Source organism: Flavobacterium sp. YJ01 (assembly GCF_029320955.1).
Lineage (GTDB): Bacteria > Bacteroidota > Bacteroidia > Flavobacteriales > Flavobacteriaceae > Flavobacterium.
Genome location: NZ_CP119757.1, coordinates 5,075,090 through 5,132,760, shown reverse-complemented (window position 1 = coordinate 5,132,760; position 57,671 = coordinate 5,075,090). Strand labels below are relative to the sequence as shown.

52 protein-coding genes and 1 pseudogene (1 of these 53 cut by a window edge) are annotated in these 57,671 nt (G+C 42.3%); 27 read left to right on the top strand and 26 right to left on the bottom strand.

Annotated elements, in window-relative coordinates; translation table 11 throughout:
* The 4 genes from P0R33_RS22025 to P0R33_RS22010 all read right to left on the bottom strand — a co-directional run.
* On the bottom strand, positions 1 to 1,516 hold the 5' portion of the coding sequence (locus P0R33_RS22025; RefSeq protein ID WP_276173317.1) for an ATP-binding protein. 752 nt of this gene lie to the left of the window's left edge; the window shows 1,516 of its 2,268 coding nt (coding positions 1-1,516); it begins with the start codon at positions 1,514 to 1,516; its stop codon lies beyond the left edge, outside the window.
* Between the two features lie 103 nt (positions 1,517 to 1,619).
* Positions 1,620 to 2,084 (bottom strand): response regulator, encoded by a 465-nt coding sequence (locus P0R33_RS22020; protein ID WP_276173316.1) that lies wholly within the window; start codon positions 2,082 to 2,084, stop codon positions 1,620 to 1,622.
* 349 nt (positions 2,085 to 2,433) lie between these two features.
* A complete protein-coding gene (locus P0R33_RS22015; RefSeq protein WP_276173315.1) occupies positions 2,434 to 2,568 on the bottom strand; it encodes a hypothetical protein in 135 nt (44 codons plus the stop codon).
* Between the two features lie 111 nt (positions 2,569 to 2,679).
* On the bottom strand, positions 2,680 to 3,078 hold the full coding sequence (locus P0R33_RS22010) for a response regulator (RefSeq protein ID WP_276173314.1): 399 nt from the start codon (positions 3,076 to 3,078) through the stop codon (positions 2,680 to 2,682).
* Positions 3,079 to 3,586: 508 nt separating this feature from the next.
* Here P0R33_RS22010 and P0R33_RS22005 point away from each other — a divergent pair.
* The 6 genes from P0R33_RS22005 to P0R33_RS21980 all read left to right on the top strand — a co-directional run bounded on the left by P0R33_RS22005 (position 3,587) and on the right by P0R33_RS21980 (position 14,216).
* Positions 3,587 to 3,964, top strand: coding sequence for a response regulator (locus P0R33_RS22005; protein ID WP_276173313.1), 378 nt, complete (start codon positions 3,587 to 3,589; stop codon positions 3,962 to 3,964).
* Positions 3,965 to 4,073: 109 nt separating this feature from the next.
* The gene (locus tag P0R33_RS22000) at positions 4,074 to 5,525 is read left to right on the top strand and encodes an ATP-binding protein (protein ID WP_276173312.1); all 1,452 of its coding nucleotides are present in this window, start codon (positions 4,074 to 4,076) and stop codon (positions 5,523 to 5,525) included.
* Complete coding sequence (locus P0R33_RS21995; protein WP_276173311.1) at positions 5,522 to 5,953, top strand: response regulator; 432 nt, start codon at positions 5,522 to 5,524, stop codon at positions 5,951 to 5,953. Before P0R33_RS22000 ends, P0R33_RS21995 begins: the two co-directional genes overlap by 4 nt.
* A gap of 53 nt (positions 5,954 to 6,006) precedes the next feature.
* The gene (locus P0R33_RS21990) at positions 6,007 to 12,378 is read left to right on the top strand and encodes a HAMP domain-containing protein (RefSeq protein WP_276173310.1); all 6,372 of its coding nucleotides are present in this window, start codon (positions 6,007 to 6,009) and stop codon (positions 12,376 to 12,378) included.
* A gap of 14 nt (positions 12,379 to 12,392) precedes the next feature.
* Positions 12,393 to 13,616, top strand: a complete 1,224-nt coding sequence (locus tag P0R33_RS21985; protein WP_276173308.1) for a response regulator — start codon at positions 12,393 to 12,395, stop codon at positions 13,614 to 13,616.
* Between the two features lie 309 nt (positions 13,617 to 13,925).
* Positions 13,926 to 14,216 (top strand): hypothetical protein, encoded by a 291-nt coding sequence (locus P0R33_RS21980; protein ID WP_276173307.1) that lies wholly within the window; start codon positions 13,926 to 13,928, stop codon positions 14,214 to 14,216.
* Positions 14,217 to 14,357: 141 nt separating this feature from the next.
* Here the strand turns inward: P0R33_RS21980 and egtB are convergent, their stop codons facing one another.
* The 5 genes from egtB to P0R33_RS21955 form a co-directional block, all read right to left on the bottom strand.
* A complete protein-coding gene (gene egtB / locus P0R33_RS21975) occupies positions 14,358 to 15,536 on the bottom strand; it encodes an ergothioneine biosynthesis protein EgtB (RefSeq protein WP_276173306.1) in 1,179 nt (392 codons plus the stop codon).
* A 12-nt stretch (positions 15,537 to 15,548) separates the two neighbouring features.
* The gene (egtD, locus tag P0R33_RS21970) at positions 15,549 to 16,541 is read right to left on the bottom strand and encodes an L-histidine N(alpha)-methyltransferase (RefSeq protein ID WP_276173305.1); all 993 of its coding nucleotides are present in this window, start codon (positions 16,539 to 16,541) and stop codon (positions 15,549 to 15,551) included.
* A 303-nt stretch (positions 16,542 to 16,844) separates the two neighbouring features.
* The gene (locus tag P0R33_RS21965) at positions 16,845 to 17,174 is read right to left on the bottom strand and encodes a helix-turn-helix domain-containing protein (RefSeq protein WP_276173304.1); all 330 of its coding nucleotides are present in this window, start codon (positions 17,172 to 17,174) and stop codon (positions 16,845 to 16,847) included.
* Positions 17,171 to 17,482, bottom strand: coding sequence for a hypothetical protein (locus P0R33_RS21960; protein ID WP_276173303.1), 312 nt, complete (start codon positions 17,480 to 17,482; stop codon positions 17,171 to 17,173). The genes P0R33_RS21965 and P0R33_RS21960 overlap by 4 nt, the downstream gene beginning before the upstream one ends.
* A 5-nt stretch (positions 17,483 to 17,487) precedes the next feature.
* The gene (locus P0R33_RS21955; RefSeq protein WP_276173302.1) at positions 17,488 to 17,766 is read right to left on the bottom strand and encodes a hypothetical protein; all 279 of its coding nucleotides are present in this window, start codon (positions 17,764 to 17,766) and stop codon (positions 17,488 to 17,490) included.
* A gap of 48 nt (positions 17,767 to 17,814) precedes the next feature.
* Here P0R33_RS21955 and dnaE point away from each other — a divergent pair, with 48 nt between their 5' ends.
* The 5 genes and pseudogenes from dnaE (at position 17,815) to P0R33_RS21930 (ending at position 24,468) form a co-directional block, all read left to right on the top strand.
* Complete coding sequence (dnaE, locus tag P0R33_RS21950; protein ID WP_276173301.1) at positions 17,815 to 20,424, top strand: DNA polymerase III subunit alpha; 2,610 nt, start codon at positions 17,815 to 17,817, stop codon at positions 20,422 to 20,424.
* Between the two features lie 59 nt (positions 20,425 to 20,483).
* Complete coding sequence (locus P0R33_RS21945; RefSeq protein ID WP_276173300.1) at positions 20,484 to 21,104, top strand: alpha-ketoglutarate-dependent dioxygenase AlkB; 621 nt, start codon at positions 20,484 to 20,486, stop codon at positions 21,102 to 21,104.
* A 132-nt stretch (positions 21,105 to 21,236) separates the two neighbouring features.
* The gene (locus tag P0R33_RS21940; RefSeq protein WP_276173299.1) at positions 21,237 to 21,554 is read left to right on the top strand and encodes a DUF3606 domain-containing protein; all 318 of its coding nucleotides are present in this window, start codon (positions 21,237 to 21,239) and stop codon (positions 21,552 to 21,554) included.
* A 118-nt stretch (positions 21,555 to 21,672) separates the two neighbouring features.
* Positions 21,673 to 21,921, top strand: coding sequence for a hypothetical protein (locus P0R33_RS21935; RefSeq protein WP_276173298.1), 249 nt, complete (start codon positions 21,673 to 21,675; stop codon positions 21,919 to 21,921).
* Positions 21,922 to 22,089: 168 nt separating this feature from the next.
* Positions 22,090 to 24,468, top strand: a pseudogene (locus P0R33_RS21930) (UvrD-helicase domain-containing protein).
* 222 nt (positions 24,469 to 24,690) lie between these two features.
* On the opposite strand, the gene xseB reads toward P0R33_RS21930, so the two are convergent.
* The 3 genes from xseB to P0R33_RS21915 all read right to left on the bottom strand — a co-directional run bounded on the left by xseB (position 24,691) and on the right by P0R33_RS21915 (position 26,685).
* On the bottom strand, positions 24,691 to 24,897 hold the full coding sequence (xseB, locus tag P0R33_RS21925; RefSeq protein WP_276173297.1) for an exodeoxyribonuclease VII small subunit: 207 nt from the start codon (positions 24,895 to 24,897) through the stop codon (positions 24,691 to 24,693).
* The gene (gene xseA / locus P0R33_RS21920) at positions 24,875 to 26,311 is read right to left on the bottom strand and encodes an exodeoxyribonuclease VII large subunit (protein ID WP_276173296.1); all 1,437 of its coding nucleotides are present in this window, start codon (positions 26,309 to 26,311) and stop codon (positions 24,875 to 24,877) included. The genes xseB and xseA overlap by 23 nt, the downstream gene beginning before the upstream one ends.
* A 128-nt stretch (positions 26,312 to 26,439) precedes the next feature.
* Complete coding sequence (locus P0R33_RS21915; protein ID WP_276173295.1) at positions 26,440 to 26,685, bottom strand: hypothetical protein; 246 nt, start codon at positions 26,683 to 26,685, stop codon at positions 26,440 to 26,442.
* 284 nt (positions 26,686 to 26,969) lie between these two features.
* Between P0R33_RS21915 and P0R33_RS21910 the strand changes: the two genes are divergently transcribed.
* The 5 genes from P0R33_RS21910 to P0R33_RS21890 all read left to right on the top strand — a co-directional run bounded on the left by P0R33_RS21910 (position 26,970) and on the right by P0R33_RS21890 (position 29,735).
* Positions 26,970 to 27,194 carry a hypothetical protein gene (locus tag P0R33_RS21910; protein WP_276173294.1) on the top strand — a complete coding sequence of 75 codons (225 nt, stop codon included), beginning with the start codon at positions 26,970 to 26,972 and terminating at the stop codon, positions 27,192 to 27,194.
* Positions 27,195 to 27,220: 26 nt separating this feature from the next.
* Positions 27,221 to 27,466 (top strand): hypothetical protein, encoded by a 246-nt coding sequence (locus tag P0R33_RS21905; protein WP_276173293.1) that lies wholly within the window; start codon positions 27,221 to 27,223, stop codon positions 27,464 to 27,466.
* A 71-nt stretch (positions 27,467 to 27,537) separates the two neighbouring features.
* A complete protein-coding gene (locus tag P0R33_RS21900; protein WP_276173292.1) occupies positions 27,538 to 28,209 on the top strand; it encodes an SRPBCC family protein in 672 nt (223 codons plus the stop codon).
* Positions 28,210 to 28,390: 181 nt separating this feature from the next.
* A complete protein-coding gene (locus P0R33_RS21895; RefSeq protein WP_276173291.1) occupies positions 28,391 to 28,816 on the top strand; it encodes a response regulator in 426 nt (141 codons plus the stop codon).
* A 16-nt stretch (positions 28,817 to 28,832) separates the two neighbouring features.
* Positions 28,833 to 29,735 carry a CorA family divalent cation transporter gene (locus P0R33_RS21890; RefSeq protein WP_276173290.1) on the top strand — a complete coding sequence of 301 codons (903 nt, stop codon included), beginning with the start codon at positions 28,833 to 28,835 and terminating at the stop codon, positions 29,733 to 29,735.
* Here P0R33_RS21890 and P0R33_RS21885 read toward each other — a convergent pair whose 3' ends face one another.
* The 6 genes from P0R33_RS21885 to P0R33_RS21860 form a co-directional block, all read right to left on the bottom strand.
* On the bottom strand, positions 29,736 to 30,122 hold the full coding sequence (locus P0R33_RS21885; protein ID WP_276173289.1) for a response regulator: 387 nt from the start codon (positions 30,120 to 30,122) through the stop codon (positions 29,736 to 29,738).
* Between the two features lie 142 nt (positions 30,123 to 30,264).
* Entirely contained in the window at positions 30,265 to 31,896 is a 1,632-nt protein-coding gene (locus P0R33_RS21880) for an ATP-binding protein (protein ID WP_276173288.1), read from the bottom strand.
* Positions 31,897 to 31,900: 4 nt separating this feature from the next.
* Positions 31,901 to 32,914 carry a SpoIIE family protein phosphatase gene (locus P0R33_RS21875; protein WP_276173287.1) on the bottom strand — a complete coding sequence of 338 codons (1,014 nt, stop codon included), beginning with the start codon at positions 32,912 to 32,914 and terminating at the stop codon, positions 31,901 to 31,903.
* Positions 32,907 to 33,320, bottom strand: coding sequence for an anti-sigma regulatory factor (locus tag P0R33_RS21870; RefSeq protein ID WP_276173286.1), 414 nt, complete (start codon positions 33,318 to 33,320; stop codon positions 32,907 to 32,909). The genes P0R33_RS21875 and P0R33_RS21870 overlap by 8 nt, the downstream gene beginning before the upstream one ends.
* A complete protein-coding gene (locus P0R33_RS21865) occupies positions 33,301 to 33,699 on the bottom strand; it encodes an STAS domain-containing protein (protein WP_276173285.1) in 399 nt (132 codons plus the stop codon). Before P0R33_RS21865 ends, P0R33_RS21870 begins: the two co-directional genes overlap by 20 nt.
* A gap of 15 nt (positions 33,700 to 33,714) precedes the next feature.
* Positions 33,715 to 34,551, bottom strand: a complete 837-nt coding sequence (locus P0R33_RS21860) for an STAS domain-containing protein (protein WP_276173284.1) — start codon at positions 34,549 to 34,551, stop codon at positions 33,715 to 33,717.
* Between the two features lie 299 nt (positions 34,552 to 34,850).
* On the opposite strand from P0R33_RS21860, the gene P0R33_RS21855 reads away from it, so the two are divergent.
* A complete protein-coding gene (locus P0R33_RS21855; RefSeq protein WP_276173283.1) occupies positions 34,851 to 35,285 on the top strand; it encodes a response regulator in 435 nt (144 codons plus the stop codon).
* 12 nt (positions 35,286 to 35,297) lie between these two features.
* On the opposite strand, the gene P0R33_RS21850 is transcribed toward P0R33_RS21855, so the two are convergent.
* A complete protein-coding gene (locus P0R33_RS21850) occupies positions 35,298 to 37,751 on the bottom strand; it encodes a PAS domain S-box protein (RefSeq protein WP_276173282.1) in 2,454 nt (817 codons plus the stop codon).
* A gap of 325 nt (positions 37,752 to 38,076) precedes the next feature.
* Here P0R33_RS21850 and P0R33_RS21845 point away from each other — a divergent pair, with 325 nt between their 5' ends.
* From P0R33_RS21845 to P0R33_RS21820, 6 genes are all read left to right on the top strand, one after another.
* On the top strand, positions 38,077 to 39,030 hold the full coding sequence (locus tag P0R33_RS21845; protein ID WP_276173281.1) for a hypothetical protein: 954 nt from the start codon (positions 38,077 to 38,079) through the stop codon (positions 39,028 to 39,030).
* A gap of 135 nt (positions 39,031 to 39,165) precedes the next feature.
* Complete coding sequence (locus P0R33_RS21840; protein ID WP_276173280.1) at positions 39,166 to 39,822, top strand: DUF6766 family protein; 657 nt, start codon at positions 39,166 to 39,168, stop codon at positions 39,820 to 39,822.
* 281 nt (positions 39,823 to 40,103) lie between these two features.
* Positions 40,104 to 42,245: a catalase gene (locus tag P0R33_RS21835; RefSeq protein ID WP_276173279.1), complete on the top strand. Its 2,142-nt coding sequence runs from the start codon at positions 40,104 to 40,106 to the stop codon at positions 42,243 to 42,245.
* A 17-nt stretch (positions 42,246 to 42,262) separates the two neighbouring features.
* Positions 42,263 to 42,829 carry a ferritin-like domain-containing protein gene (locus tag P0R33_RS21830; protein ID WP_276173278.1) on the top strand — a complete coding sequence of 189 codons (567 nt, stop codon included), beginning with the start codon at positions 42,263 to 42,265 and terminating at the stop codon, positions 42,827 to 42,829.
* A 218-nt stretch (positions 42,830 to 43,047) separates the two neighbouring features.
* A complete protein-coding gene (locus P0R33_RS21825; RefSeq protein ID WP_276173277.1) occupies positions 43,048 to 44,625 on the top strand; it encodes an FAD-dependent oxidoreductase in 1,578 nt (525 codons plus the stop codon).
* Positions 44,626 to 44,753: 128 nt separating this feature from the next.
* Entirely contained in the window at positions 44,754 to 45,758 is a 1,005-nt protein-coding gene (locus P0R33_RS21820) for an SDR family oxidoreductase (RefSeq protein WP_276173276.1), read from the top strand.
* A gap of 105 nt (positions 45,759 to 45,863) precedes the next feature.
* Here P0R33_RS21820 and P0R33_RS21815 read toward each other — a convergent pair whose 3' ends face one another.
* The 3 genes from P0R33_RS21815 to P0R33_RS21805 are packed head-to-tail and all read right to left on the bottom strand — an operon-like array spanning position 45,864 to position 49,626.
* A complete protein-coding gene (locus P0R33_RS21815) occupies positions 45,864 to 48,101 on the bottom strand; it encodes a xanthine dehydrogenase family protein molybdopterin-binding subunit (protein ID WP_276173275.1) in 2,238 nt (745 codons plus the stop codon).
* Positions 48,102 to 48,128: 27 nt separating this feature from the next.
* Positions 48,129 to 49,148 (bottom strand): xanthine dehydrogenase family protein subunit M, encoded by a 1,020-nt coding sequence (locus tag P0R33_RS21810; RefSeq protein ID WP_276173274.1) that lies wholly within the window; start codon positions 49,146 to 49,148, stop codon positions 48,129 to 48,131.
* Entirely contained in the window at positions 49,141 to 49,626 is a 486-nt protein-coding gene (locus P0R33_RS21805) for a (2Fe-2S)-binding protein (RefSeq protein ID WP_276173273.1), read from the bottom strand. The genes P0R33_RS21810 and P0R33_RS21805 overlap by 8 nt, the downstream gene beginning before the upstream one ends.
* A gap of 57 nt (positions 49,627 to 49,683) precedes the next feature.
* Between P0R33_RS21805 and P0R33_RS21800 the strand changes: the two genes are divergently transcribed.
* Together P0R33_RS21800 and P0R33_RS21795 are read left to right on the top strand one after the other, a co-directional pair.
* A complete protein-coding gene (locus P0R33_RS21800; RefSeq protein WP_276173272.1) occupies positions 49,684 to 50,151 on the top strand; it encodes a hypothetical protein in 468 nt (155 codons plus the stop codon).
* Between the two features lie 73 nt (positions 50,152 to 50,224).
* Positions 50,225 to 50,437, top strand: a complete 213-nt coding sequence (locus P0R33_RS21795; RefSeq protein WP_276173271.1) for a hypothetical protein — start codon at positions 50,225 to 50,227, stop codon at positions 50,435 to 50,437.
* 258 nt (positions 50,438 to 50,695) lie between these two features.
* Here the strand turns inward: P0R33_RS21795 and P0R33_RS21790 are convergent, their stop codons facing one another.
* The 3 genes from P0R33_RS21790 to mnmE all read right to left on the bottom strand — a co-directional run bounded on the left by P0R33_RS21790 (position 50,696) and on the right by mnmE (position 54,186).
* Positions 50,696 to 51,838, bottom strand: coding sequence for a site-specific integrase (locus P0R33_RS21790; RefSeq protein WP_276173270.1), 1,143 nt, complete (start codon positions 51,836 to 51,838; stop codon positions 50,696 to 50,698).
* Positions 51,831 to 52,400 (bottom strand): helix-turn-helix domain-containing protein, encoded by a 570-nt coding sequence (locus P0R33_RS21785; protein ID WP_276173269.1) that lies wholly within the window; start codon positions 52,398 to 52,400, stop codon positions 51,831 to 51,833. Before P0R33_RS21785 ends, P0R33_RS21790 begins: the two co-directional genes overlap by 8 nt.
* 385 nt (positions 52,401 to 52,785) lie before the next feature.
* Entirely contained in the window at positions 52,786 to 54,186 is a 1,401-nt protein-coding gene (gene mnmE / locus P0R33_RS21780; RefSeq protein WP_276173268.1) for a tRNA uridine-5-carboxymethylaminomethyl(34) synthesis GTPase MnmE, read from the bottom strand.
* A 169-nt stretch (positions 54,187 to 54,355) separates the two neighbouring features.
* Between mnmE and P0R33_RS21775 the strand changes: the two genes are divergently transcribed.
* Complete coding sequence (locus P0R33_RS21775; protein WP_276173267.1) at positions 54,356 to 55,189, top strand: universal stress protein; 834 nt, start codon at positions 54,356 to 54,358, stop codon at positions 55,187 to 55,189.
* A 61-nt stretch (positions 55,190 to 55,250) separates the two neighbouring features.
* Positions 55,251 to 57,023: a DNA mismatch repair protein gene (locus tag P0R33_RS21770; protein ID WP_276173265.1), complete on the top strand. Its 1,773-nt coding sequence runs from the start codon at positions 55,251 to 55,253 to the stop codon at positions 57,021 to 57,023.
* A 128-nt stretch (positions 57,024 to 57,151) separates the two neighbouring features.
* On the opposite strand, the gene P0R33_RS21765 is transcribed toward P0R33_RS21770, so the two are convergent.
* Positions 57,152 to 57,565: a helix-turn-helix domain-containing protein gene (locus tag P0R33_RS21765; RefSeq protein ID WP_276173264.1), complete on the bottom strand. Its 414-nt coding sequence runs from the start codon at positions 57,563 to 57,565 to the stop codon at positions 57,152 to 57,154.
* Positions 57,566 to 57,671 lie beyond the last annotated feature (106 nt).

The window sequence follows — 57,671 nt, the reverse complement described above, 5'->3', positions numbered from 1 at the left end:
TTTCTTCCTCCTCGCTCAGCAGAATCATCATCAGATTATTATGCAGGGAATGTGCATATTTGGCTGCTGAATTTATTTCATACTGCTTCCAAATGCTGCTCTGCCCTTTAACAATCTGTTTCCAGATATTAAAGGAGTTTCTTGGATGCAGCCCTTTTTCATCTTTGACTATGCTTTTTTCCGGATCGCCTGCCCAGCTGATTTCCGAGACAGTTTCAGACCTGTACCAGATGACATGACCGGAACTGCCAAGAGCGTGATACACTGCTCCTGCAAAATTGGAGCAGCCTTCTAATTCAGGAAAATCTTCGCTTATTTTTCTGGTCGCATAAAACTCGGCTGATTTCCTATTCTCCAGCAGTTCAACAAAAGCTTTGATCTGATCGTCATCAGGTGTTAATCCGTTCTTGTAAATTTTATTTCTGAACAATATTGAAACTCCTCCTGCATTGCACAGCGACAACAACTCGGGCATTTTGATAATAGTGTTTAAAGAGTTTTCAGCCAACGGAAGCTCAAGAGCTGTTAGATGCTCTAATGCATCTGTCGATATCTTAGCACTGCTGTTCTCATCATTGGATTCCCGGATATCAATCTGCGAAGTGATAAACTGGCCTTGAAGTTTTGCCGCGAGTCTTACTGCCGGAGAAATGTTTTTTTCCGAATAATGGTGGCAGGCAATCAGCCCCCATAAACGGTCATGATGAATAAGGGAAATGGTCAGTGTAGCGCCGACACCCATATTTTTAAGATATTCCACGTGGATTGGAGATGAACTTCTTAAAATGGAAAGGCTTAAATCTAGATTTTTATCTTCCTTGTCATCAACTGTAAAAATGGGAACAGCCTGGTAATTGATATCAGCAATCAGTCTGAGTTCATTCCTGATATACAATTCTCTGGCCTGAACAGGAATATCCGTGTGCGGGTAGTGCAGCCCTAAAAATGGTTCAAGATCATTCCTGCAGCTTTCAGCATAAACTTCACCGTTGTACTGCTCATCAAAACGATAGATCATTACACGGTCATATCCCGTTATTTCCCTTGTTCCCTCGGCGACCAGCGCACAAAGATCTTTCAGCGATTTTGTATTGTTCATCTGGTTCACAAACTGGATAGTCTGCGTGTAGACATCTGCCAGAATCTGTTTATCGAACTGCTCTTCAGCTTCTAAAACATATATATCATTGCTTTTATGGATATTGACCTGAAAGTTTTTATGCAGCAGCTCTATTTCCAGCGGAAACACATCCTGTACTGTATCTGAATTTATATAATTAAAAATCTGTTCCTGAGCACGTCCGCCAAAAACAGTTTCGAATTTTTCACCTAATGCCTGCTTATGGCTCACATCGATATAAGAAGAAATATTGCTGGTGCAGAAATCTATTATCCAGTCATCAGTAAGCCCGATTAAAAAACCGTGCGGCTGAATCTTTCCAGGAATATGTATCGGTTCCTGGTCACAATTTGTCAATGTAACCAGATCACGGTTAATTATATCTTTAATCTTCATTAAGCAAATAAATTTAAAAAGTGCACTATATCCTTTATAAACCTGAATTATAGCGATAATAGAATAATTACAACAACATCATTATCTGTATGAGTAATGATTTTTACTGTGTCTGACTGAATGTGTAAATGGTATTGGAAAAATTGGAACGCATGTCTTCCAGCGTTGTTCTCAGGTCAGTCTGAACGCCAACGCAGAGCTGCTGCATTATCAATTTTAATTGGTTGAAGTCAGAAGGCTTTACAATATAAGCTGCAGCACCAAGCGAATGGGCAGCATCTATACCTTGGATTCGTGAGGAAGTTGCCATCATTATAACGGGAACCTTTCCAAACTTCTTATCCAGCTTAATGAGTTTCAACAGTTCCCAGCCATCCATTTTCGGCATTCCGGCATCTAGCAATATCAAATCCGGCAGTGAGTCCAATTCAGAAAGCAAGTTCAGTGCAGCATCGCCGCTGTCCACAAACTTAACCGCAAAAGTTTCTTCCGTCCCAACCATTGCCCATTTAAAAAACTCTGCATCGTCACTGTCATCATCAACCAGTAAAATTATTTTTCTATTCATCTATATTAATATAATATTACAGCAGTACTCCATGAGCTGCAATGCTGTTAGTAAAATTAGGCATCCATTGTATGCAAAGCAAGAGAAAACAGAACTTTGTTCTTAATGCGTTAATCTGCTGAGAATAAACTGCAGCATGCTCATTTTCATCTTCAAAAAAAAATGGATATTTAATCATGGCAGCGCGCCAATTAAATTATTTTTCAAAATGCATTTTTTGCCTGTATTTCAGCGTAATTATGATTACAGATTAAAATTTGCATATTCCTCGGGCATATATATAATGAAGGATGCTGTCCCCAAACTGACATTTGCTAAGCGTATCAGAAAACAGTAGTATTTTGAAGCTTTAAGCTGCTTTTGAAATCAAAAAGACCGCTATAAAACCTGCAATGGAAAGCACTGTCAAATTAACAATCAAGTCTTTTCTTTTTCTCGATGCCACGGCATAATCCATTTTTTTAAATTTTCTTTCAGTTTTCATTTTCATATTTCTTTACGGTTAAACATGGTAAGGCACACACAAATGCTGTGCCGTAAAAATTATTTACAGGATTACATAAATTAGTAAGTAATTCCGGATTTGGAACAGCTTTTATCTGGATGCCGGAATCGGCACAAGTATCTGCTGCAGCAAAGCACTAAGGTCTTTCAGGCTATGCTGCTTTTTTAAAAACTGGACCTTTTTAAATTTTGCAGCCGCGTCTTTAACTAGGCTTCCCGAATGTCCCGAGTACAGAACAACAGGGATTTTTTCAAGTCCTTTTATTTTTCTGAGCAGTTTAATAAATTCAGTTCCGTCCAGATAAGGCATATGATAATCCAAGAAAATTATGTCGGGAGTTTTCTTTGGAGTCTGCAGCATTTTCAAGGCATCTAGCGCATTATTCTGGATTGAATATTTAATCTTAACATCAATAGCATAGAGCGCCATGCCAAAGATTTCGGCATCATCGGTATCATCATCCACCAGTAAAACATTCCTGTATCTCATACTGCTAAATTAAAAAGTCGATCACTGCTGCCCTTCATACAATTTCTGGGCTTAGTTATACAATTTCCACGTGACACCACCGAATAAAATCTTTAAAGATTTTATAAAAACCTTTCATACAGCTGTGATGCATTCTGCGCTAAAAACTACATAATACCAAATTTCAATATTAGCGGTACGCTTTTTACTGCAGAAGAGAAATGTTAATTATATAAATCTATTTTAAAATTATATAAATTAAATTCTCCCCTTCCCCCTACTTTTCATATGCCAAAACTTATATCCAAAAAACACCAGATTATGAAAAAAAATTACTTCAATAAAAGCCTATTTGTTATCTAACAGCATAATTAGTTCCGGTCTGTCTCCAGATTGAAAAAGAAGAAATAGTCATGACAAAGCATTTCTCTATTTCTTTCAGCCACGTTTGCAAGCCAGCTTTTCAGCCAATTAAGCTGCGCTTGGCTTGGATTGCCATAATTGCACTTTTAATTTAACAGATAACCAAATGACTTATAAAAATATACTGCAGATTGATGATGATATTGATGACTGCGAATTTTTTATGGAGGCTCTCCAGGCGGTGTCCACCGCAGGATATACTGCAATACAGAACCCTGTTGAAGCACTTCGTAAATTGATGCACGGGGAAATTAAACCGGATGTCATTTTTCTTGACCTTAATATGCCTATCATGTCCGGTTTTGAATTCTTAATTGAAATAAAAAAACTGGAGGAAATCAGAAGTATACCGATTATTATTTTCTCCACTTCGCAGATGGAAGAAAATAAAAGAAAGGCCAGAAATTACGGAGCGCAGGGATACATTTCCAAACCCAGCGATTTCAATGAGCTTAAAAAAATTTTAACCGATTACGTAACTTGAGAAGTCTCCACAGCATATCTGCAATGAATTGTTTTGCAAACAACAGTCTGTTTTTATCTGATATAGGATACGGGCAGCAGTGCTTTGTTTTTTATAAACTGGAAAAGCAATGAAATTATCGACACAAATACTGCTGGCTTTTTCTCTGATCCTGCTGCTTTCTGTTGCAGATTCCTATACCAATTACCGCTTATCGCTTAAGGTGCGCCTGAACTCAGAGTTTCTTTCAAAATCAGAAAATGTAATACGAAATTCAAATAAAACCCACAGGGCGATTCTTGAAATGCAGAGCGCAGTCCGGGGCTTTCTTCTTACAAGTGACCGTACTTTTCTGGTGCCGTATTACAGCGGGCTTCATAAAGTGCCCAGATTTATTAAAGAGCAGCACAAACTTGTTGATGGCAACAAAATGCAGCGCCAGATTTTAGATTCCATTTCAGAACTTCATGACCAGTGGCTTCTTTATACGAATGAACTGATAAAAGCCAGGCTGGAGAATCCTGAACACTACCTGTTGCTGCTGGATAGCAAACTCCGCAAACATGTCGGCAAAAAAATTAATGATTCCATAACGGCAAAATTTAAAAGATTTGACAAGATAGAATACAGAACCCGCAAGCATCACAGCGAAATGCTGCTGCACTCACTGAGAAGGACCAGAACGTATTCCCTTATTTTTCTTTCACTGACTATCTTTGCCGGTATCTGCAGCACAGCCTACATTGTCATTATGATCACCAACCGCATCAATTCGATGGTCCGGCTGGCTGATACCATTTCCAAAGGGCGTTTCACCATGGTGCAAGATTCAAAAAATGACGAGCTCAGCCATCTGGCATCCTCTCTGAATATTATGTCGAGCACGCTTCAGAAGAACATCCAGGAACTCGAAAATAAAAATGCTGAACTCAATAAATTTGCCTATGTGGTTTCGCATGATCTCAAAGCGCCGCTTAGAGGCATTTACAATGTTATTACCTGGATAGAGGAAGATCTCTCCGATGAAGTCTCTCCTGCCCTCCGCAATTACCTCAATATCATACCGCAGCGGACCAAACGCATGGAAGCTCTCATTAACGGGCTGCTGGAATATGCCAGAATCAATCAGAAAACAGCTTCTGAACTGGTAGATACCAATGTGATGGTGAATGAAATTACGCAGTCGATCGTACCGCGGAATTTTACGCTTAAAACTGGCGAGCTCCCTGAAATTTATACCGAGCGCCTCAAGCTGGAACAGGTTTTTTCCAATTTAATCAGCAATGCCGTAAAATATTCCAGACCAGATTCCGGTTATATAGAAATCAGCTGCATCGAAACAGATCATGTTTACGAGTTTTCCGTAACAGACCATGGCATAGGGATCGATCCTGAGTACCACGAAAAAATATTTGAAATATTCCAGACCCTGCGCGAAAAAAATGAAATGGAGAGCACGGGTGTCGGACTGGCCATAGTCAAAAAGATAATTGACGAACTGGGAGAAAGCATAAAAGTACAATCCAAACTTGGAGAAGGAACCACATTCACCTTCACCTGGAGAAATAATGCAAGAAAATGAAAACACCAAGTATTTTACTTATTGAAGACGATGAACTGGATACTATATCTGTCGAACGTTCTCTGAAAAAATTAGAAATCAGCTACGTGCTGCATTCCGCCTATAACGGACTGGAAGCGCTGCAGATGCTCCGCAGCCCTGAAAATCCGCTGCAGCCCGATGTAATCCTGCTGGACATCAATATGCCCAGAATGAACGGGATAGAATTTCTTAAAATCCTGCGCTCGGATGAAAACTTAAAAAAATTAAAAGTTTTTATAATGACTACTTCTTCTGAGAGCAGCGACCGCATTAATGCTGAGAAGCTCGGCATATCAGGCTATATCATAAAACCGCTTAATTACACTGATAATACCAAAAGACCCGATTCCATGGATGCCTTTGTACAGTTCCATCTGAGAAAAATACTGCTCGAGGAAAACATCTAGACCCATACCCTGCCCCATCACCCAAAATTTAATCAAGCCAAGAACCGCCTATTATGAAAAAGACAAAACACACCAGAGAAAAATCAAGTGACGACATGCTTCTTGTTCTGCCTGTTGTAACGGATGAAAAAAAATCCCGCCAAAATGCAAAAAATAAGCCTGAAGAATCCATTCTGACTGATGCAGAGTTTTTAAAAATCCTGATGAAAGTCAAAAACGGTAATTTCTCCCAGCGCTTCCAAACCGACCAGAATGGCATACAAAGATCCATCTGCGATACGCTGAATGAAATAATAGACCTTAACGAAAGAATGGTTTTTGAATTTCAGAAGGTCGGAAAAAGCATAGGTAAACAGGGAAAACTGACCAACCGTGTTGTTCTGGACGGCGCAAGAGGCTCTTGGAGCTCCTGCGTGGATTCGGTTAACACTCTGATTTCTGATCTGGTGCATCCGACTATTGAAATAGCCCATGTAATCACCTCAGTGGCGAAAGGGAATTTATCTCAGGAGATGCCATTATCCATTGAAGGCAACCCCCTTCAGGGAGAATTCCTCAGAATTGCCAAAGAGGTGAACGGAATGGTGAAACAGCTGAACCTTTTCTCCATGGAGGTTACCCGTGTGGCGCGTGAGGTAGGAACCGACGGAAAACTGGGAGGACAGGCAAAAGTTAGAGGTGTTGGAGGCGTATGGAAAGATCTTACGGATTCTGTAAATAAAATGGCCAGCAACTTAACCGGCCAGGTGCGTAATATTGCCGATGTGACAACAGCGGTGGCAAAAGGTGATTTATCAAAAAAAATTACCGTTGACGTAAAAGGAGAAATTTTAGAATTGAAAAATACCATCAATACGATGGTGGACCAGCTGAATTCCTTTTCTTCTGAGGTAACCCGTGTGGCGCGTGAGGTGGGAACTGAAGGAAAGCTCGGCGGACAGGCGCAGGTAAAAGGGGTCGGCGGAACCTGGAAAGATTTAACGGATTCGGTAAACCAGATGGCATCAAATCTTACCGGACAGGTGCGTAATATCGCCGATGTAACAACCGCTGTAGCAAGAGGAGATTTATCCAAAAAAATTACCGTTGACGTAAAAGGAGAAATATTAGAGCTGAAAGATACCATTAATACCATGGTGGATCAGCTGAACTCCTTCTCTTCTGAGGTAACCCGTGTATCACGTGAAGTAGGTTCTGAAGGAAAACTGGGAGGCCAGGCAAAAGTACGAGGTGTGGGCGGGGTTTGGAAAGATTTGACCGATTCTGTAAACCAGATGGCCTCCAACTTAACCGGCCAGGTACGTAATATTGCAGAGGTGACAACAGCCGTAGCAAAAGGGGATTTATCTAAAAAAATTACCGTAAACGTTGAGGGAGAAATTCTTGAACTGAAAAATACCATCAATACCATGGTGGATCAGCTGAACTCATTCGGTTCTGAGGTTACCCGTGTGGCGCGTGAGGTAGGCTCTGAAGGAAAACTCGGAGGCCAGGCAAAAGTAAAAGGTGTCGGCGGGACCTGGAAAGATTTAACCGATTCCGTAAACCAGATGGCGTCGAACTTAACCGGACAGGTTCGTAATATTGCCGAGGTAACCACAGCCGTAGCAAATGGTGACCTCTCTAAAAAAATTACGGCTGTAGCCGAAGGGGAAATCCTCGAATTAAAGAAAACCATCAATACTATGGTGGACCAGCTGAACTCCTTCTCTTCCGAGGTTACGCGTGTGGCACTTGAGGTGGGAACCGAAGGAAAACTGGGAGGTCAGGCAAAAGTAAAAGGTGTCGGCGGAACCTGGAAAGATTTGACGGATTCAGTGAACCAGATGGCATCGAATCTTACCGGACAGGTGCGTAACATTGCCGAGGTAACAACTGCCGTAGCAAAAGGCGATTTGTCCCGCCAGATTACGGTTGATACCAAAGGAGAAATCTTAGAGCTGAAAAATACCATTAATACCATGGTGGGCCAGCTGAACTCTTTTGCCTCTGAGGTAACGCGTGTGGCGCGTGAGGTTGGTACCGAAGGAAAACTCGGAGGACAGGCTCAGGTGGAAGGTGTCGGCGGTACCTGGAAAGATTTAACGGACTCGGTAAACCAGATGGCATCGAACTTAACCGGACAGGTGCGTAATATAGCCGAAGTAACAACAGCCGTAGCAAAAGGAGATTTATCACTGCAGATCACCGTTGACGTAAAAGGAGAGATATTAGAGCTTAAAAATACAATCAATACCATGGTGGATCAGCTTCGAGGCTTTGCTTCGGAGGTAACAAGGGTTTCGAGAGAAGTAGGAACGGAAGGAAAACTGGGAGGTCAGGCCAACGTGCCGGGAGTTGCAGGAACCTGGAAAGATTTAACAGATTCGGTTAATCAGATGGCAGGAAACCTTACCGCTCAAGTACGTAATATTGCCGATGTGGCGATTGCCGTTGCCAACGGAGATATGTCCCGAAAAATTACTGTTGACGTGCGCGGAGAAATCCTGCAGCTGAAAGAAACCTTAAACACGATGGTGGACCAGCTCCGAGAGTTTGCTTCTGAGGTAACCCGTGTGGCGCGTGAAGTGGGTACAGAAGGAAAACTGGGAGGACAGGCCAACGTGCCGGGTGTTGCGGGAACCTGGAAGGATTTAACAGATTCTGTGAACCAGATGGCGGGTAACTTAACCACTCAGGTGCGTAATATTGCCGAGGTTACCATTGCCGTTGCCAATGGGGATATGTCCAAAAAAATTACGGCCGACGTACGCGGAGAGATTCTGCAGTTAAAAGAAACCGTCAATACGATGGTGGACCAGCTCCGTGCCTTTGCCTCTGAGGTAACCCGTGTGGCGCGTGAAGTGGGTACCGACGGAAAACTGGGCGGACAGGCATTTGTGCCCGGCGTAGCCGGAACCTGGAAAGATTTAACGGATTCCGTGAATCAGATGGCATCCAATCTTACAGGCCAGGTGCGTAATATTGCCGATGTAACCAAAGCCGTGGCAAATGGTGACCTTTCCAAACAGATTACCGTTGACGTAAAAGGAGAAATTCTGGATCTGAAAAACACTTTCAACACGATGGTGGAACAGTTAAATTCATTTGCTTCCGAGGTAACGCGTGTTGCCCGTGAAGTGGGCACGGAAGGAAAACTCGGCGGACAGTCTGAAGTAAAAGGGGTTGCCGGAACCTGGAAAGATTTAACGGATTCGGTGAATGTAATGGCATCGAATCTAACGGGTCAGGTAAGAGGAATCGCCAAGGTCGTAACATCGGTAGCAAAAGGAAACTTAAAGCAGAAATTATCCATTGATGCAAAAGGAGAAGTTGCACAGCTAACAGATACTATCAACGAAATGATTGATACCCTTGCCACCTTCTCCGATCAGGTGACAACAGTTGCCCGCGAGGTTGGTGCCGAAGGAAAACTCGGAGGCCAGGCGAACGTTCCGGGAGCTTCAGGAACGTGGAAAAACTTAACGGAAAATGTAAACCAGCTGGCAGCGAATCTTACCACGCAGGTGCGTGCTATTTCTGAGGTGGCCTCAGCGGTAACGCAGGGGGATTTAACCAGAACGATCGGTGTGGAGGCAAAAGGAGAAGTGGAAGCGCTAAAGGACACCATTAACCAGATGATTTACAACCTGAAGGCCACTACCCTTCGAAATCAGGAACAGGACTGGCTAAAATCCAATTTAGCCAAATTCACCCAGATGCTTCAGGGGCAGAAAGAGCTGAAAGCCGTTACCACGAAAATCCTTTCCGAGCTTGCAGCAGTTGTAACCGCGCAGCACGGCCTATTTTATATTTTGGAAGAAGGGGAAGAATTCATGGATTCCAAGCTGAACCTGATTGCTTCCTACGCCTACATAAAAAGAAAAAACTCCCTTACGCAATATGGCATGGGAGAAGGACTGATCGGACAGGTGGCAGTTGAAAAAGAAAGAATTATTCTGAGCAACGTGCCGAAAGATTACATTAAAATCAATTCCGGACTTGGGGACGCAGGACCCAAAGACGTCATCATACTTCCCGTTCTTTTTGAAGGAAGGCTTAAAGCGGTTATTGAACTGGCATCTCTTGATACCTTCAGCCAGATCCACTTGGATTTCTTAGAAGGGCTGACAGAGAGTATCGGAATCGTTATTAATACCATCGAATCCAACTCCAGAACCGAGGAACTGCTGGTGCAGTCACAGTCTCTTGCCAGCGAGCTGAAAAGCCAGCAGGAAGTGCTTAAGAACACCAACGAGGAACTCGAGGAAAAAGCCATACTGCTGGCCAACCAGAAAGAGGAAGTGGAACTTAAAAACCAGGAAGTCGAAGTGGCACGTAAAGCGCTGGAAGAAAAAGCTGACCAGCTGACACTGACCTCTAAATACAAATCGGAGTTCCTTGCCAATATGTCCCATGAGTTGAGAACGCCATTAAACAGTCTGCAGATTCTCGCCAATGAATTAATCGCCAACCGCGACGGGAACCTGTCAGAAAAACAGATCCAGTTTGCCAAAACGATCAATGCCTGCGGGGATGACCTTATCCAGCTGATCAATGATATCTTGGATCTTTCCAAGATTGAATCCGGGTATATCTCAGTGGACTACAATCCGATCCGTTTTGACGAGATCAGCCGCTTTGTGCAGTCCACCTTCAATCCTATCTCGCAGGCTAAACATCTTAATTTTGAAATCATCATGGATGAGAAACTGCCTGAAGTGATGGAGACCGATTCGCAGCGCCTGAACCAGATTTTAAAGAATCTATTATCCAATTCCTTTAAATTCACCGAAAAAGGCAGCGTGAAACTAAACATTTATAAAGCGGACCGCAGCTGGAAAACCAAAAGCAGCAGCCTTGAAAATGCAGAAGCCGTTGTGGCTTTTGAAATAACGGATACCGGGATTGGAATCTCTAAGGAAAAGCAGAACATCATCTTTGAGGCATTCCAGCAGGCAGAGGGATCCACAAGCCGTAAATATGGAGGTACGGGACTTGGTTTATCCATCAGCCGAGGACTGTCAGATCTTCTGGGAGGAAGCATCGAGCTGGAGAGCGATACCAATACAGGAAGCAAATTCACCCTGTTTCTTCCCCTTAAGTTTGTCCATATACCGGAAATAGAAGATATTACCGTCAATGAGGAAACCAATGTGATCCATGCAGGAAAAAGCCGCCTGAAATCGCTGCCGTCATCCAGTTTCAAAACACCGGATGCAGAGCTGTACTTCACCGACGAAATCGGTGATGACCGGACCGATATACAGCCTGGTGATAAAGTGGTGCTAATAGCTGAGGACAATGAAACATTTGCCAGAATCCTGCTTGAAAAATCCCGCGAACATAAAATCAAAGCGGTTGTTACAGCCAGAGGCAATGATGTGGTGGATTATATCCAGCACTTTCAGCCGCAAGCCGTTATGATGGACCTCAATATGCCGGATGCCAGCGGATGGAAAATACTCGACAGGCTGAAGACCGATTTCAACCTGCGCCATATTCCGGTATATATTATCTCTGGAGAAGACGAAAAAAACAAAGGACTGAAACGCGGCGCTAAAAACTTTCTGGTAAAACCCGTCACCAATGATGCGCTGGAATCCCTTTTTCAGGACATTGCAAAGGATAAAAGCGACAGGAAAAAGCAGCTGCTGATTGTAGATGACAATCCAGAGGAGCTGCAGCGCATTACAGCGGCACTGCAGGGAGAGGACCTTACCATATCCTCTGCCCTGACAGCAGAGCAGGCAGCCCAGCAGCTCAAGAAAAAATCATTTGACTGCATTATTCTGGATCTAAAGCTTCCTGATGCTGACGGGATGGATCTGATCAGCGATCTTGAAAACAACATCACCGGACAGCAGTCCGCCATAATTATACATTCGGCGGGAGACCCTGACAAGAAACAGCGCGGCAGGCTCAGCCGCTTCGCCCACAGCATTATTACAAAAAGCAGCTCTTCCATGGATGAGCTAGCAGACCAGACAGCGCTTTTCATGCACCGCGTGCACAAAAACCTGCCTGAGCAGATGAAACAGCGCATTGAAACCTTCTATTTGAAAGAAGACGTGCTTCCGGGCAAAAAAGTGCTCCTGGTAGATGACGATGTGCGTAACTTATTTGCCATGACCACAGCACTGGAGAGATTCGGTCTGGAGGTCATCAGCGCCGAAAGCGGCCATGAGGCTATTGAAATTCTAAACCAGGACAATGCAGCCGACATTGTGCTGATGGATATTATGATGCCGGAGCTCGACGGATACGAGACCATGAAAATCATCCGTAAGGACGGCCGCCACAAGGATCTGACCATTATCGCCGTTACAGCAAAAGCGATGAAGGGAGACAGACAGCGCTGCATCGAATCCGGTGCATCTGACTATATCACCAAACCTGTGAATGTTGAACAGCTTTCCTCTCTGATGAGAGCGTGGCTTAAATAATATTTTAGCGCCCCATGGAAAAATATCCCTTAAAAATATTATTAGTCGACGATAAGAAGGAAAACCTGCTTTCCCTTCAGGTAATACTTGCCGATCAGGGCTATGAGTTTGTCGAAGCCTTTTCAGGCAAAGATGCGCTGCGCATCCTGCTGAAAAACCAGGATTTTGCCATTATCCTGATGGATGTCCAGATGCCGCTGATGGACGGATTTGAAACCGCCGAGCTCATACGAGAAAGTGACAAACTCAAACATGTACCCATTATCTTTCTGACAGCCAATATGGATTCCGCTGATTATATCTTCAAAGGCTACCAGTCCGGAGCAGTTGATTATATGATAAAACCGCTGTCATCAGAAATTCTTAAAGCCAAAGTGCTCGTGTTTACCGAACTCTACAGAAAGAACCGCGAGCTCCGGATTAAAGAAGAGGAAACGGCTAAACTGAATGCTGAAATAACAAAATCCAGCCAGGCGCTTGCTGTACAATATGAAGCAGTAGAAAAGTATGCCGAGGAGTTAAAAAGAAAAAATGCAGAGCTTGATGCCTTTACGCACATTTCAAGCCATGACCTGCAGGAACCGCTGCGCAAGATCCAGACCTTCAGCAACTTTCTGCTCGAAACAGAATATGCTAATCTAAGCGAAGAAGGCAGGATCCGATTCGGAAAAATCCTGCATGCCACCGGCCGCATGCGCGATCTTATCCATGACCTGCTCGCTTTTTCGCAGACTAATGTGTCAGACCGGAAATATGAAAATACAGACCTGCAGCAGTTAATTGAAAATATAAAAGAATCGCTGTCGGAAAACATGATGGAAAAACAGGCGGTTATCGTGACAGAATTCCACGGTCCCGTTAGCATCATTCCTTTTCTATTTGGACAGCTGTTAGAAAATCTGGCCACCAATGCCCTTAAATTTGCCCGGCAGGACATACCGATGCGCATCGAAATCAAAAGCCGTCTGACTAACGCGCAGGAATCGGGAATTGAAAAAATGACCCCTGAACTGCAGTACTGCCATATCAGCTTTAAGGACAACGGAATCGGATTTGAGCCCCAGCACGGCGAAAAGATTTTCGGCGTATTCCAGCGCCTGCACAGCAGGGATGAGTATGAAGGAACCGGAATCGGACTTGCCATCGTAAAAAAAATTGTAGAAAACCATAATGGCTTTATCACAGCGGAAGGCGAACCGCTGCAGGGGGCAGTATTTCATATTTATATTCCGCAGTAGCCAAAAATGGTGCCTCAATTGATACCTTATACTTTCTAAGCATTTATCTCGAATAAAAGCTATAGTGTATACCGGCCCGCACAAAAGAAAACTGATGCATTTTCTCCAGTAAAAAAAAAGATGAAGACATGATCTTCATCTTTTTTTTAAATATTTTTTTTCAGCAGCTGATCGATGGCCATTAGAAGCTTTACCGCTTAATAATTTCAAATTATATAAAGACTGTCCAAAATTCTATAATTTAATACGCTGCATCACTCCTTATTTTTGGATAATGAAACAAGTTTAAAACCAGCTAATTAATTAAATATGAAAGCATCCAAAGATATCAGATCATTTAATATTCAATCTGAAGCCAATGCCGCACAGACCGCATTTCACAATGAATCAGACCATTTAAAGATCATAACGGATTTATACCGCAAAAATGACGATGAACCGGACTTTGACTGTGAATTTCTTTCCGCTGCAAATCACGATTATATCCAGGAAGAAAATATCATTGATCCGGACTCTGATGAGGAGCTTTCAGATGAATTCAATGATAACCAGTGGGATGCAGATATCTATGATCCGTATCTGGAGTCAACCTACTACTAATAAAATTCTTAACTGCTGCTCGGTAAAAAAGAAAAGAAGCAGTTTTTTATTGAATGTATTATGCCTAAGTCTATATAAAAAATTTATGATTTATTATATTGGCTTTCAGTGCTTAAAATAAGAATGCCCTTCGAATATATATTATCGGACCAGCCGTATTCCTGAAAACTGCCACTGGTGTTTTGGATGGAAAAAATTACGATAGGACGCGCGGGTGTGTCCTTCCGGAGTGGCATCTGAACCTCCCCTAAGCACCATCTGGTTTACCATAAACTTTCCGTTGTATTCCCCAATGGCTCCAGGTTTTTTTGTGTATCTCGGATAAGGAAGATATGCGCTTGCTGTCCATTCCCATCTTTCCCCCCACTTAAAATGACCGCAGGCTGCTTCCCATTCCTCTTCCGTAGGAAGACGCATGCCTTTCCAAGCGGCAAAAGCTGAAGCTTCATAATAATTCACATGGCATACAGCTGCAAAAGGATCAATATCCTCTAATCCGCCCAGCGTGTAATACATCCATTTCTCATCAATAAAATGCCAGTATAAGGGAGCCTTGGCCTGCTGCAGCTTTACCCATTCCCAGCCTTCCGAGTGCCACCAGTTAAAATTTTCATAACCGCCTTCCTTCATAAACTGCAGATACTCCCCATTGGTTACCAGCGAAGCTGCGATCTCGAAGGCTTCCAAATATCTTTTATGGCGTCCCGACTCATTGTCAAAACTGAAACCCGTGCCGTTAAATCCTATGTCATAAATACCCTCTGCCATTGAAACAAATGCAGCATCACCAGAAAACTGCACCTCCTTCTCCATCTCTTTATAGACTGGAAAAAGAGGATTATGGCCCAGTATATATTTAATGTCCGTCAGGAGAAGTTCCTGGTGCTGCTGCTCGTGGTTCAGTCCTAATTCCAGTACAGCGGCTAATTCATCCGAAAGAACTGACTGATCCAGAAAAATCTCCATCTGCCGGTCTACATAAGTCCTGTAGGCATAAATATCTGAGACTGAAGGACGGCTCAAGTTGCCGCGGTCCGTGCGCAGCACTCTTGCTCCCACAGTTTCATAATAGCTGTTAAAAACAAAATTATACTGCGCATTAAATTCTTTGTATCCTGAAAAGTTAGGGACAAGAATAAAGGTTTCAAAAAACCAGGTTGTATGCCCTAAATGCCATTTGGGAGGACTTACGTCAGCGATGGGCTGCACTACATAATCCTCTGTCTCTAAAGGGCTGCAGACCAGCTCTGAATGTCTGCGAATTTTTTTATACTTCGCCAGTAAAAGGCGGGAATCAAAATGTGTCACTGTCTTTTCCATAATCATCATAATTTAAAGGGCTGTCCAGAAAACATCCACAAACCATTCCCTGCTGTCCATAATGCTGTGAACAGCTTTAAATCCAGACTGCACCGCCATTTTATGCGTGTCTTCCATGGAAAATTTCTGCGACACCTCCATGTAAACCGGTTCATTTGCTTCAAAATGGAATACAGCATCTGAAATGGAAACAGTCTGGTCTTCCAGACTGATCAGATAACTTCTGCAGGCACCCGTAATGGGATCATATGTTTCAAAATGCTCGAATTTGCCCACTTCGAAATCAGCATCCAGTTCTTTGTTGATACGCTCCAGCAGGTTCAGGTTAAACGATGCCGTTACGCCTTCTTTATCATTATAGGCATTCAGGATGGTATTGGGTTCTTTCTTCAGATCAAAACCAATCATCACCACATCTCCTTTATTGAGATTCTTACGCAGTTCAAAACAGAAACGGTATGCCTCTTCGAGTTCCATATTGCCTATATTGCTTCCCAGAAACAAAATCACTTTTCTGCGGGAAGAAAGCTGTGAAGCTTTGTGCAGCATCTCAAAATATTCGCCTTCGAGGCTTACAATATCCAGTCCGGGAACCTCCTTGTCCAGTTTTTCATTTAAAACAGCAAGGATATTGCCTGATATGTCAATGGGCATATATCTGAAATCGGTCTCCAGATCTTTCAGATGACGCAGCAGGTGCATGGATTTTGAGGCATCCCCTGCCCCAAGCTCAATCAGATCAAAGGGGGTGTTGTCTGCCTGGATGCCAAAGGCTATATCAGCAGTTCTGTTCTCAAAAATATCCATCTCGCAGCGTGTCAGGTAATACTCCGGCATACCCATAATATCCTGAAAAAGCTGGTCACCCCGCTGGTCGTAAAAATACTTGGACTGCAGCTGTTTTGGATGCTGCCGAAGGCCTGTGAGGACATCGTTGAGAAAATTACTAATGTTTATCTCTTCTGTATCTATTTGTCCTGTTATATTGGTCTCTGATAATTTCATCGTACGTCTTTTTTAATTACAAAGGCTGCATAATATAAAAAGCCCTTTTATTTACTAAAGGTATTTCTAATCATCTGCTTATGAGTTCTCAATTAAATAGAATCTTAACTTAAAAAAACTGCGAAAGCTTCCTGCTCATCAATTTTAGGTTTTTTACATGTCTAAGTTTTAGAATCTGATTTAAGTGCTTCTGCACCCGTAATTCATATTCCAGCATTTGCAGGCATTTTAGAGGTTTAAGGTAGAGACAGTGTACAAACTGAAAAGCCTGCAGAAAAATCTGCAGGCTTATAGCGGACAATCCTATCTGCTATATTTCTGATCAACCTCCTGCCGTATTTCCGAAACGGTTTTGATCCGTCCGGACTTTATCCACTCCAGCAGCTCCGATCTTAAAAAGTAAAGCCGTTTGCCCTGTTTGCTGACCGGTATTTCATTACGGCAGACTTTAGAATATATCGTCGGAACCGAAAGCTTGATCAGTTTTGAAGCTTCAATTATCGTCATTAGGCCTGCATCTTCAGGCTCGGGAGGCTTATTTTTTATCTCTTTTAAAAGACGTTCAATATTTTCCACACGCAGGGAAAGTGTTCCTAAGATGTTGGGAAGATCTTCAAAGGCAAATGGTTTCATATCAGTGCTGTTTTTCTTATTTCAAAATCAAAAAAGTATATTCTGCTGCCCCTGGTTTTCTTAAAAGAAGGCTCGTAGCGCAGATACCCGTAATCATGCAGCTCGTGCAGGCATTTATGATAAGTGGATTTGGAGGATATTTTAGCAATCTGAACCATCTCCACCCTAAAGATCTCTATGGGATTGATAAAACCCTTAACGGCTCGGTACTGCAGCAGGGCAGCGTAAATGGCAATATGCGTGCTGCTGATGCGAAAATCCTTTTCAATTGCTGAAAAGAAATCCGTTAAGGGTTTTAAATTTTCCATAATCTTCACATGGAATGGGATTGTTTTTTTCTTTTGCTCCCCTCTTTCTGGCTCTCTTCTCCAGGCTCGCTTTCGGCATCTTTTTTCTGTTCTTTTGATGCCTTCTGATCCTGAGTGCTGCTCTGTTTCTGCTCTCTGCTTTCTCGATGGTTAATGCGCTGCATATTGCCATCATATACATTTACCGTCTTGAAGTGAGGATTCGCTTCTATATGCATCTTACTCTCCACACCCGAAACCACAAAAGTGACCGACTGCAGATTCCCTTTCTTTAAGGAGTTCAAAAGCGAACGGTTCTTATACTAACGGACTGGAAGACGCAAATAGACAAGATGGTGATACTCCAGCCTGTCACCTTCCGCACCAAAACCGAATACGAACTCCATAAAGTGCTCCGTGCAGTCGATCTGAATTTAGTTTTATCGCGTCTTTCGGAAAAAGATTATTGCAGAAAGAGTGAGATAATGGTCACTGAAAAGAGAATTCTAGCGTGCTACGAGGAATATCCTCAGATTATCGGCAATACAGAAAAAATATTGGAGCAGTGCAGTTTTGAATTTGATTTCAAAACGCCTAAAAATAAAAAATTCTACACCGGCAGCAGGCAGGAGGATATCAAACTTCTAACCAGCTTGGCACAGGTAGGGCTGAAATGGCGCTACGGAACAAATAACGCAGAGGCAAAATCAAGGATGCTGCGCGAACTCAAGGTAATTGACCAGCTGGAATTCAGCGGCTATTTCTTGATTACATGGGATATTGTCCGTTTCAGCAACTCTCAGGGGTTTCTGCATATAGGAAGGGGCAGCGGCGCCAACAGCATCATTGCCTACTGTCTTGGGATTACCGATATCTGCCCCCTAGAGCTGGATCTTTATTTTGAGCGCTTTTTGAACCTGAACCGCAAAAGCCCTCCTGATTTTGATATCGACTGGTCATGGAAAGAGCGTGATGTCATCCTGGAATACATCTTTTCCCAATATGGCATTGATCATGTGGCATTCTGCGGTACGAATGTTGAATTTAAATATAAGTCCATTTTCCGTGAGGTCGGCAAGGTTTTCGGGCTTCCTAAGGAAGAGCTCGACGCTCTGGCAAAAAACCCGATGGCGCTGCACCCGTCCAATAAGGTGGTAAGGGAAGTGCAGCGGTATGGAATGATGCTCGAGAAATACCCCAACCAGAGAAGCATGCACTCCTGCGGCATCCTGATTTCCGAGGAGCCCATCACCAATTATTCCGTGCTGGAGATGCCTCCCAAGGGCTTTCCCATAGTGCTTTTTGATATGCATACGGCGGAAGATATCGGCCTTGAAAAATTTGATATCCTGAGCCAGCGAGGCATCGGCCATATTGACGACAGCGTAAAGCTTATTGAGAAAAACCAAGGCATACACCTCAATATCCGTGACACTACTATTTCAAAAGACAAAGAAAGCTGCAACAGCTATCTTTCAATGGGAAAAACCATAGGCTGTTTTTATATCGAAAGCCCTGCTATGCGCGGTCTGCTTCGCCGTCTGAAATGCGACAATTACAAAACCCTTGTGGCAGCCTCCTCCATCATACGCCCGGGAGTGGCACAGTCGGGAATGATGAAGGAATACATCTTCAGGCACAATCATCCCGATAGGTTTGAATATTTTCATCCGGTGTTCGAGCAGCAGCTTGGGGAAACCTACGGCATTATGGTATATCAGGAAGATGTGATCAAAATTGCCCTGCACTATGGGGGCCTTCCGGCAGCCGACGGTGATATCCTGCGCCGTGCCATGTCAGGAAAAGGCCGTTCCAAAGCGGCGCTGCAGAAAGTAAAAGACAACTTTTTTGAGTCCTGCGCGGCGCAGGGACATCCCATAGCGCTGAGCCAGGAAATCTACCGCCAGATCGAGTCCTTTGCAGGCTATTCCTTCTGCAAGGCGCATTCCGCATCCTATGCCGTGGAAAGCTACCAGAGCCTGTATCTGAAAGTGCATCATCCGATCGAATTTATGGTAGCCGTAATCAATAATCAGGGCGGTTTCTACCGCACGGAAGTCTATGTGCATGAAGCCAGAATGTCAGGTGCCGTGATCCACAATCCCTGCGTGAACAGAAGCACCTATGAAACCGACGTCTGTGGAAAGGACATTTATCTGGGCTTTATGCATCTTGAAGGCCTTGAATATAAAACAGCACTCCTGATCCAGCAGGAAAGGGAAAGAAACGGGCTTTACAAATCACTGGAGGATTTTATCAACCGCATCCCCATTGGCATAGAGGGCATGCAGATTCTGATTTTCATCGGCGCATTCCGCTTTACCGGCAAAAGCAAGAACCAGCTCCTTGTGATCTCAAGAATGCTGCTGGTTAATGCCGCTCCTGCCGAGCACGCCCCTAAACTGATAAAAGAGCCCGCAAAAGAGTTCAAGCTTCCCGCACTGGAACGTTCGCCGTTTGAAGATGCCTTTGACGAAATTGAACTCTTGGGCTTTCCTGTCTCCTGCTCTCCTTTTGATCTGCTGAAAACCAGGCATCGGGGTGATGTCATGGTAAAAGACCTGCTCTTGCATCATAAAAAAGAAGTCCGCATGCTTGCTTATCTAATCGCCCGCAAGCATGTCCCGACAAAAATGGGGGCCATGTATTTCGGGACGTGGATTGACTATCATGGAGAGTTTTTTGATACGGCGCATTTCACTGGAAGCCTGAAGGAATATCCTTTTGAGGGCGGAGGGTGCTACCTGCTTCGGGGAAATGTAGAAGTGGATTACCATTTCCCAACCATAACGGTCACCAAGATGGCCAAGATGCCTTTTATCCCTGATCCGCGTTATGAACATGAAAATGACTGGAAATACAAAGCGCATCAGAAACTGCGCGAAGATGTGAGCATGACCCACCGCGCACCTTACCCGCAGGAACATGAAATTAATATTCCAAGGCTTAAAATGAGTAACTGACGGGCTTCCTTCCTGCTCTGGGTCTGGAGCCATATTATGAATTAAAAAAATTAAAGAAGATGATGCTTTTTGACGACACCGAAATTTTTTCATCCGGAAACGGCGGCAGAAGAATATTTGACGTCCCTGATGCCGACCTGCTGCTGATTGATAATTTTTTCAGCAAGCCAGAATCTGATTATTTTTATAACGTCTTATACCACAGCACCCAGTGGCGGGAATACGAAATGCCGATGTACGACAAGGTAGTGACCGCTCCGCGGATGATTTCGTGGTACGGCGAAACGAACAGACCAGACCGCAGATCAAATCCCCACTGGCCTAAAGAACTGCTGCAGATCAGGGAGCGGGTTGAAAATGAGACGCAGATCCGTTTTAACGCGGTGCTCCTTAATCTCTACAGGGACGGCACTGACGGTGTCGGATGGCACAGCGATAAAACTGCATCCAGCAACAAAAATATGAACATCGCTTCGGTGACCTTTGGTGAAACCCGTCTGTTTCGTCTGCGCCATAAGACACTCAAACATATACCGCCGATTGAGATTCCGCTGCACCACGGCACTTTTCTTCTCATGGCAGGCAGCACCAATACCTATTGGGAACATCAGGTGCCCAAGACCGCCAGACCCGTGCTGCCAAGAATCAATCTTACCTTCCGCCAGGTCAGGGAATCCTAAAACCAGACATCTTATAAACACATGATCTACAGATATATAAATCATAGCAATCCTATAATAACCCTGTTTTATAATATAACAGGGTTATTTTGGGTGATTGTAACTTTGGATAAACTATAAAAATTAAAAATCATGGAAAATATAAACAGCATAGGACAAGAGGATAATGCGCATATCAATATCTCAGAGCAGGCCGAAATCCAGCAGTGGTCCGAAAAGTTAAATGTCCCTGAAGAAATATTAAAAGACGCTGTAAGGGCTGCAGGCACCAGTTTAGAAGAAGTGACAGAACATCTGGCTGAAAATTCCCCTTCTAGAGAAAGCGCATCAGAAACAGTCCGCATGAAAGACGGTCCGTGGCACGATAATGAAAAAGACAGCAGCCGTAACAATACTGAAGGAAAAAGCGTCGGAGAGGCTACCGATCCTTCAAAACTGTCACAGCTGTAATTCATAATGATGCAGTGGATTTTTTTTATGCACTGAGAATGCAGGCTGCTAAAAAAAATCAGCCGGCCTATTAATTTTAAATATGCATTTCAAATATAATAACTAAACAATAATAATTATGTCTAGAGAAAATTTCGATAACTATGATCAGGATGATCGTACTTATCAGGCAGCAGATGATTCCATAAATTCAGAGCTTCTGGAAAAAAAGGATCCGGCCATCAACCAGCACGAAAATGACACAACCGGTATCCACAGTGATGCTTCAGACCACCCGAACCCTCGTCCTGACGAGCGTGATCCTGATGCTGACAGAAGAACACTTGACGAGGAGAAAGCCGTTGAAGACGACGACGATGACAATTAACTCCTGCTTGCATGCCCCACGGCAGCGAAGCAGGAAAGACACAAAAAATCCTGAAGAGAATCAAGCGCTGATTAAACTGCCTGTTCTGTTCAGGATTTCTTTTATTCTGCTGTAAAGCACTTATTTATCATGGCATTCCCAGTTAAAATAATTGCATAACTTTGCGGTATGGGCATTTTGATCGGCCTGCATGCTGAAAATAAATACAGATCAAAAAAAAATTACTGCATAAAAATGAACGATCCTATTCTAGAAAATCTTAATGAAAGCCAGCTTCAGGCAGTCAAAACCACAGAAGGCTACGTGCGTGTCATTGCGGGAGCTGGATCAGGAAAAACAAAAGCCCTTACCTCCCGCTTTGCCTACATTGTGGACAGACTCGGCATCAATTCTTCCAATATCTTGTGTGTGACTTTTACCAATAAGGCAGCACAGGAAATGAAAAGACGTGTCAAGGCGCTGATCGGAGATCTTTTTGATGTGAGCTTCATCACCACCTACCATGGGTTCTGCGTGCGGTTTCTGCGCGAGGAAATAAACAAAATCCATTATCCGAAGAATTTTATCATACTGGATGCCGAAGACCAGAAAACCATCTTAAGGGAAGTGTTTACCGAGCTGGACATCAATTCCAAAAACCTGACTTTCAAACAGGTGCTCCGTTTTATCTCCAAGCAGAAGAGCACCTCTGATTACCTCGGGTATATGCTGGAGAATAAAAGCTTTGAGCCCGATGAGAAGGACTCGCTCTCCAGCCGCGTCTATCAGAAATACCTCGACAAGCAGAAACGCAACTATGCGCTGGATTTTGATGACCTTATCCATTTTACGGCTTTCATACTGGACAGCAATCCCGATGTGCTTTTGAAATGGCAGGAAATGCTGCATTACATACAGGTCGATGAGGCGCAGGACAGCTCCGACAGCCAGTTCCATTTGGTGGAAATACTCTCCCGTGTGCACCAGAACCTGTTTCTTGTAGGAGATCCCGACCAGACCATTTATGAATGGCGCGGCGCCAAGCCGGAATATCTGGTGGAATTCGACAGGATGTGCCCTGACACGAAGACCATCATCATGAACCAGAATTACCGCTCCACGCCCAACATTCTTAAAGTCGGCAACTATATCATCAAAAATAATAAGGTAAGGGTGGATAAGGATATGGTGACGGATAATCCCGAAGGTGTTGAGGTGGTGCATTTCCATGGCAAAAATGACTATGAAGAAACGGTGTGGGTGGCTTCTGAAATCAAAGAAATCCTTAAAACGGAAAATGCCGCTTATTCAGATATTACCATTTTATACCGTTCCAACCATCTTTCCCGAAACATCTAGCAGGCACTGATCAAGGGAAACATTCCCTATGCCGTATTTGGCGGCGTGCGTTTTTTTGAACGAAAAGAAATCAAAGATGTACTGTCCTTCTTAAGGCTTATTGTGCAGGGGGATAACTTCTCTTTTCTGCGCCTGCACAACCATCCCTCCAGGGGGCTGGGAAAAAAGTTTATGGAAAGGCTGAGCCTTCTGGCAGGCGAACAGAACCTGTCGCTGCTTCATGCACTGCAGCATAATATTGAAGATAAGGAACTCGGTAAAAAAGGAGCTTCTGACTTTCTGGCTCTCGTTGCGGCACTTAAAACAGATGCCGAGACAAATTCCATCTCGGATCTAGTTAAAATCATACTCGATAAAAGCGGACTGTCCGAACTGTACCGAAAAGACGGCGATGAAGACAGAATGGAGAATATAAAAGAGCTCGTTAGTTCCATGCTGCTGCTGGAAAAAGAAAACAACGGTCCTGTAAATATTGCGGAATACCTGCAGGAAACAGCGCTCTATACTGACCTTGACAAAGACACTGAAAATCAGGACAAGGTGCGTCTGATGACCATCCACATCTCCAAAGGCCTTGAATTCCCTTATGTATTCCTGTGCGGTTTTACAGAAGGGGTGCTGCCCAGCGCGCTTTCCATTAAGGAAAGAAGAAAGAGGGCGATTGAAGAGGAAAGAAGGCTGATGTACGTTGCCGTTACCAGAGCCGAGAAAAGGTTTTACATGACAGATTCGGAAGGGTTTAATTTCACCACCGGGCTTAATAAATATCCATCAAGGTTTCTCTTTGAAATCAAGGAAGAATTTTACGTGCGTAAAGGAAAACTTTCTCCGGAAATCCTACAGGCGGCACAGTCATCGGCAGCTGCTTCAAAAAGCAGTGAAGATACTGCTTTCAGCGAGGGAGACCTTGTACAGCATCCGGTCTGGAACAAAGGAGAAATAAAGTCAGTGGACAGCGAGAAAAACCAGTATATGGTGCATTTTTTTGAGATGGGAAAAGAAAAACCTATTGATTTTGCTTTTCGTTTTCTTACTGCCGCATCAGAATCAGATCCCGAAGAAGAGAGCTCTTCGCCTGCCGATCTCTTACAGCTTCACGAAAACTTAAAAAACTCCCCAGATCCATTTGAAGATGAGACTGGAAAGACTAATACAAATCAGAACATTTTTAATGATAAAAACACGGACGAAGAGCAGCCAAAATGGTAAAAACTCCCGCATATAAAAAGGTATCAAAATAGCCTTTAAATTAAAAAATTAATCGCTTACTTTAATACAAAAGCCCATTATTCAAGTGAAACAATGGGCTTTGTTTTGTATTGGCGTGTAATATAGAATACCAGAAACTTTTCAGCAGAGGCATCCGGTTTATCGGAGTGTAATTTATATTGTAACGCCTTAAACCGGTATTTTAGTGTACGGTGTAATAGTTTATTCTTTAGGATTCTCCATACTGCCGATAATTTTAACGACCTCAGCTTCGGTAGCTTTCAGCCTATTCTGGCAGAATTCAATGAGCTCGGATGCTCTTTTTACCTTTGATGCCAGCTCGTCCACCGAAATGGTTTCATTTTCAATTTCTTTCGAAATAGCGCTCAGTTCGGCAAAAGCTTTTTCATAAGTCTGGTTCTCTTCCATCGTATTGTATTTTTTCTTTAACGGTGCTTATCAGTCTGGTATCCTTCAGGATCACTTCAATATCGTCGCCTTTCTTTATCCCTTTGGCGCTGCTGGCAATGGCTTCGTTTACTTTGATAATGGCATACCCTTTTTTCAGGATATTCTGCGGAGACATTATTTTCACGGTTTTATGATAATGTTCCAGCGTGAGCTCCTGTCTGCGAAGGTAAGCATTAGTGAATGTTTTTATTGCATTTCTAAGCTGAAGCAGTTCACCCTTTCGCTCAACCATCAGCATCCTGGGGCGCTGAAGGGTATGCTGGGCAGCAGCGAGCAGTCTTTTCTGGTTCTCATGCAGCACAGCTCTTAAATTTCTGATAATATGCTCCCTGGTCTTGTCCAGCTGCTTTTTATGGTTTGCGGCCAATGCCGCTGCATTATAAGAAACAGCATTTTTCATCTGGCTGAGCTCTTTATAATGTCCCATAAACAACTGCTGGGATTTAATCACAATCGTCCGCTGCAGCGATAGTATGCTTTCCTCGAAACTGCGGTTGTGGGCAATAATGAATTCCGCGGCCTTGGTAGGGGTTTTGGTATGGGTGTGCGCCATCAGATCGGTGATGCTCACATTTTTCTGGTGCCCTATTCCTGTAATGACCGGGATGGGAAACTTAGCAACAGCCCTCCCTATAGCGTAATTGTCAAAAATCAGGAAGTCCGACTGCGAACCTCCTCCTCTTGTAATGGCAATGGCATCGTAAGGGATTCCGGTATTGTAGACATCGATAAGTTTATTGAGAAACAGTTTTGCATTGTTGTCCCCCTGCACTACAGTATGGTAATCATCAATCTGGAAAACATAGCCGAAATCATTGTGAAGCATCGTATGGCGGAAATCCTCATTTCCGGCAGAACTGCTCGAAGATATTACAGCTATCCTCTGAATTACCGCGGGAAGTTTCAGACGGCTGTTCAGCGTAGAATACTGCTCGCCTTCTTTCCATATGTAGTCATTTTCCCTGACCAGCCTTGCCAGTGTGGCATTACGCTGCTGTTCGAGAATCCCGAGCATAAAATTACTGTCAATATCCAGCAGGTTTACCGAAAGCCCGTAGAGCGGATGAAAGTCAACGCTTACCTGCACCAGCACATGCAGATTGTTGGTAAAACGCTGTCCGGTTGTGATTTCAAAATCAAGTATCCGAAGCGCCCCTGCTCCCCAGGATTTGCCCATTATCTTTGCTGTAATAGCGCTGCTGGTTTCTGATTTCTCCACCAGCTCAAAATAATGGATCTTTTTATCAGCCTTAAAAGAATGGCTGGTGATATCAGCCACCACCCAGTACGCATGTCCTTTAAACCGGTCATTAATCGTATCCTGGATCTGGTCGTTTAGCTGCGAGAGTCTGATATACTGGTCTGGTCCCATTATGCGGTTTAAATCGTCTGCTGGATGTGTTTTCTTTCGCTGCTAAAGTACTGATTACAGCTTGAAATCTCAAAAATACAGTTTAGAAGCCATGAAAATTGAATCCCTAGCTTCCTGAAAAGACGGTTTTACTTGATTGTGATAGTATCAAGAAGATTTTCCTGGCTGATGAATGCAGTAATATACTGCTGCACTTCATTGCGTTTGTCCGCAGCTGTCTCAAAGGTATTGATATGAAAATCCTCATCCTGGTCCAAGATATGGATAATTTCGGTATATCCTTTTGAAATCAGGCTTCCCTTGAGTTTAATTACGGTGAGCTGCTCCTGCGGATTCAAATCTTTTCTCACCTGCAGCTGTATTGCTTTTTCCATTTTGAAAGATCTGTAAATTATAATAGTGATGAATATTTAATCAAATATAATAATTTAGGCTGAAGCGTCAATCGGCCCCACTGTTAAAAAACGATTTCAGTCTCTTTTAAACAATTACCAAAGCAGGCTCCGCCATCATACTGCACAAATGAAAAACAAAAAAACTAAAAAAACACCGCCATCCGCAACATGTTAATTTGACAATAAATCCCATTTTTTCTGTAAGAAAAATAATTAAGACATGAATTAATTTTAGTATATAAAAATCCTAAAATAGAGCAATCATGGAAAATCTGAATAATTACAGCGAACAAGAACTTCAAAAATGTCCTTATCACCAGCATCTTAAAGCTTCAGGAGATAAAGACAGCGATAAAAGTGCCAATACCGGGGACTGGGAAGATGAGCGTGATCAGGACGGAACAGATCCGGTCCGTTATGAAGAGGACGGCGGCAACAACAATTCCGGAGGCGCCGGAAGCACAGGCAGCGCTGCAACCAACAGTTAAGATATAAACTAAAAAACAAGAATGCCATGATCACAGACAGCAGCAATTACGATAACAGCAATGCTTCAGATAACGCTTATCTCGATAATGAATTCTCTAATGCTCTTGAAAGAGACGGCCAGCAGACTCCTGAAAAAGATGATTTGGATGAGAATTTACAGGACCATCAAGCGCTTGATGCGGATGATCTCGATAACGATCTTTCGGAGCGTAATGATGAAGACGGATCTGAACCTGAAACTTTTTCGGACGACGGCTATAAAATAGATTAGACAATCTTAAACAGCCCGCAGCCATTCAACCGGGCAGCCGCAAAATTTACAACAACCTTAAATCAAAACAGATGCACACCTCAACACTATCCAATAGAAATACTGCTTCAAAAAGCAATGTCAATGTTTCGGCATTTGAACGCATCCTGATGGCAGCGGCAGGATCCTACCTGCTGTATAAAGGGCTGACCCAGGAAAAGAAAAACATAACGCAGATCACCTCAGGCGGGGCAATGCTGGCACGCGGGATCAGCGGCTACTGTCCTGTTTACAGCGCCGTAGACCATCTGAAAAATGATAAAGGCTCTAATGTAAACATCAGAACCAGCGTCACCATCAATAGGCCCATCAGCGAGGTATATGCCTTCTGGCGAAATCTGGAAAACCTGCCTAAATTCATGAGCCATCTCGAATCGGTAAAAACCATCAGCGGCACGCAGTCTGAATGGACTGCTAAGGGACCTGCCGGAATAGGGTCGCTGAGCTGGAGGGCTGAAGTCATAAAAGAGCAGAAAGAAAAACTCTTAAGCTGGCAGTCACTGGATGATGCGCCTGTAAAGAACTTCGGAAAAGTACTTTTCAAAGCCATCGGCAGCGCAACCGAAATAGAGATAACGGTTTCCTACCGCGCCCCGCTGGGAATTGCGGGACAGGGAGCAGCAAAACTGCTGAACCCTATTTTCGAAAAAATAGTGCACGATGATATCAGCGGGTTTAAATCCTATCTTGAAACAAAACAGTAAACAGATAATGTTCTTTGTTTGTTTTCCAAAACCTTTTGGAAGCTTCTTCCAGAAGGTTTTTTTCAACTGGCTGCGGCCCGTCATAAATTTATCCGGCCGGGTATGCGCCGAAGACTTGAAATCTGATAAATTAACAGGCTGGGCTTCTTAAAGATTAACTATTAAAACGTACCTTTACGGCATGAGAAGAAACGGTGAAATTATTATAATTGAAGATGATGAAGACGACAGGCTTTTTCTCAAAGATATTTTTGAAAGTCTGGATTATCCGAACAAAATTAAATTTATTGAAGATCCAATGGAAGCCATTCCCTACCTTTCCAATCCTGCGGTAGTGCCTTTCCTTATCATCTCGGACATCAACATGCCAAAGATAAACGGCTTTGAACTGCGCGAGCAGATTATCTCCACGATCGGCATCAGCCATAAATGCGTGCCTTATATTTTTCTCTCCACTTCCCGAAATCCTGAAAATGTCAGCAGGGCCTACCGCTGCAATGTCCAGGGATATTTCAAAAAAGAAGAAGATTTCTCGGTCTATAAGATGATGATGAAAAACATTGTGGAGTACTGGCGCATAAGCCTGACACCTGCCGCACAATTATAATAAAACATGAAAGACCATGGCACTGAGCACCTGCCAGATTAAAGGCACTGATATCACATGGATTGATATATATGATCCCTCCGAAGAGGATCTTAAATCGGTCAGCAGCAAATACAGCCTGAATTCCTACACCCTTAAGGATTCTCTTGATCCTGACCATCTCCCTAAATACGAAGAACATAACGACACCCATTTTTTAATTGTCAGGCTTCTGCATGATGAAAACCAGAAACTGCCTACCGTACAAAGCCTGAGCAGTAAAATTGCTGTTTTTTTCACTGATAGGTTTATCATTACCATAAACCGGTGCGCACAGCCCATAATTCAGAATATTATGGATAATATGGCCAGTGACGCAAAGATAAAATCAGCCTCTGGGATTGCCATGCATATTGTGGGTGACGCCCTGCGGTCCTTTGAAGAGCCTGCCATGAAACTCTCCGCGGCCATTGATTCCTACGAATCCACGCTGTTTTTAAAGAAAAACATACCCGATGATATGATAGAAGATATATATTATCTTAAAAACAGGACCGGTCTTTACAAAAAACTGCTGCTGCTGAGCAACGAAGTGGTAAGCTCCATTAAAGCAGAAGGAGAAGAACGTCCAGCCCAGCGCGACTTAAGAGACCTGCATACCAAACTGGTTCTGCTCTATGACCAGATCCAGGAAGATGCCAATAACCTCCTGAATATCTATCTTTCTCTTTCTGCCAGAAAGACCAATGATGTCATGAGGCTGCTGACAGTATTTTCAGTTTTCTTTATGCCACTGACTTTTATTGCCGGCATTTACGGGATGAATTTCAAATTTATGCCCGAACTCGAATCCCCTTTAGGATATCCTGCCGCCATTATTGCTATGCTGGCTGTATCTGTGCTGATCTTTTTCTGGTTTAAAAGAAAAAAATGGCTTTGATTACAGTATGGAATCCAGGGCAGCGATCAGCTCGCCGAAACTGTTAGGCTTACTGAAGTATTTCAATATCTTGTTTCCGGCAAAGAGCTCTTTGACGAATTCCTGTGAAGGCGTAGAAATCATAATCACCGGAATAACTTTAAGCTTATTGTCATTTTTCAGCAGTTCAAGAAGCTCAAGTCCGTTAAGCACCGGCATATTGTAGTCCAGAAAAATAAGGTCGGGAAGATTATCGGAAGCGGACAGCTCTTTAAATGCGGCTTGGGGATTTCCTATCCAGCGTATTAAAATGCCTTTATTAAGAGAATCAACGGCTTCTAAAAACAGTTCGGCATCATCAGGATCATCGTCAATCAGTAAAATATTTTTATATAACATGGTTTTCATTTTAACTGCCTTAAAAGGCTGCAGCTTTTATAAATACGTGTTTTAACCTCTCAGGGTTTGGAGCAGGATTACTATTCTTTTTATATTCATGCCCAAAATTACTTATATGCTGTATGGAAGCACCTGTAAAACGGTCTGTATTCTAATTTTTAGGCAGGTAAATCCAGAAGGTGGTCCCTTGATCCGGAATGCTTTTAAAACTGATTGCCCCATTGTGGTTTTCAATGATTCGTCTGCATAAAGCCAGCCCGATTCCATTTCCTCCATATTCCTCCCTCTGGTGCAGGCGCTGGAACATATCAAAAATTCTTCCCGAGTAATCGCTGTCCATTCCAATCCCGTTATCAGCAATGGAAATCACATGGAAATCGCCTGCCGGAGCCGCGGTATCAAAAGAGCGGTCGCTGCGATCTGAAATTTCAAAAGAACTGATTTTTACTTCAGGCCTTGAGGCATTGAATTTAAGGGCATTGTTAATCAGGTTAAAAAATAACTGCCGCAGCTGCCCGGCCAGTCCTACGACCACAGGAAGCTGTTCTGCCTTTACCGCCGCCTGCTTTTCTTCGATGACCAGGCTCAGGTCATCAAGGGTATCGTAAATAATGGCGTTAAGGTCCACTTTCTCCAAAAACTGCTCATGGGTGTTGATGCGGGAATAATTCAGCACATCGGTAATTAAATTAGACAGACGCCCTGCCGCCTTTGTAATTTTATCAAAGTAATACATTGTTTTCTGCTCTTCGGTCAGGTGCTCTGCCGCACGCGAAAGCATAATCAGGATCTTGCGCAGAGGCTCCTGCAGGTCATGGCTGGCAATAAAAGCAAACTGTTCAAGCTCCTTGTTTTTAAACTTTAATTTTGAATTGGCGCTTTCCAGTTCCAGCTGGATCTGCTTCAGCTCCGAATTATCCTTTAAGGCTTCAACCATCAGTTTCTGCGCATTGTTGTTTACAAAATAAATAAGCCAGCTGCTGAAGGAACCGTCTTCGGTTTTGTTTGGCATAATGGAAACAACATGCCAGACATAAAATGCATCCTTTTTAATCCTCACCTCGGCGGTGAATTCCCCGCGGGTCTTTTTGGCTGCTGACCAGCCTTCCAAAAGAAGCGGAACATCTTCGCTGTGAAGAAATGTGCCCAGGGATTTTTTATCAAAAAGCAGCAGCGGTCCCGCAAGATATTCCTCCAGTGCATTATTGGAAAGCAGCACATTGCTGCGCTCGTTGACAATGCAGATTAAGACAGGAATGGTATCAGCCAGTTTTCTATATCGGTTTTCACTCTCACCAAGTTTTTCCGAAAGTGCGATCAGTTCTATATTTTTCCTCCTGATTTCATCATAGGCCGATATGGGGGGCTCATATTCAAAATATTCCGCAAGACTTTTGATTTTAGCATCCGAAAGAAGGCCCGGCGAAGGAACTGGATGGTTCAGTGCGGTCACCGACTGGCTGCCGTCATACGTATATTCTATATCTCCTGATATTTTTGATGCATATCTGAAGGCCTCCGGGCTGCATTTTTGCAGGTCCACTTCATCAGTAAGGACTGCCCGTATTTCTTTTTTGGTCGCTCTGATGATATTAATTCCCAGTACCAGCACCGAATTGCGTCCGTTAGAAATGCAGCAGCGCGCTACTTCCGACACAGCCGTTGAAAAACGGGTCTGCGCTGATAAGGGCATGCCGCACATCTCGGCTATCTTCATCGAACGTTTATGGGCCAGTATCAGGTCCATTTCATTATCCAGGTTGATTTTTACAATTTCTTTCATAAACCTAAAGTATTTTGCCCACCAGAATGGTAGCGTCATCAGTGCCCCGCACATGGTCTTTGTACAGTGAGCACGCGATTATTCCGGGACCCTGCTTGATGATGGAAGAAAGTTCGCTTAAATTCCATCTGGTGCGCAGCCCGTCGCTGTGCATGATAATTATCTGATGTTTCTGGTACGGCACCAAAGTGCTGTTTAAAGTTCTTGGAATATTGTGTCCGAGAATTCCGTTATAAGGCGTATAGGTCTTGTTTTCAAGTCCGCTGTAAATACGGGTATTAATGTTGCCTATACCGCATATATTCCACACTGCTGCCCCATAATCCGCACAGACGATTGTAGCTACGAGCCCCCTGCTTTTTTTGACCTGCTCATGGATGTGGCGCAAAATTGCAATCGGATCGCTTTCCGCACACTGCTTAAAAGCTTTTAGTGCCTGCTGGACCGCCTCATGCGCATTTGCGCCGTGCCCGAGTCCGTCTCCGACAAAGATCTGGAAGCCTTTTCTGGTATTTTTTATGTAATAGCCGTCGCCGCAGAGTTTCTCTCCCGGATAATTCACGCTGAGGGCTGAAAAATTAAAATCTGAATCATACGGCGCAGGAACAATATCTGCCTTATCACAGATTTTTATGTACTGCACCGTTCCCCAGCCTCTCATGGAATAAATCTGGAAATCATTGCTGAGCCGTTTAATAGCCCCGAGTCCCTGTCCAAGTGTATTGGAAGTGGAATAGCCGTCATTCATGATCCGATGCACATTCTCAATGCCGGTTCCCCTATCGAGGCAGTAAATCTCTATTTCATTATATCCTCCGCTGTGGTTCGCCCTGTAAAGCAGCTCGCCGCCGTCTGCATACTTAATCAGGTTGGAGGTAAGTTCTGCAATAATAATATCGGTTTCAGCAGCCCTGTGCGGGGTAAATCCCAGCTGCAGGGCTAAATTATGTATTTCCCTTTTGATGAAAGGAATAAGGCTCCTGTCATCAATTTTGTAAACGGAAAAAGTATTATCCATTTTTCCATTTTATAATGGTAACGGTCGTCCCGCTTCCCAATTCTGTCTGTATATCAAATTCATTCACAAGCCTCTTGGTGCCCGGCAGTCCCAGTCCGAGGCTTTTTCCCGTGCTGTAGCCATCCTGCATGGCAAGATTCACATCCTTTATGCCGGGCCCGTTATCAATAAAGGTCACGCGCACCCCATGGTCTCTGCCATTATGGACTGACTCGATAATCACCCTGCCTCCCCCTCCGTATTTTAAAAGATTACGGACCAGTTCGCTGGTGGCAGTGATGAGTTTGGTCTGGTTCAAGATGCTCATTCCGACCTTAACGCCAAATTCCTTGACGCGGTTGCGCAGCGGGACTACATCCTGCTCCTTGACAATAAGCAGTTCTTCTTTATTGGTCGTCGTCGTCATACACCTGCTCCTCGTTATCGCCATTGTACATTTTCGCGCGAAGCAAATCCATGCCCTTCTCAACATTCAAGGCACTTATTACACCGTTCAAAGTTAATCCGAGTTCAACAAGAGTTATCGCTACAGCAGGCTGCATTCCCACCACTACTGTCTGTGCATCCATAATTTTTGACATGACCGCAATGTTGCCCAGTATCCTTCCCATAAAGGAATCAATTATGGACACCGCTGAAATATCTATCAGGACACCTTTTGAATTATGCTTATTGATGGTGTTAATCAAATCAGATTCAAGATTCTCTGCCAGCTGGTCATATAGATCCACCTGAATGGTAACCAGCAGAAAATCCCCCATCTTAAGTATAGGAATTCTTTCCATGTCAGTTCTTTAATCTTATTGGGTTATTTTTCTCTTTACAACCGTTAACTGAAGCATGTCAAAAGCGGTCTGAAGAGCGCTGGCAAGAGAAGCTTTGGTAATGATTCCGGTTAGGTCAATTCCTAAGTGCACCACTGTCTGGGCAATTTCAGGTCGGATTCCGCTGATGATGCATTCCGCCCCCATCAACCTCGTCGCACTGACTGTTTTGATAAGATGCTGCGCAACGAGCGAATCTACTGCCGGCACGCCCGAAATATCAAGAATGGCAATAGAGCTGCCCGTATCGACAATCTGCTGCAGCAGGTTTTCCATTACAACCTGTGTTCTGGAGCTGTCAAGTGTCCCGATTATAGGAAGCGCTACCACGCCTTCCCATACACGGATCACGGGAGTGGAAATTTCACTGATCTCATCAACCTGTCTGGCAATCACATCCTCGCGGCCTTTCATATAAGATTCGAAAGTCAGTATGGTCATATTGTCCAGAAGAGTGCTCAGCTGCAGATTTGCCTGGTACAATGCTGCAGGGTCTGATTCGATTTCTGAAAGAATACTCGATGCCGCTTCTTTAAAAGTAAGCAGGTACTGCGCATTCTCGCGGGGCGAGAAGCCTCGCCTCCCTCGTGAACTTGAAATTCCGATCAGAAGATCATGCACTTTTTCAAATTCCTCTGATTCTGTATTTCCCCCCGCATGCTTTACGGCATCCAGTAATAGCGCTGCGAATTCTTTGGATTCTTCCTCCTCTGTCGCTCCGTCAGCCGAACCGTTTGCAGCCATCAGCTGAGACCAGATAGTTAATATTTTATTTTCGTGCTCCTTCAAGCCCGCCAGAACATTATTTTGCATTTGCTGTGATATTTGGAAATTTATACTAACAAATATATGCAATTAATTCAAGCCAAATGAGGCAATTTTTTAATTTATCCTGTTATTTCTTACAATGGAATTCACAAAAACTCGAACGCGTCATATCCCGCAGGCGATTCTTTGCAATAACCCGCTTTTTTTTCTGGCCTGCCTGCTGAATCAGCGGCTGCCGAATTTAAAAACAGTAGATGTGCGGCGCAGAAAAACGCTCCAAAAAAATACAGATTTACTAGTTAATAAGTCCAAAAATTATACCTTTACCCCTTGAATTTAACACTATGGCATTAGACAGCTGCACCACAATATTTTATGTGGACGATGATCCCGACGACAGGATGTTTTTTGAAGAAGTAACCCAGCAGATCGGTGAACAGATCAGCGTTTTTGAGCTTGGCGACCATATGCTGCTGCAGCTGAAAAATCCGCCTCCCTATCCTTCTGTGATCTTTCTGGATCTGAATATGCCCGTTAAGGATGGCTTTGAAGTGCTAAAGGAAATCAAGCAGGCGGAAAACCTGGAGCATCTGCCCGTAATTGTTCTTTCCACAACGAGTAATTCTGAAACTGTGAAAAGATGCCTGAACCTCGGGGCTTCCCTGTACGTGCAGAAATCATTATCATTGGCAGATCTCAAAAAATCCCTTCAATATGTCATCTCCATTGACTGGCAGCACCATGTGGTAACGGAAAATAACTTTCTGTACAAAGGCTGAAAAAAGCGGTCATCATGCCGTAGCGGCTCCAACCCCCGCTGCCGGCAGATCAGGTAGCAAAATATGAAAGGTGCTTCCCTGCCCGCCAAGAGATTCAGCATACATAGCTCCCTGATGGTTCATGACAATCCTTCTGCACAATGCCAGACCGATGCCGCTGCCGGGGAAAATGGTCTGCACATGCAGCCTCTTGAAAATTTCAAAAATCTGCTGTTCGTGGCCTTTATCAAAGCCAATTCCGTTGTCTGTAAAAGATATATGGAAATAATTTACCGAAAGCAATGCGGAACTGCTCAGTAAAGAGGCCTGCTCGCCGGAGACCAGAACAGAACTTATTCTGATTCTCGGTGCTCTCTCAGGACTGGTAAACTTAAGGGAATTGCTTACCAGATTATAGAAAAGCTGGTTCATCTGGAGTCCGACAGCCTGCAGCATGGGCAGCTTATCCAATTCCAGTTCAGCCCCGCTCTCGTTTACCGCCAGTTCGAAATCAGTCCATATGCTTTCCAGCACCCGGTTAAGATCTACGGTCTGAAGCCTTTTTTCTGGCTGGACCAGCCGTGAAAATGCAAGAAGATCCGAGATGAGCTGGCTCATCCTGCCTGCTGAAAAGGCTATTTTACCGATAATCGTTCCAGCATCCCTTTTTGAATTTTCTTCCTGCAGCATGGCCGCAAAAATCTGGATTTTACGAAGCGGCTCCTGAAGATCATGGCTGGCAACATAGGCAAACTGCGCCAGCTCTTCATTGGAATTCTTAAGGGCGGCGTTGGACTGCTCCAGATCTGCATTGGATTCCTTAAGCTCTTTTAAAGCGCCCGCGAGTTCTTTTGTGCGCGTTTCAACCTCACTTTCCAGTGCCAGCTGCAGTTCCCTGTGAATGGTTATATCCTGGCTGGTGCCGCTGATGAACAAAGCTTTGCCATTTTCATCAAAATGAGTCTTGCCGACTGCATGGATCACTTTTTCCCTGCCGTCCTGCCCATGTATGATCCTGTACTCCGCCTCGTAGATGCCGTCGGAACCTTGTTGCTGGGCGCCAAAAAAAGCTTCGGTAACACGTTTATAGTCCGACGGTTTGATCAGGGCTCTTACCGCTTCAGACGGCACGATAGTGCCGTTCAGCCCAAACATATCGGCATGTCGCTGTGAAACGCTGCTCACGCCTGTGGCAATATCCAGCGACCAGGTGCCCAGCTGGGCCGTTTCCACGGCAGATAAGAGTTTGGCCTCGCTTTCGCGAAGAGCGAATTCTGCCAATTTGCTCTGCGTAATATCAGTAGCATGCACAATCAGTCCCGCCACTTTTCCCTGCGCATCTTTGTGGGGTGTATAAACGATGCTGAGCCATCTTTTAACACCCATTCTTGAAGGCGCAAACATTTCGTATTTTTCCTGTTTTCCGCCGTAGGCACTTTTAAGATGCGGAAGCGCTTTTTCATAAGCGGCCTCCCCTAAAAATTCCCTGACTGTTTTTCCGGCAGCCTCACTCCCTTCTATGGAAAACCATTCCCTGAAAACGGTGTTATAGGTGACATAACGCTGCTCGCTGTCAAGATAAAAAATCATGGCAGGCACTGTATCCCTTAAAAGCTGCAGGTGCGCCTCACTTGCCAGAAGCTTTTCTTCCTTTTCTTTTTCAGCTGTAATATCAATGGCTATGGCTGTTATGTATTTTTCTCCATGCTGGTCCGTTACCACAGAAATACTGTTGTTGACCCAAATGACTGCCCCGTCACGGCATATATAACGTTTGGTTATTAAAAAATCATTTCCATTTTCGATGCAGTCCTGCAGCATCTTCATATTGCGCTGCAGATCCTCCGGATGGGTCAGCTCTCCGAGATTCATCTGAAGGATTTCTTCACGGCTGTAACCGAGCATCTGGCAGTAGCGGTCATTCACTTCTATGACGCGCCCCTGAATATTGGCCTGTGCAATTCCGGCATTGGACTGCATCAGTACGCTGTTAAGCTGCCAGCGCACAGAACTTGAAGCGATCATATCAGGGATAACGGCTGAATTTTCAATACAGGTTGCAAACACCCCCTCAACAGTACCGGTCTTATCTGTGATCACGCTGTAACCTGCTGTCAGATAAACCTGCTGGACTGCCCCATTTCTTGTTATGGCAACAGTAATATTGGATTCTGATTTTAAGCTGCCGTCCTCAAAAATCCTGTGGATCGCATTGGAAACCGCCATCCATTCCCTCGGCAGGGAATCTTTAAGTTTTTTTGCCAATGCTTGTGGATGCCTCTTATTTGCTGCAAGGAATATGCGGAAAGGATCATTGTACAAAAAAGTTTTTTCTTCTCCCCATACCATAAACATCGGCACACGCGAAGAAAGCATAATGCCGGCTGCGGTCCTTAAGCTTTCCGGCCAGCAGTCAGGAGCCCCCAAAGCTGAGCCGCTCCAGTCCATCTGCAGTAAAATGGATCCTGTTTCTCCTCCGTTTTCCAAAAATGAAAACTGTGGGAATCGTTCTTCTGTGTGCACTTTGAATAGATTTCGTTCAGCCCGAAAGGTAGTGCTATTTTAGCTTACCCGCAATATGAGCAAACCGCCGCATTAGCAAACAGGCTTTATAAAAACCTATCAATCAATATATTAATAAAATTAAAATGGGAATTTTACAACATTTGACAAAAATAATATAAACACCAAAATGAGCCAGTACCTATTTTTGCTTTTGTAGTAATTATGTCACGCAGGATTCAAGAAAAAAATTGCCTAAACGAATAAGTGATCCTCAAAACATTGAAGTGAAATTTATCAGCTGCTGAAAATGAGAACACTGCTTCTTTTTATCCATTTGTTTTCTGCCGGCCTTTTTTATGCCCAGCAGCAAGCGTACTCCGGCAAAGTAAAACTGGCCATTGAAACTTATGCTTTTTTAAAGGGGCAGAATGCTGCGCTTAAAAAAATTGCGGTGCAGTTTCCGGACCTTAAAAAAGAAGTGGCGGCAGTGGAGAGAAATGCGCAGGCTGTGTTTGGAAGGGCTGAAAGAAATATAGAAATTTACCTTCAGCAGGAACTAAGCGGTCCGCGGTTCAGCAGTCTGGAGAAACAGATCGATTCTATGGCTGCTGGGCAGCTGAAAAATCCCATTGAAAAGAAAGAATATGCCGCCAGTTTTCTGGAGCAGGCCAAAGACAAAATTGGGTTCAGCAGTGCTGCAGCTGTTCCAAAAGGAGTAATGTGTTTTGCGTATCACGATGCGCCTCATGAAGAAGTTACCGACGGGCATACGGTATCCTTTACAACGGAAGACCACCCAAAAGCGCAAGAAACAGTCCTCACGTTTCCCATACCCAAAAGCTGGAAAGCAGCTGAGGCGGAGATGCCAGGAACAGTTCAGGAATTCACCAGCTGTGACGGAAACGGCACAGAAAAAATAATCGTTGCAATCCACAAACTGCCTGCAGAAAACAAGAACTTGCTTCTCAATGAAAAGTCTGTTTCAGAAATGATCCCACCGCAAAGCAGGCTCATCCGGACCGAAGCTGTTAAAATTGACGGCATGGCCGGGGTGATGGCTGAAATCGAAGAAATAGTCCATACGCCTTCAGCTAAAATGAAAGTACGCATGCTGCAGTTTATGTGCACCGGAAGACAGAAACTGTACTGTCTTCAAGGCAGCATCGGTCCGGCAGCCTTAGATCACAATCTGGATACGGAAATAAAAAAATACGAACCGCTGTTTCGTATTGTTGCCCAAGGCACAGAGATAGAGAATTAAATTCCGGAAGATTTTTAAATTTGAGAAAGCACTGATCCATTCCGGCAGTGCGTGTAATTCTGTAACCTGGACACCGCAATGATGTAACGCATGCAGGTCTTGCTTTTCGCATATTTGCACTCTAATCCTCTCATTATGAAAACCTGGCTGCGCAGCAACGGACTTTCGATCTGTTTTTTTATCCTGTTTTTAGGCTCAATTGCCGGACAGACCTTTTTCGGCTATCAGGAACATAACAAAGAATTGGCAGAAGAAAAGACAGCGCCGATAAAAATGTCCGCTTACCTTAAATCGGGGCATTTTATCCAGGCTACCTTTGAGAACTGGGAAAGCGAATTTCTGCAGATGGGTCTTCTGGTGGTCCTGACCATTTTCCTGCAGCAGAAAGGCTCCTCGGAATCCAAAGATTTTGACAGAGAGCAAGCGGTGGACAGAGAGCCTTCCGCCCGCAGAAAAGGATCCCCTTGGCCCGTCAAAAAAGGAGGTTTGACACTTAAAGTATACAAGCATTCCCTTACCATAGCGCTCATGCTGTTTTTTGCCTTCTCATTTGTCATGCATTTTTACGGAAGCCTGAAAGATGAAAACGAGAAACTCCGCCTCACTGGAAAACCGGAGCAGTCTGCTATGCAGTATGCAGGCAGTTCAAGATTCTGGTTTGAATCCTTCCAAAACTGGCAGAGTGAATTCCTTTCCGTTTTCGCCATTGTGCTGCTGTCTGTCTACCTGCGCCAGATCGGTTCCTCCCAATCCAAACCGGTGGATGCCCCAGACAGTGAAACGGGAGCATAAATCCCGAGATTCTTATGCAGGCTGTCATGCATAAATTAATGCACCGGCAATACTTCATAAAACGGGAAAAGTTTCCTCACCCCTGTAATTACGGCAGTTTTCAACTCATATGGAAATATTTAAAAATAAGATATTTAACTTATATATTGTCTGATAATTCTGTAAGGCAGGACCATAATCGTATAACTTCTTTACAGGAGTTAGAGGTAAATTTATGAGCTTGGAAAACGCAGCAGAAGTGCTGTCTGCCAAGCCCTCTTTAACCACTAACACCATGAAATATGAAAAACTTGCAGGATGAGAAGCAGAGGGATCTGCTTGCAGACAAATCAGATAACACGAACAAATTTCTGACCACAGACCAGGGGTTGCGGATCAATGACGATAACAATTCCCTTAAAGCCGGCGAACGGGGGCCTTCTCTTCTGGAAGATTTTATCCTGAGGGAAAAAATCACCCACTTTGACCATGAACGCATTCCTGAAAGAATCGTGCACGCCAGAGGCTCTGGAGCCCATGGCTTTTTTGAAGTGACCAATCCTATTCCGGAATTGACCAAAGCAGGTTTTCTGCAGGAAAAAGGAATGAAGACACCCGTATTTACAAGATTCTCAACCGTTGCAGGATCGCGCGGGTCGACAGATCTGGCACGAGATGTCCGCGGTTTTGCCGTTAAGTTTTATACCCAGCAGGGCGTTTATGATCTGGTGGGAAATAATGTGCCTGTATTTTTTATACAGGATGCTTCCAAATTTCCCGATCTGATCCACGCCGTAAAGCCGGAACCTCACAATGAAATGCCTCAGGCAGCCTCTGCCCATGATACCTTCTGGGACTTTATCTCACTGATGCCCGAATCGATGCATATGATCATGTGGGCAATGTCCGACCGTGCTATTCCGAGAAGCTACCGCATGATGGAAGGTTTCGGCGTGCATACTTTCAGACTGGTCAACGAAGCAGGAGAATCTTCTTTTGTGAAATTCCACTGGAAACCAAAACTGGGAACCCACGCTGTGGCATGGGATGAAGCGCAGAAAATTTCAGGAAAAAATGCGGATTTTCACAGGCAGGATCTTTGGGAAGCCATTGAAGCAGGCAGCTTTCCGGAATGGGAACTGGGAATTCAGGTTATACCTCAGGAAGATGAAAATAAATATGAGTTTGATTTATTGGATCCTACCAAAATAGTGCCTGAAGAACTGGTGCCCGTTAAAATAATCGGAAGAATGGTGCTGAACAAAAACCCTGATAATTTCTTTGCAGAAACCGAACAGATCGCCTTTCATCCAGGACATGTGGTGCCAGGAATTGACTTTACTAATGATCCTTTACTGCAGGGCCGTTTATTTTCCTATACCGACACCCAGCTTTCAAGACTTGGAAGCCCAAACTTTCATGAAATACCCATCAATCGAAGTGTAGCTCCTGTCCACAACAACCAGCGGGACGGACATATGCGCCAGGAAATCAATACCGGACGCGTAAGCTATCATCCTAATTCGCTGGGCGGCGGCTGTCCTTACCAGGCTAAGATAGCCGAAGGCGGATTTTCAAGCTTTAATGAACGTGTTGATGCGCATAAAGTAAGAGGAAGAAGCGAGAGTTTCAATGATCATTTCGGTCAGGCCAAATTGTTCTTCAACAGCCAGACTCCCGCAGAAAAAAGCCATATTGTAAAAGCGCTTCGTTTTGAACTGGGCAAGGTCGAAACTGCCGCGATCAGACTGCGAATGCTCGGGCTTTTATCTCAAGTAGATAAAAATCTGGCTGATAAAGTTGCTGCCGGTCTCGGAACATCAGTACCTGCTGTACTTGAAAAACCGCTGAATCACGGCGTATCGCCTGAGAATGAAAACGGAAATCAGGAATCCAAAACAGTAGAACAATCCGTAAAATCTTCCGATGCCCTGAGCATGTTAAAAAACCCGACAAATTCGCCGACTATAGCTTCTAGAAAAGTAGCTATTATTTGTGCTGACGGGGTTTCTGATGCTGCTGTATCCAATATGAAAAAGGCACTCCTTAAAGAAGGAGCCAAAGGCTGCATTATAGCACCCAATTTAGGAACCGTACTGTCTGACGCTGATGGAGAACTCCACGTTGATTTCAGTTTCCTAACCGCATCATCTGTTTTATTTGATGCTGTTTACATTCCTGATGGACTTGGACTTACCGTACTTGCTGAGAGTGATGAAATAAATGAGTTTTTAAACGACGCTTATAAGCACTGCAAAGTAATCGGCGCAGACGGAAGAGCCGAGGCCGTAATCAGCGGCGCATCATTTGCTTCCAAAATCACAAATGAGGATAAAGGTATTATTATCGCAAAGGACGCGGCAACGGAAAAATTTGCCAATGACTTTATATCTGCGATGGGAAAACACAGATTCTGGGAAAGAGAACCAAACCTCTACAATTAAAACTTAAAATATAAATCATGAAAACATCAGAAAAAACAAAAGAAACAAATACTGCGCAGAAAAGCAAAGATGCGGTTGTGGCACCAAAAAGCGATGCAGCTTCCGAATTGAGAGACTTATTTATCGACAGTCTCAAAGACATTTACTGGGCTGAAAAAGCCCTTGTGGGCGCGCTTCCAAAAATGCAGGCCAATGCTGCTGCTGCAGGTCTTGCATCTGCGATAAAAGAACACCATGCCGTAACCAAAAATCAGGTCGCAAGACTCGAGGAAGTTTTTAAACTTTTAGGAGAAAAAGCCGAAGGAAAAAAATGCGAAGCAATGGCAGGTCTTTTGAAAGAAGGAGACAGCATATTGGAAGAAACGCAGCCTGGACCGGTGCGAGATGCCGGGATTATTGCAGCCTCGCAGAAAATCGAACATTATGAGATTGCCACTTATGGAACTCTTGCTGCATTTGCCAAAACACTTGGTGAAAATGATGTGGCAAAGCTTTTAACGCAGACTCTTGCTGAGGAAAAAGAAGCCGACTGCCTGCTGAATGATGTAGCGCTGAATGCTGTAAATACTGCGGCAGCAGAATAATATAATAGCATATTTTAAAAAAAATTGTATGAATTATAAGCCTCAGCCAGTAAGTTATTACTGTACTGGGGCTTTTTCATTCGCTGCAGAAAAAGTTTTACAATACCGCTGCTGGCAATGATATAACGCCCTCGTTTAAAGCTGTAAGACAATTAATAATCAAATACTTAACTTTAAGCAGCAATATTTCAAAGGTCAATTCTAAAATATATATAAAAATGGAAAATCAAGATAAATTAAATGATGGGAGTATTTCTTCGGGCGAAAATGTTTCATTCTGGATTGATTCTGCTCCAATTGCTGCATTTGAAAAACCCAATGGTGATGTACATACGGAAGTTCTCATCATTGGCGGAGGTATAGCCGGGCTCACAACTGCTTATAATTTGGTTAAAGAAGGAAAAAAGGTGGTGCTGGCAGAAGATGGTTTTATAGGCAGCGGCGAAACGGGACGTACAACGGCCCATCTTACAAGCGCATTAGATGACCGCTATTATTTTCTCGAAGATACTTTTGGGAAAGAAGGCGCAAAACTCGCTGCTGAAAGCCATACCGCCGCTATTGCTGCTATAGAAAAAAATGTCAAAGCTTTAAATATTGACTGTTCCTTTAAAAGAGTCAACGGCTATCTGTTCCTTCATCCCAGCGACGAAGAAAAAAATCTGCAGAAAGAATTTGAAGCTACACAAAATGCAGGACTTAATACCGGTCTTTTAAAAAGCACTCCTTCGATACAGAACGGAGACCAGACAAGCTGCCTGGCATTTTACAATCAGGCACAGTTTCATATACTTCGCTACCTTGACGGACTCGCAGCTGCTATAGTATCTTTGGGAGGCCGCATTTACACGCAGTCACGTGCAGAAGAAATTACAAAGAAAGGCGCTCTTGTCAATAATTACAAATTTACGGCTGACCATATCGTAGTGGCAACCAACTCTCCAATTAACGATATGGTTACCATGCATACGAAACAGGCCGCTTACAGGACTTATGTTATAGCCGGTAAAATCCCTAAAGGAACGCTTCCTTATGCTCTTTGGTGGGATACGGGAGATGCTGATTCAAAATGGGTTTCCCAGCCTTACCATTATGTGCGGGTGGAAAATTTTGATGAGAATTACGATCTATTGATTTCAGGCGGTGAAGACCATAAAACCGGCCAGGCCGAGCATGAAAATATTGCTGAAGCTGAACGGTATGAAAAACTGGAAGAGTGGACGCGCACTTATTTCCCTGCATTGGAAGACATAGCATACCGATGGTCCGGACAGGTAATGGAACCTGTAGATTCATTGGGCTTTATGGGAAAAAATCCCGGAGATGAGAATGTTTATATCATTACAGGAGATTCAGGAAACGGTATGACGCATGCCACTATCGGGGCTGCCATTATCACTGATGCCATTCTGGGCATTAAAAATAAATGGGAAGATCTGTACAGCCCTTCTCGAATTACGCTGAAAACAACTCTTGACTTTGCAAAAGAAGCTGTAAATATGGCTTCCCAGTATCTGGACTGGATTTCTTCTTCTGATTTAAAAAATACGGCTGATGTTCCAGCTGGAGAAGGCGGTGTCATTACGAAAGGCCTCAAAAAAATTGCCGTATACCGTGACTATGACGAGTCGCTGAAAGCTTTTTCTGCTGTCTGTCCCCATCTAGGCTGTATTGTGCACTGGAACAATGACGAAAAATCTTTCGACTGCCCGTGCCATGGTTCCCGATTTGCTTCAGATGGAACTGTCACCAACGGACCCGCTCAGACCAATTTAAAACCAATAGATGTCAAATAGCATGCAAATTAGATTTTTGCAGCATAAAGAGGCAATCCTATAATACCAGCAGCAAAGCCATGAACTAAATTTGATTTATATCAATTTCGTTAAAAAAGTAAAAAAATTAAATTATAAATCCGATTATTATGGAAAATAAAAACAACATACCGCACAACACTGAGCAGACAGGCGTAGCACCTGCACTTGGAGAAAGCGCTCTGAATACCGAAAATACTGTTAATCCAGCCGCAGAACAAAGCAGCAATGGAGCTGAAATACAAGATCCGACTGTTAAATATGCAGTGCCGCCATTTAATGAACAGTCACAGCCATGGCCGGGTCTTGTCAGTAAAATGGATCCGAGACCGGATCACGGTGAAGAAAGTTACAAAGGAACGGGACGTTTAAAGGGCCGCAAAGCACTTATTACGGGAGGTGATTCCGGTATGGGCAGAGCTGCCGCTATTGCTTATGCAAGAGAAGGTGCTGACGTTGCCATAAACTATTACCCTACTGAAGAAGAAGATGCAAAGGAAGTAATCCAGCTGATTGAAGCCGCAGGAAGAAAAGCTGTAGCCATTCCTGGAGATCTTCGTGATGAATCATTCTGCAGATCTCTTGTCAAGCAGGCTGCCGAAGGCCTTGGCGGGCTGGATATCGTGGTAAACAACGCAGCAAGACAGCAGGCACACGAATCCATTTTGGATATTTCCTCAGAAGAATTTGACTGGACCATGAAAACCAATATTTATGCGCCTTTCTGGATCATTAAAGCCGCTCTTCCTTATCTTAAGCCGGGTTCTTCTATAATTGGCACCAGTTCGGTACAGGCTTATACTCCAACAGAAGATCTGTATGATTACGCTCAGACTAAAGCTGCCACAACCAACTATATCAAATCACTGGCCAAACAGCTGGGACCGAAAGGAATCAGGGTGAATGGTGTGGCTCCAGGTCCTGTATGGACAGCGCTTCAGGTAAGCGGCGGTGCAACTATGGAAAAACTCAAAGAATTTGGTTCACAGACTCCTATGGGAAGACCTGGACAGCCAGCTGAACTTGCCTCTATTTATGTACAGCTTGCCGCTGAAGATGCGAGCTATGCAACGGGCCAGATATACGGTTCGAGCGGTGGTGAAGGAAATCCTTAATCGAAAAAAACTACAGATCATTACATATAAAAAAACCTCAGCAGTACAAACTGCTGAGGTTTTTTTATTTAATGAAAGTTAATTCATTTGTAATTCCGTTATTATTTATAAAAGCTTGTCAAAATGAATCGGCAGGTTATTAATACGTTTTCCCGTTGCATGGAAAATGGCATTTGCAATCGCTGGAGGCATACCTACCACACCTATCTCTCCTACACCTTTCACGCCTAAATCATTGACAAAGTCATCCTCTTCCTCGATAAAAATAACTTCCAGATCATGAATATCAGCATGAACAGGTATATGATATTCTGCCAGATTGGGATTCATATATTTTCCAAACTGATGATCCAGTATTGTTTCTTCATGCAGGGCTTTGCTTATACCCCAGATCATTCCTCCTAAAATCTGGCTCTCTGCTGTTTTAGGATTGATAATCCTTCCGGCTGCAACGGCTGTAACCGCTCTGGTGACTTCTATAATCCCCAGTTCCTCATCAACTTCCACCTCAACAAAAACAGCACTGTGAACGAGTTTCACCTTTTTTCCGTATGTAAGCGGATTAGGCATTGAACTATTGGTTGTCTTAATTTCTTTTCCGCCGTTGGCAGCAAAAATTTCCTGGACGCTGAATTTCACTTCTGCACTATTTTTCAAAAATATAGAGCCGTCGCTGAAAACGGCGTCTTCAAATACCGCATCTGCAAGACCGGAATCTTTATCTCTTTTAGCTTTTTTAAATAATTCTTTATTCAGTGCCCTGCAGGCTGCGTGAACAGCTGATCCTACTGTTGCCGTAGTAAACGAACCGCCTTGTATCGGTGCAAAAGGCATGCTGCTGTCGGCAAAAGAGAAAGTAATATCTTCTAAAGGAAGTCCCAGTTCGTCTGAAGCAATCTGCGTCATAATAGTCATTGTTCCTGTTCCGATATCAGTAACAGCACTTTTAATTTCAACCTTCCCGTCACTTGTCATAATCGCCTGAGCTCGGGCTAAAATTCTGTTGGCATCCCAAATGCCGGTCGCCATTCCGTATCCGACCAGTTTACTTCCAAGCCTCATGCTCCGTGGCTCGGGGCTTCTTTTCTCCCATCCAAATTTTGCCGCGCCCTGCAGGTAGCATTTTCTAAGTTCTTTACTGGAGTACTCTTTTCCGGAGCTTTTATCTTTTTCAGCATAATTAATTAGTCGAAATTCAATAGGATCAATGTTCAGTTTATAGGCCAGATCATCCATCGTAACCTCAACGGCATGGATGCCGGTGCTTCCTCCAGGAGCGCGCATATCCAGCGGCGAATAAACATCAAGCGGAACAAGTTTATGCTCGAGCAGCGTATTTTCAGCGGGATAAAGCATGCCCGCCCAGTTTACCACAATTTCTACATAATCTTCAAACTGCGAAGTTTCTCCTATTGCTTTGTGGTATACCGCGTTTAATTTTCCCGTTTCATCAGCGCCAAACTTGGCATACTGCAGCGTCGGCGGTCTGTGCCCGAAAGTGAACATCTGTGCCCTGTCTAAAGTAACGCGGACATTTCTTTTTAACGCCAGAGATGCCATAACAGCCATAAACAATTGGTACTGCGGACGAAGTCCAGACCCGAAAGCACCGCCTACAAAAGGCGCAATGACCTGAACGTTTTTCATTTTTAATCCAAAAACGTTTGCCACATACATTTGGGAATTAATAGTGCCTTGGGTTTTATCATAAATTTTCAGTTTGTTTTTAGCTTCATAAATCACCGTTGCGGCAAACATTTCCATCGGATTATGATGTTCTGTTCCATGTTTGAATTCGCCTGAACTCTGCACAAAAGAGTTTTCGTAGGCTTTCTCAAAATCCCCTGTTGGTTTAGGCGGCGGCGGTTTCAGCATAGAAGCCATTCCTTTTTTTGGCGTTCTGGCTTTATCCATATTAGATTCTAAGTCAGTTTCGAATTTTTCTTCATCATAAGCAAGTTTAATCTGAGTGGCAGCATAACGTGCCATTTCAAAAGTGTCAGCGACCACTAGTGCAATGGGCTGCCCGTTATATTTAATCTCATTATCCTTTAAGGGTTTGAAAACCGTTCCGGGAGGCGCATCCATATCAGCATACTGAAAATCGAACCACGCCGTGGAAGGCCTGTTTTCATGAGTGAAGATTTCAATGACGCCCTCAAGTGCTTTTGCATCTGTCGTGTCAATAATCTTAATTTTACCTTTTGCAATCGTGCTGTTCACCACATAACCGTAAAGAAGTTCAGGAGCTTCATATTCTCCTGCATACTTCGCAGTTCCTGTAACTTTTAAACGGCCTTCCAGTCTGCTGATCGGTTTTCCTATTGAGGGTAATTTTGTCATTTTTTTAAAGTTTTAATTTACCGTAGATCAGAGTGAAGCTTTTGCGCCGGGACGCTGCGATTCTGGATTTAATGCCATGATGCAGTTTCGTATAATTGCTCTGTGCGCCAGTTCAATTTTAAAGTTATTATGTTCATAACCAAAAGCCCCGTTAAGGATTATTTTTGCCGCTTGGGAAAAATTTTCGCGAGTTGGCTTCTTTTGTTTTAAAAAATCTTCAGCCTCCAAAACTCTCCATGGTTTGTGGGCGACACCTCCCAATGCAATTCGGGCATCTTTTACAGTTCCCTGTTCCAATTCAAAAGCCGATGCTACCGAAACCAGTGCAAAAGAATACGAACTTCTGTCGCGAATTTTCAAATAAGAATAGTTTTCCGCAAATCCTTCAGCTGGAAGATCTATACTGGTAATTATCTCTCCATGTATCAGATTATTGTCAAGATGAGGCGTTTCACCCGGAAGACGATGAAAATGAGCAAACGGCAATTTTCTTTCTCCATTAGGACCGCTGATATTGACCTGTGCATTTAAAGCCGCTAAAGCCACGCACATATCGGAAGGAAAAACAGCAATACAGTTTTCGCTTTGCCCCAAAATAGCATTTATTCTGTTATGACCTGAAATGGCAGAACATCCAGAGCCCGGATCTCTTTTATTGCATGGGGTGTTGATATCATAAAAATAGTAGCATCGCGTACGCTGCATCAGATTGCCTCCATTGGTAGCCATATTTCTGATCTGTGCGGAAGCGCCTGCCAGAATAGCTTTTGACAATAAGGGATAGCGTTCCTCAATTATGGGGTCATATGCGGTCTCTGCATTGGTATGCAGGGCACCTAGTCTTACTCCGCCGTCATCAAGCCTTATTATTGAATTGAATTCCTGAATCGGATTAATATCAACTAGTTTATCGGCCTTGGTTATGAAGTATTTCAGAAGATCATTGATATTCGTACCGCCGGCCACTGCTTTATTGCGGATATCCCCGTTCAGCTCTGCAATAGCCTGCTTGGTATCAGAAACTTTAATATAGGAGAAATTATTCATTGCTGCCTCCTTCCATCACCTGCATTACTGCATTTATAATTCCTCTGCTGGCACCGCACCTGCATAAATTGCCGCTCATGAGCTCCTTTACCTCTTCGCTGGTTCTTGCTTTTCCTTCCTGCAGCATCCCAACAGCGCTGCAGATCTGGCCTGGCGTGCAGTAGCCGCACTGAAATGCATCATGGTCTATAAATGCCTGCTGGATCGGATGGAGTTTTTCACCATCGGCAATGCCTTCTATCGTGGTAATAGCAGCACCGTCTTTCATAACTGCGAGCGTAAGGCAGCTCAATATTCTTTTTCCGTCCACCAATACCGTGCACGCTCCGCACTGACCGTGGTCACATCCTTTCTTAGTTCCAGTCAGACCGATTCTTTCCCGGAGAACGTCCAAAAGCGTTACCCATGGCAAAATTCGTAAATGGTAATCACTGCTGTTTATGCTGAGATTAATGCCGTGCATCTGAGTTGAATCCATAGCCTTATATTTTTTTAGTTCTGCCGCAGCAATACGGCTCTCTAAATTAAATTTTATATGCCATTATCACTTACAGCATTCCCGAGTATTCTTACAAAACTTACAGCAGTCCTTCCAGCAGGACGAAGTGGTAATTCAGCAAGGCCACACACAAATTATATAACAATACTGGCTGCAACCGCAGTAACTTTAGCATCTCTTTTTTTAACAAAAGACATTTTTAACTCTAAACCTACAGATATGAAATTCGATCTTTACCTTAAGACAGCAGAAGAAGCGCCTACTTATGAAGAGCAGCTGCTTTTAAATTTTGACGAATTTTTAAAAAAGGGCTGTATAAGCATTAGAAAAGCTATCAGTGCCCATGCCTCCGGATACCGCATGCTGAAAGATGATCTTAAAGATTATTTTCAGCCGGAGCGGTTCAAAAACCGCTGGGATGAAGAGCAGCCGGAGGAAAATCCGGCAGAGCCTCAGGAAAATGAAGAAGAACCCGAAACTTTTGAAATGAAAATCCAGCAATAAATCGATCTTATTTCAGTAAAGTTTTCTTTAGCTATATTTTTAATTTTGAATGGATTATAAAACTAAAAACGCGATGAAAAATGCAGCAGAAAAAAAAGAAAATCATAATTGCCCAGCCAGCAGAAGCAGGCTTTTCAGCGGCGAGAACAATGAATTGATTTACATCAAATCTTATAACGGAGACTGGGGAGACTGGGATGAAAAATCAATTAAGGAAAATATTACAGCTGATCCAGCAGCAGAAAATTCCAGCAGCAGGAATACCGAAATTAGTGATCTAGAATAAAAATACATTTATTATTATGTACAGCACCAATAAAAGGAATTATACGCCGAGTACGAGGACTTCCGATAAAAAGATACAGTCTAAAACTGTTTCCGCCAGAGCGGATGAGAAAGCAAGGTCCGACGTCAAGAAATTTGTTCAAACCGGCAGCAGATCTTCACTTTAAACTATCACTTTACACTAATGTAATCATAACAAAAACATCCCATTAAAAATGAGACGTTTTTGTTTTAGGCTAAAATAGACTGCAAACTTTAATTATTCCAAAGAAATCCTGTTTGCAGCATCTCTTTTTTTCTGGTCAATAACTTTTGCATATATCTGGGTGGTTTTAACGCTCTTATGCCCCAGCATTTTTGAAATAGTAAAAATATCAGTCCCTGCTGTGAGCTGTAATGTTGCGTAGGTATGCCTGAAACAGTGGAATGTAATATGTTTTTTAATTCCGGATAAAGCTACCCAGACAGGAAGCGCGCGGTCAACGTCCCATTTATTCAAATCTTTAAATACCTTCTCATTGTCGCCCCTGCGCTTTCCAAGGAGTTCAAATGCTTCATCTGAAATCGGTATGGAAGCGGTACCTTCCGTTTTCTTCTGCCTGAATATGATATAGTGGCCGTCATTCTCAATGTAAAGAAGTTCAGACCAGGTCAGCTTAGCGATATCGGAATATCGCACCCCGGTAAGAACTGAAAACATCGAAATCCTGCGGACTGTCAAGTTTGGGCAGGGAGCGGCAAACAGCCTTCTGGTTTCTTCCAGAGTCATAAAATTCCGCTGTGACTCCATTTCCTTAATAGATCCAATTTTCGCATTGATATCGGTTTTCAGTTTATCTTCCTTGTAAGCCGCTTTCAGGGCTGTTTTTATTTTATTGTAATACGAAAGAGCCGTATTGCGCGACAGCTGCTTTTTGTTTTTTCTTAAACTTTTAGCTTTTAGGAGATAATCTCTGTAATCTTCAATTAAAGAAACCGTTACCTCTCCAAATGACAGATCCCTGCCTTTTAAAAAGGCCTCAAAATGAATGATGGCACAAGCCCATATCGATAAATTGTTGCCGATTTTTTTCTTTCCTAAATTTTTATAGAACTGCAGGAAAGATTCTTTTCCGACCGCCTGAACCTTCATCTGTTCCTGTTCAAAGGCTGAATAAATCTCAGCTTTATTGATTTCGTTCTGTCTTCGCGCACGGATAAGCTCTGCTGTATGGAGACTTTCCGTATTTGCCATTTTCTGATGCTGGTCCGAAGGTTTTTGATAGACGTAGATTTTTAGAAATTCGCGTCTGGTAAAATCATTTGCTTTTGCATCCCATACAGGCGGATAGAAATCTAAATACAGAGACATTCTGCCCTGAGAAATAACTTTTTTTCTAAGTGTTACAATACTCTTACCCATGGCTCTTACTATTAAATAATAAATCCAATTCCATCTTGGAAACGTAAACAAACTTTCCTGCGCTGTATCCTCTAATTCCCTGTCTCTTTAATATTCCGTACAATGCGGAAGGAGAAACATTAAACTTTTGCTGCGCCTCGGAAATCGTATAACAGTTTTCAATTCCCGGAAACTCTTTAACAGTTTCATCATCTTTTTTAATTTTATGCAGACCTTCAATAAACTGGTCAATATCGGAACGCTTAATAAAATTTCTCGAACCTACCTTACTTATGGTAAGTTCACTTCTCGAAATCAATCGATAAATAGTTCTTCTGCTAAATCCCATAAGCATGCTTGACTCATCAATACTGAGAACTGCAAGCTTTTTAAGTTTTTCCATCTCAGCACTATTTGCCGATTCGGCTTTCTGGCTGTCGAGTACTTTCTTCTTTTCTCTGCTGCACTTTTTGTAGTTCTTGCTGGCGCAGGTTAATGAACAGAATTTTGTCTTAATTGTCTTGGCTGTAAATTCATTATTACAGAACCGGCAGATTTTGGTAATCCTAATGTTTGAACTCATAGTTTTTAAATTTAAGTTTCCTACCGTACTTAAATGTTCTTCGAACGCCGCATATCATTTAACAAACACTTGATAATCTGTGAATTGAATTTAAAATACTTCTGGACACATAACCAACGATGAGCAATATTTAGGCATTTTTGCTAACTTCTTTAACAGAAATACGTGTTTGTACAAACCCTTATATTTGCTCATTTGTGTCATAATTAATCCCTTTTTGTCACAAAATTTGTACCTCGAAAACCGAGGTACAAATAAGGTACAAATTTGAACGTAATAACACCAAATATTCCAAAAAACAATTCAATAAAAAAAGAGCTAAGATGTTATTTACCAATACCTTAACTCTTTTTATTATTTTTTACTTTGTAATATTTTGTCCCTTTTATTTGCCGATGCAAAAATTGGCGAATATATTCCCCAACAATTCGTCATTTGAGACTTGACCGGTGATAAGACCGAATTGGTATAAAGCCTCACGAATATCAAGCGCCATTAAATCACTTGAAAGTCCAGATTCTAAACCAAATTTCACTTTTTGAATTTCATCTAAAGCTTTTAATAAAGAATCATAATGTCTTGTATTCGTAACAATTGTTTCGTTATTACGAAGCGCTCCTGTATTTACAAAAGACAATAATTCATTTTTTAAATCCTCTACTCCTATTTTTTCTTTTGCAGAAATTAAAAGCAATTTTGCATTTAAATTTTCTAACTTACTCTTAATATTCTCAACTTCATCAGCCGATAAAATATCTTTTTTATTGACAACAATCAGTAAAGGTTTAAGTGGATATTTGTTTTTGATTTGTTCGATTTCTGAAACAAAATTAGAACTTGAAGCTTGAAATTTTAATCCGTCAAATAAATAAATTACAACTTGAGCTTGCTCAATTTTTTCAAAAGTTTTCTTGATTCCGATGCTTTCTACAACATCTTTTGTATCACGAATTCCGGCAGTGTCAATAAATCTAAATCCAATTCCGCCAATAACTAATTCATCTTCAATAGTATCACGAGTTGTTCCTGCAATATCAGAAACAATCGCACGTTCTTCGTTTAATAAAGCATTTAAAAGTGTCGATTTTCCAACATTTGGTTCACCGACAATAGCAACAGGAATTCCGTTTTTGATCACATTTCCAACTGCAAATGAATCAATTAAACGTTTTAAAACAAATTCAATACGATTCAATAATTCATGAAATTGCGTTCTATCTGCAAATTCCACATCTTCTTCTGCAAAATCCAACTCCAATTCAATTAAAGAAGCAAAATTTAAAAGTTCCTCACGAAGTTTCGCAATTTCATTACTAAATCCACCACGCATTTGCTGCATGGCAATTTGGTGAGAAGCTTCATTATCAGACGAAATCAAATCGGCAACTGCTTCTGCCTGAGATAAATCTAACTTTCCGTTTAAGAATGCTCGAAGCGTAAATTCTCCTGCATCCGCCATTCTACAGCCTTTTCGAAGTAATAATTGAATAATCTGTTGCTGAATATAAGTCGAACCGTGACAAGAAATTTCAATTGTATCTTCTCCAGTGTAGGAGTTTGGTCCTTTAAAAACAGAAACTAAAACTTCATCAAGTGTTTTACTTTCGTCTATAACATGCCCTAAATGAAGTGTATGTGTTTTCTGTTTGGTTAAATCTTTATTTTTAATAGATTTAAAAACCGAATTTCCAATTGTTATGGCATCGGCTCCAGAAATTCGAATTATGGCGATAGCTCCAGCGCCCGAAGGTGTAGCCAAAGCAACTATAGAATCTTGATTTATCATGCGGCAAAGGTACAAAAAAAGCCTAAAATCATTTCAAATAACAAAAATCAAAATTTTCAAGAAAATGAACATATTAACAAATTATTAAGTGTTAAAATACTGATAATTATCAGGTTGTTTTAGTTCTAGAATGAGTAAATTTGAGAGACAAACCTTAATTCTAAATACGATGAAAAAGATATTATTCCCTACCGATTTCTCAGATGCAGCCACAAATGCATTTATCCACGCTTTAGAATTTGCTAAAGTTGTAAAAGCCGAATTGATCTTGCTTCATACATTTGAAATACCGGTTTACGACAGCCAATTCTTTCCAGAGAATTATGCCTCAATATACAGTTCGATTGAACTGGCTAAATTTGAAATGTTTAAAGATGAAATCCCGAAACTTCGAACAATTGCAGCCGAACGCAAATTAGATGATATTGTAATTAAACACCGATTGATGGATGGTGATTTGATCTACAACTTAAAAAATGCGGTTGAAGAAGACAAAGCAGATTTTGTTATTATGGGAACAAATAGCGTTTCTGATTGGACAAAATTCTTTACAGGTTCAAATACAGAATCTGTAATTTCTGGTGTTGAAGTTCCTGTGTTGTGTGTTCCAATTGAGGCTAAATACAAAAAAGTAAAAACAATTGGTTTTACAACACGCTATCGCGAGAAAGACAAAAAAGAGCTTAAAAAAATATTGAAAATCGCAAAAAAGACCGATGCGAAGGTTAAAAGTTTATATGTAAAAACTTCTAATTCTGATGTTACAGACGAAGCAAGAAAAGAATTTGAAAGAGAATTTGCAGCAGAAAATGTAGAATTTTTAGTTTTACCAAGTGACGACGTAAAAGAGACTATTCTTGATTTTGTTCTTTTTAAAGACATTGATATTCTAACCACAATTACGCACAAACGTTCTTTCTTTGAAAGCATTTTCGATTCAAGCTTCAGTAAAAAAATAACAAAAGAAGTTCCAATTCCAATTTTGGTTATGCACGAAGATTAACGAGAATATCTATTGATTTTATAACGTAAAAACTATATTTGTATTTCAAGCAAATTTTAGAATGAAAGCATATCAAGACAAAATCAATATCTATTCAGATTTATATCATAAAACCAACAAAAAATACAACAGTATTAGCCTTTTGAGGTTATTAAGTATTTTCCTTTTTTTGTTTTTTATATTTAATTACATTAAAACAGACGAAATACTTTATGTAATATTAGCTGTTCTATCTTTTGCTGGTTTTATTGTTTTAATGAGAATTCATTCCAAATTATCATTTCAAAAACTCCTCGCTGATACTCTTTTAAAAATCAACAAAAATGAAATTGCTTTCTTAAAAAGAGAAAAGACATCTTTTGAAAACGGAGCTGAATTTATCGATTTTCATCATCCGTATGCATACGATTTGGATATTTTTGGAGAACATTCTTTATTTCAAAATTTAAACAGAACGGCTTCTTTTATCGGAAAAAAAACACTTGCAAATTTATTATTGCATACACTACCTCAAGACTCTATTTTAGAAAATCAAGAAGCAGTAAACGAACTAAAAAACAAAATAGATTGGAGACAAGAATTTCAAGCTTTAGCAATTATTGGCGAAGATTCTAAACAATCTTATGAAGCCATAAAGTATTGGATTTCTTTTAAAAATAATACTTTGCCTAAAGTTTTAGTTGCACTTTCTATAATTTTTCCTATACTCTTTTTCGGACTATTAACTTCTTATTTTATTACTTCAAAAACCATTTTGCTTTCTTACCTAACGTATGTTTTTATTGTCAATATGATTATTCTAGGATTCGCTACAAAAAGAATTCGATCTGAAATTGCAAAGGCAGATAACATCGATACAATTATAAAGCAATATGGTTTATTAATTGAAAAAATCGAGAATGAATCTTTTCAATCAAAAAAGTTAATTCGTTTACAAGAGCAATTAAATTTCAAGAACGAAAAAGCAAGTCAGCATTTAAAACAGCTTTCAGAATTGTTCTCGAGAATGGATACTATAAGTAATTTATTTACAGCTACTTTATTTAACGGAACATTTTTATTTAACCTTCATGTTTTAAGAGCACTTTTAAAATGGAAAGAAAATTATGCTTCTGAAATTGATAACTGGATTTCTATTATTGGAGAAATTGAAACTCTAAATAGTCTTGCTAATTTGGCATATAATAACGACGATTTTGTTTTTCCAGAAATCAATTCAGAACATATTATCGAATTTAAAAATCTAAGTCATCCGTTATTAAATCCAGCAACAAGAGTTGGAAATGACACTCAATTTTACCCGCAATCTTTTGTGATTTTGACAGGTTCGAACATGTCTGGAAAAAGTACGTTTTTAAGAAGTTTAGGCATCAATATGGTATTAAGCGGAATTGGCTCAGTAGTTTGTGCTTCAGAAGCTAAAGTTAATCCACTTCCAGTATTAGTTTCAATGAGATTATCAGATTCTCTCTCAGATTCTGAATCTTACTTTTTTGCTGAAATTAAACGTTTAAAACAGATTATGGATGCTCTTGAAAATCAGCCAGCTTTCGTTTTATTAGATGAGATTTTAAGAGGTACAAATTCTGATGATAAAAGAAACGGAACTATTGAAGTGGTAAAGAAAATAATTTCTAAAAAAGCAATCGGCGCAATCGCCACACATGACATTGAAGTTTGTCTTACTACAAATGAATTTCCCGAAATTCTAACCAATCAATGTTTTGAAGTTGAGATTCTAAACAACGATTTACATTTCGATTATAAACTCCGAAACGGAATTTGTAAAAACAAAAGTGCCACTTTTTTAATGCAGAAAATGAAGGTGATTTAATGGTTGATGGTTGATGGTTGATGGTTGATGGTTGATGGTTGATGGTTGATGAATTAATACTTTGCATAGATTCTTCGACTCTGCTCAGAAAGACAACTAAAGCATAATTCATAATTAATCATTAACAATTATAAACCTTCTTTCATCTTTCTAATTCCTTTTTCTATAAAGGCTGTTTTGTTTTGTTTTGCTTTTTCGAGCACAATTTTTCTTTCTTCTGGGATTTCGTAATATTTCTCAGCCCACAAACTGATTTCGATTAATACAGGAAACAATTCAATTCCTTTTTCTGTTAATTGATACAAAACTTTGGCTTTACTATCTGGATGATTTAGTTTAGTAATCAAATCATTGTCTTCTAAAATTAAAAGCCTGCTGGCTAAAATATTAGTCGCAATCTTTTCTTCTGATTTTAAAAAGTCGCCGTAAGTACATTGTTTTTTAAACATCAAATCTCTGATAATCAATAATGACCATTTATCTCCCCAGATTTCTAAAGAAGTATTTATTGGGCAATTTGATCTTTTTTTAGAAGCTTTCATAAAAATAAATTAAAATATAACTTGCATTTTGCAAGTAATTAATATCTTTGTACTTGCAAAATGCAAGCAAATTTATTTAATATTCTTAAACAAAGCAAATTATACA

What these genes read in the sequence shown, in the direction of transcription:
- P0R33_RS21985 (WP_276173308.1), top strand. Translation starts at nt 12,393, where the DNA reads ATGGAAAAATATCCCTTAAAAATATTATTAGTCGACGATAAGAAGGAA.
- xseB (WP_276173297.1), bottom strand. Translation starts at nt 24,897, where the DNA reads ATGGAAGAGAACCAGACTTATGAAAAAGCTTTTGCCGAACTGAGCGCT.
- P0R33_RS21800 (WP_276173272.1), top strand. Translation starts at nt 49,684, where the DNA reads ATGCCATTATCACTTACAGCATTCCCGAGTATTCTTACAAAACTTACA.
- P0R33_RS22005 (WP_276173313.1), top strand. Translation starts at nt 3,587, where the DNA reads ATGACTTATAAAAATATACTGCAGATTGATGATGATATTGATGACTGC.
- P0R33_RS22020 (WP_276173316.1), bottom strand. Translation starts at nt 2,084, where the DNA reads ATGAATAGAAAAATAATTTTACTGGTTGATGATGACAGTGACGATGCA.
- P0R33_RS21815 (WP_276173275.1), bottom strand. Translation starts at nt 48,101, where the DNA reads ATGACAAAATTACCCTCAATAGGAAAACCGATCAGCAGACTGGAAGGC.
- P0R33_RS22015 (WP_276173315.1), bottom strand. Translation starts at nt 2,568, where the DNA reads ATGAAAACTGAAAGAAAATTTAAAAAAATGGATTATGCCGTGGCATCG.
- P0R33_RS21935 (WP_276173298.1), top strand. Translation starts at nt 21,673, where the DNA reads ATGTCTAGAGAAAATTTCGATAACTATGATCAGGATGATCGTACTTAT.
- egtD (WP_276173305.1), bottom strand. Translation starts at nt 16,541, where the DNA reads ATGAAATTATCAGAGACCAATATAACAGGACAAATAGATACAGAAGAG.
- P0R33_RS21915 (WP_276173295.1), bottom strand. Translation starts at nt 26,685, where the DNA reads ATGGAAAAAGCAATACAGCTGCAGGTGAGAAAAGATTTGAATCCGCAG.
- dnaE (WP_276173301.1), top strand. Translation starts at nt 17,815, where the DNA reads ATGGTGATACTCCAGCCTGTCACCTTCCGCACCAAAACCGAATACGAA.
- P0R33_RS21890 (WP_276173290.1), top strand. Translation starts at nt 28,833, where the DNA reads ATGGCACTGAGCACCTGCCAGATTAAAGGCACTGATATCACATGGATT.
- P0R33_RS21795 (WP_276173271.1), top strand. Translation starts at nt 50,225, where the DNA reads ATGAAAAATGCAGCAGAAAAAAAAGAAAATCATAATTGCCCAGCCAGC.
- P0R33_RS21775 (WP_276173267.1), top strand. Translation starts at nt 54,356, where the DNA reads ATGAAAAAGATATTATTCCCTACCGATTTCTCAGATGCAGCCACAAAT.
- P0R33_RS21825 (WP_276173277.1), top strand. Translation starts at nt 43,048, where the DNA reads ATGGAAAATCAAGATAAATTAAATGATGGGAGTATTTCTTCGGGCGAA.
- P0R33_RS21835 (WP_276173279.1), top strand. Translation starts at nt 40,104, where the DNA reads ATGAAAAACTTGCAGGATGAGAAGCAGAGGGATCTGCTTGCAGACAAA.
- P0R33_RS21990 (WP_276173310.1), top strand. Translation starts at nt 6,007, where the DNA reads ATGAAAAAGACAAAACACACCAGAGAAAAATCAAGTGACGACATGCTT.
- P0R33_RS22010 (WP_276173314.1), bottom strand. Translation starts at nt 3,078, where the DNA reads ATGAGATACAGGAATGTTTTACTGGTGGATGATGATACCGATGATGCC.
- P0R33_RS21885 (WP_276173289.1), bottom strand. Translation starts at nt 30,122, where the DNA reads ATGAAAACCATGTTATATAAAAATATTTTACTGATTGACGATGATCCT.
- P0R33_RS21845 (WP_276173281.1), top strand. Translation starts at nt 38,077, where the DNA reads ATGAGAACACTGCTTCTTTTTATCCATTTGTTTTCTGCCGGCCTTTTT.
- P0R33_RS21865 (WP_276173285.1), bottom strand. Translation starts at nt 33,699, where the DNA reads ATGGAAAGAATTCCTATACTTAAGATGGGGGATTTTCTGCTGGTTACC.
- P0R33_RS21870 (WP_276173286.1), bottom strand. Translation starts at nt 33,320, where the DNA reads ATGACGACGACGACCAATAAAGAAGAACTGCTTATTGTCAAGGAGCAG.
- mnmE (WP_276173268.1), bottom strand. Translation starts at nt 54,186, where the DNA reads ATGATAAATCAAGATTCTATAGTTGCTTTGGCTACACCTTCGGGCGCT.
- P0R33_RS21830 (WP_276173278.1), top strand. Translation starts at nt 42,263, where the DNA reads ATGAAAACATCAGAAAAAACAAAAGAAACAAATACTGCGCAGAAAAGC.
- P0R33_RS21910 (WP_276173294.1), top strand. Translation starts at nt 26,970, where the DNA reads ATGGAAAATCTGAATAATTACAGCGAACAAGAACTTCAAAAATGTCCT.
- P0R33_RS21960 (WP_276173303.1), bottom strand. Translation starts at nt 17,482, where the DNA reads ATGGAAAATTTAAAACCCTTAACGGATTTCTTTTCAGCAATTGAAAAG.
- xseA (WP_276173296.1), bottom strand. Translation starts at nt 26,311, where the DNA reads ATGGGACCAGACCAGTATATCAGACTCTCGCAGCTAAACGACCAGATC.
- P0R33_RS21765 (WP_276173264.1), bottom strand. Translation starts at nt 57,565, where the DNA reads ATGAAAGCTTCTAAAAAAAGATCAAATTGCCCAATAAATACTTCTTTA.
- P0R33_RS21940 (WP_276173299.1), top strand. Translation starts at nt 21,237, where the DNA reads ATGGAAAATATAAACAGCATAGGACAAGAGGATAATGCGCATATCAAT.
- P0R33_RS21880 (WP_276173288.1), bottom strand. Translation starts at nt 31,896, where the DNA reads ATGAAAGAAATTGTAAAAATCAACCTGGATAATGAAATGGACCTGATA.
- P0R33_RS21770 (WP_276173265.1), top strand. Translation starts at nt 55,251, where the DNA reads ATGAAAGCATATCAAGACAAAATCAATATCTATTCAGATTTATATCAT.
- P0R33_RS21980 (WP_276173307.1), top strand. Translation starts at nt 13,926, where the DNA reads ATGAAAGCATCCAAAGATATCAGATCATTTAATATTCAATCTGAAGCC.
- P0R33_RS21810 (WP_276173274.1), bottom strand. Translation starts at nt 49,148, where the DNA reads ATGAATAATTTCTCCTATATTAAAGTTTCTGATACCAAGCAGGCTATT.
- P0R33_RS22000 (WP_276173312.1), top strand. Translation starts at nt 4,074, where the DNA reads ATGAAATTATCGACACAAATACTGCTGGCTTTTTCTCTGATCCTGCTG.
- P0R33_RS21805 (WP_276173273.1), bottom strand. Translation starts at nt 49,626, where the DNA reads ATGGATTCAACTCAGATGCACGGCATTAATCTCAGCATAAACAGCAGT.
- P0R33_RS21965 (WP_276173304.1), bottom strand. Translation starts at nt 17,174, where the DNA reads ATGAAACCATTTGCCTTTGAAGATCTTCCCAACATCTTAGGAACACTT.
- P0R33_RS21790 (WP_276173270.1), bottom strand. Translation starts at nt 51,838, where the DNA reads ATGGGTAAGAGTATTGTAACACTTAGAAAAAAAGTTATTTCTCAGGGC.
- P0R33_RS21875 (WP_276173287.1), bottom strand. Translation starts at nt 32,914, where the DNA reads ATGGATAATACTTTTTCCGTTTACAAAATTGATGACAGGAGCCTTATT.
- P0R33_RS21905 (WP_276173293.1), top strand. Translation starts at nt 27,221, where the DNA reads ATGATCACAGACAGCAGCAATTACGATAACAGCAATGCTTCAGATAAC.
- egtB (WP_276173306.1), bottom strand. Translation starts at nt 15,536, where the DNA reads ATGGAAAAGACAGTGACACATTTTGATTCCCGCCTTTTACTGGCGAAG.
- P0R33_RS21900 (WP_276173292.1), top strand. Translation starts at nt 27,538, where the DNA reads ATGCACACCTCAACACTATCCAATAGAAATACTGCTTCAAAAAGCAAT.
- P0R33_RS21855 (WP_276173283.1), top strand. Translation starts at nt 34,851, where the DNA reads ATGGCATTAGACAGCTGCACCACAATATTTTATGTGGACGATGATCCC.
- P0R33_RS21995 (WP_276173311.1), top strand. Translation starts at nt 5,522, where the DNA reads ATGAAAACACCAAGTATTTTACTTATTGAAGACGATGAACTGGATACT.
- P0R33_RS21840 (WP_276173280.1), top strand. Translation starts at nt 39,166, where the DNA reads ATGAAAACCTGGCTGCGCAGCAACGGACTTTCGATCTGTTTTTTTATC.
- P0R33_RS21860 (WP_276173284.1), bottom strand. Translation starts at nt 34,551, where the DNA reads ATGCAAAATAATGTTCTGGCGGGCTTGAAGGAGCACGAAAATAAAATA.
- P0R33_RS21785 (WP_276173269.1), bottom strand. Translation starts at nt 52,400, where the DNA reads ATGAGTTCAAACATTAGGATTACCAAAATCTGCCGGTTCTGTAATAAT.
- P0R33_RS21820 (WP_276173276.1), top strand. Translation starts at nt 44,754, where the DNA reads ATGGAAAATAAAAACAACATACCGCACAACACTGAGCAGACAGGCGTA.
- P0R33_RS21895 (WP_276173291.1), top strand. Translation starts at nt 28,391, where the DNA reads ATGAGAAGAAACGGTGAAATTATTATAATTGAAGATGATGAAGACGAC.
- P0R33_RS21945 (WP_276173300.1), top strand. Translation starts at nt 20,484, where the DNA reads ATGATGCTTTTTGACGACACCGAAATTTTTTCATCCGGAAACGGCGGC.